At 42.9% G+C, this 40766-nt stretch carries 35 protein-coding genes; 19 read left to right on the top strand and 16 right to left on the bottom strand.

Features of this window, described 5'->3' with window-relative positions; genetic code table 11:
- Window positions 1–251: 251 nt before the first annotated feature.
- From VB740_RS24515 to VB740_RS24505, 3 genes are all read right to left on the bottom strand, one after another.
- A complete protein-coding gene (locus tag VB740_RS24515) occupies window positions 252–2003 on the bottom strand; it encodes an ABC transporter ATP-binding protein (protein ID WP_323202481.1) in 1752 nt (583 codons plus the stop codon).
- A 153-nt stretch (window positions 2004–2156) separates the two neighbouring features.
- Window positions 2157–2330, bottom strand: a complete 174-nt coding sequence (locus tag VB740_RS24510) for a hypothetical protein (RefSeq protein WP_323202480.1) — start codon at window positions 2328–2330, stop codon at window positions 2157–2159.
- Window positions 2317–2970, bottom strand: coding sequence for a hypothetical protein (locus VB740_RS24505; protein WP_323202479.1), 654 nt, complete (start codon window positions 2968–2970; stop codon window positions 2317–2319). Before VB740_RS24505 ends, VB740_RS24510 begins: the two co-directional genes overlap by 14 nt.
- Before the next feature lie 417 nt (window positions 2971–3387).
- On the opposite strand from VB740_RS24505, the gene galE reads away from it, so the two are divergent.
- The 3 genes from galE to VB740_RS24490 all read left to right on the top strand — a co-directional run bounded on the left by galE (window position 3388) and on the right by VB740_RS24490 (window position 5197).
- The gene (gene galE / locus VB740_RS24500; protein WP_323202478.1) at window positions 3388–4386 is read left to right on the top strand and encodes a UDP-glucose 4-epimerase GalE; all 999 of its coding nucleotides are present in this window, start codon (window positions 3388–3390) and stop codon (window positions 4384–4386) included.
- 182 nt (window positions 4387–4568) lie between these two features.
- A complete protein-coding gene (locus VB740_RS24495) occupies window positions 4569–4805 on the top strand; it encodes a type II toxin-antitoxin system Phd/YefM family antitoxin (protein WP_323202477.1) in 237 nt (78 codons plus the stop codon).
- Window positions 4802–5197: a type II toxin-antitoxin system VapC family toxin gene (locus tag VB740_RS24490; RefSeq protein ID WP_323202476.1), complete on the top strand. Its 396-nt coding sequence runs from the start codon at window positions 4802–4804 to the stop codon at window positions 5195–5197. Before VB740_RS24495 ends, VB740_RS24490 begins: the two co-directional genes overlap by 4 nt.
- Before the next feature lie 87 nt (window positions 5198–5284).
- Here VB740_RS24490 and VB740_RS24485 read toward each other — a convergent pair whose 3' ends face one another.
- Together VB740_RS24485 and VB740_RS24480 are read right to left on the bottom strand one after the other, a co-directional pair.
- The gene (locus VB740_RS24485; RefSeq protein WP_323202475.1) at window positions 5285–5977 is read right to left on the bottom strand and encodes a hypothetical protein; all 693 of its coding nucleotides are present in this window, start codon (window positions 5975–5977) and stop codon (window positions 5285–5287) included.
- Window positions 5952–7223, bottom strand: a complete 1272-nt coding sequence (locus tag VB740_RS24480) for a sulfite exporter TauE/SafE family protein (RefSeq protein ID WP_323202474.1) — start codon at window positions 7221–7223, stop codon at window positions 5952–5954. The genes VB740_RS24485 and VB740_RS24480 overlap by 26 nt, the downstream gene beginning before the upstream one ends.
- Window positions 7224–7973: 750 nt before the next feature.
- On the opposite strand from VB740_RS24480, the gene VB740_RS24475 reads away from it, so the two are divergent.
- A complete protein-coding gene (locus tag VB740_RS24475) occupies window positions 7974–9029 on the top strand; it encodes a M28 family peptidase (protein ID WP_323202473.1) in 1056 nt (351 codons plus the stop codon).
- Window positions 9030–9080: 51 nt separating this feature from the next.
- Here VB740_RS24475 and VB740_RS24470 read toward each other — a convergent pair whose 3' ends face one another.
- Window positions 9081–9467, bottom strand: coding sequence for a hypothetical protein (locus VB740_RS24470; protein WP_416290545.1), 387 nt, complete (start codon window positions 9465–9467; stop codon window positions 9081–9083).
- Window positions 9468–9865: 398 nt separating this feature from the next.
- On the opposite strand from VB740_RS24470, the gene VB740_RS24465 reads away from it, so the two are divergent.
- From VB740_RS24465 to VB740_RS24450, 4 genes are all read left to right on the top strand, one after another.
- Window positions 9866–10009, top strand: coding sequence for a hypothetical protein (locus VB740_RS24465; RefSeq protein ID WP_323202471.1), 144 nt, complete (start codon window positions 9866–9868; stop codon window positions 10007–10009).
- A gap of 71 nt (window positions 10010–10080) precedes the next feature.
- The gene (locus tag VB740_RS24460; protein WP_323202470.1) at window positions 10081–11727 is read left to right on the top strand and encodes an alpha/beta hydrolase; all 1647 of its coding nucleotides are present in this window, start codon (window positions 10081–10083) and stop codon (window positions 11725–11727) included.
- 1020 nt (window positions 11728–12747) lie between these two features.
- Complete coding sequence (locus VB740_RS24455; RefSeq protein ID WP_323202469.1) at window positions 12748–13416, top strand: DUF6875 domain-containing protein; 669 nt, start codon at window positions 12748–12750, stop codon at window positions 13414–13416.
- A 361-nt stretch (window positions 13417–13777) separates the two neighbouring features.
- Window positions 13778–14242 carry a CYTH domain-containing protein gene (locus tag VB740_RS24450; RefSeq protein WP_323202468.1) on the top strand — a complete coding sequence of 155 codons (465 nt, stop codon included), beginning with the start codon at window positions 13778–13780 and terminating at the stop codon, window positions 14240–14242.
- 40 nt (window positions 14243–14282) lie between these two features.
- Here the strand turns inward: VB740_RS24450 and VB740_RS24445 are convergent, their stop codons facing one another.
- On the bottom strand, window positions 14283–14459 hold the full coding sequence (locus VB740_RS24445) for a hypothetical protein (protein WP_323202467.1): 177 nt from the start codon (window positions 14457–14459) through the stop codon (window positions 14283–14285).
- Window positions 14460–14530: 71 nt separating this feature from the next.
- Here VB740_RS24445 and VB740_RS24440 point away from each other — a divergent pair, with 71 nt between their 5' ends.
- The 4 genes from VB740_RS24440 to VB740_RS24425 all read left to right on the top strand — a co-directional run bounded on the left by VB740_RS24440 (window position 14531) and on the right by VB740_RS24425 (window position 20781).
- Window positions 14531–14725 (top strand): hypothetical protein, encoded by a 195-nt coding sequence (locus VB740_RS24440; RefSeq protein ID WP_323202466.1) that lies wholly within the window; start codon window positions 14531–14533, stop codon window positions 14723–14725.
- Window positions 14706–17315: a CHAT domain-containing protein gene (locus VB740_RS24435; protein WP_323202465.1), complete on the top strand. Its 2610-nt coding sequence runs from the start codon at window positions 14706–14708 to the stop codon at window positions 17313–17315. Before VB740_RS24440 ends, VB740_RS24435 begins: the two co-directional genes overlap by 20 nt.
- 162 nt (window positions 17316–17477) lie before the next feature.
- Window positions 17478–17609, top strand: a complete 132-nt coding sequence (locus tag VB740_RS24430; protein ID WP_323202464.1) for a hypothetical protein — start codon at window positions 17478–17480, stop codon at window positions 17607–17609.
- Between the two features lie 127 nt (window positions 17610–17736).
- Window positions 17737–20781, top strand: coding sequence for an S-layer family protein (locus VB740_RS24425; protein ID WP_323202463.1), 3045 nt, complete (start codon window positions 17737–17739; stop codon window positions 20779–20781).
- Window positions 20782–20883: 102 nt separating this feature from the next.
- On the opposite strand, the gene VB740_RS24420 is transcribed toward VB740_RS24425, so the two are convergent.
- Window positions 20884–21045, bottom strand: a complete 162-nt coding sequence (locus VB740_RS24420; protein WP_323202462.1) for a hypothetical protein — start codon at window positions 21043–21045, stop codon at window positions 20884–20886.
- A 331-nt stretch (window positions 21046–21376) separates the two neighbouring features.
- On the opposite strand from VB740_RS24420, the gene VB740_RS24415 reads away from it, so the two are divergent.
- The gene (locus tag VB740_RS24415) at window positions 21377–21751 is read left to right on the top strand and encodes a hypothetical protein (protein ID WP_323202461.1); all 375 of its coding nucleotides are present in this window, start codon (window positions 21377–21379) and stop codon (window positions 21749–21751) included.
- 74 nt (window positions 21752–21825) lie between these two features.
- Here VB740_RS24415 and VB740_RS24410 read toward each other — a convergent pair whose 3' ends face one another.
- Genes VB740_RS24410 through VB740_RS24395 form a run of 4 tightly spaced genes read right to left on the bottom strand, consistent with a single transcriptional unit; the run spans window position 21826 to window position 26675 of the window.
- On the bottom strand, window positions 21826–22611 hold the full coding sequence (locus VB740_RS24410) for a DUF928 domain-containing protein (protein ID WP_323202460.1): 786 nt from the start codon (window positions 22609–22611) through the stop codon (window positions 21826–21828).
- Between the two features lie 25 nt (window positions 22612–22636).
- A complete protein-coding gene (locus tag VB740_RS24405; protein ID WP_323202459.1) occupies window positions 22637–24997 on the bottom strand; it encodes a CHASE2 domain-containing protein in 2361 nt (786 codons plus the stop codon).
- 26 nt (window positions 24998–25023) lie between these two features.
- Complete coding sequence (locus VB740_RS24400) at window positions 25024–25995, bottom strand: DUF1822 family protein (protein WP_323202458.1); 972 nt, start codon at window positions 25993–25995, stop codon at window positions 25024–25026.
- A 35-nt stretch (window positions 25996–26030) separates the two neighbouring features.
- Window positions 26031–26675 carry a sigma-70 family RNA polymerase sigma factor gene (locus tag VB740_RS24395; protein ID WP_323202457.1) on the bottom strand — a complete coding sequence of 215 codons (645 nt, stop codon included), beginning with the start codon at window positions 26673–26675 and terminating at the stop codon, window positions 26031–26033.
- Between the two features lie 685 nt (window positions 26676–27360).
- Here VB740_RS24395 and VB740_RS24390 point away from each other — a divergent pair.
- The 3 genes from VB740_RS24390 (at window position 27361) to VB740_RS24380 (ending at window position 31872) form a co-directional block, all read left to right on the top strand.
- Window positions 27361–28329, top strand: coding sequence for a DUF1822 family protein (locus tag VB740_RS24390; RefSeq protein WP_323202456.1), 969 nt, complete (start codon window positions 27361–27363; stop codon window positions 28327–28329).
- A 174-nt stretch (window positions 28330–28503) separates the two neighbouring features.
- The gene (locus VB740_RS24385; protein WP_323202455.1) at window positions 28504–30837 is read left to right on the top strand and encodes a CHASE2 domain-containing protein; all 2334 of its coding nucleotides are present in this window, start codon (window positions 28504–28506) and stop codon (window positions 30835–30837) included.
- A 195-nt stretch (window positions 30838–31032) separates the two neighbouring features.
- Window positions 31033–31872 (top strand): DUF928 domain-containing protein, encoded by an 840-nt coding sequence (locus VB740_RS24380; RefSeq protein WP_323202454.1) that lies wholly within the window; start codon window positions 31033–31035, stop codon window positions 31870–31872.
- 1 nt (window position 31873) lies between these two features.
- On the opposite strand, the gene VB740_RS24375 is transcribed toward VB740_RS24380, so the two are convergent.
- Window positions 31874–33022 (bottom strand): AI-2E family transporter, encoded by a 1149-nt coding sequence (locus VB740_RS24375; RefSeq protein ID WP_323202453.1) that lies wholly within the window; start codon window positions 33020–33022, stop codon window positions 31874–31876.
- 91 nt (window positions 33023–33113) lie between these two features.
- Complete coding sequence (locus tag VB740_RS24370; RefSeq protein WP_323202484.1) at window positions 33114–33305, bottom strand: hypothetical protein; 192 nt, start codon at window positions 33303–33305, stop codon at window positions 33114–33116.
- 409 nt (window positions 33306–33714) lie between these two features.
- On the opposite strand from VB740_RS24370, the gene ftsH reads away from it, so the two are divergent.
- Window positions 33715–35649: an ATP-dependent zinc metalloprotease FtsH gene (gene ftsH / locus VB740_RS24365; RefSeq protein WP_323202452.1), complete on the top strand. Its 1935-nt coding sequence runs from the start codon at window positions 33715–33717 to the stop codon at window positions 35647–35649.
- Window positions 35650–35709: 60 nt separating this feature from the next.
- Here the strand turns inward: ftsH and VB740_RS24360 are convergent, their stop codons facing one another.
- Window positions 35710–36270: a Uma2 family endonuclease gene (locus tag VB740_RS24360; protein WP_323202451.1), complete on the bottom strand. Its 561-nt coding sequence runs from the start codon at window positions 36268–36270 to the stop codon at window positions 35710–35712.
- Window positions 36271–37160: 890 nt separating this feature from the next.
- Here VB740_RS24360 and VB740_RS24355 point away from each other — a divergent pair.
- Window positions 37161–37346, top strand: coding sequence for a DUF2949 domain-containing protein (locus VB740_RS24355; protein ID WP_323202483.1), 186 nt, complete (start codon window positions 37161–37163; stop codon window positions 37344–37346).
- 91 nt (window positions 37347–37437) lie between these two features.
- The gene (ftsH4, locus tag VB740_RS24350; protein WP_323202450.1) at window positions 37438–39303 is read left to right on the top strand and encodes an ATP-dependent zinc metalloprotease FtsH4; all 1866 of its coding nucleotides are present in this window, start codon (window positions 37438–37440) and stop codon (window positions 39301–39303) included.
- A gap of 94 nt (window positions 39304–39397) precedes the next feature.
- Here the strand turns inward: ftsH4 and VB740_RS24345 are convergent, their stop codons facing one another.
- Complete coding sequence (locus VB740_RS24345; RefSeq protein ID WP_323202482.1) at window positions 39398–40597, bottom strand: MFS transporter; 1200 nt, start codon at window positions 40595–40597, stop codon at window positions 39398–39400.
- Window positions 40598–40766: the final 169 nt, after the last annotated feature.

The following is a 40766-nucleotide window of genomic DNA, read 5'->3' as shown; positions in this document are numbered from 1 at the left end:
TCCCCCTTCCCCCTTACCCTTTACCCCGCCAAGTTCACTTGGCGAACTACTAGTGCAGCATGGCGTAAATAAACATACCCTTCGGGTGACGCTCCTTCTCTGCGTTCGCGCAGCGTGTCGCAGACAGACGCTACGCGAACGTCGCTAACACCAGTCGCCTGCAAAGGGAAACCCGGACGCAACGCTGATTCACCATTTCAAATGGCGCAAGAAGCTTAGAATACAATTCTTTTGACTTCCACCTTGCGGTACTAGTGCAGTAATTCCTCAACTTGGTGCTGACTCCACAAAGTTCTATATAAACCCTGTTGTTGCAATAATTCTAAGTGATTGCCCATCTGAACAATTCTTCCTTTTTCCATCACCAAAATTCGGTCAGCAGCCGCCGCCGCAGATAATTGATGAGTAATGAAAATTACTGTTTTCCGTACAGTACCACCAGAGATATTTTTGAGGATTTGCGTGGCTGTTTGATTATCCACACTAGAGAGGGCATCATCCAAAATTAACACTGGAGCATTAACCAGCATAGCCCTAGCTAAGGCAGTACGTTGTCGTTGACCGCCAGAAAGAGTAATACCGCGTTCACCAACAAGAGTTTCGTATTGTTGGGGAAAATTCTTAATTTCTGATTCAATTTGAGCAAGTTTAGCGACAGATTTTATCTGCTCTTGTTCGCTAACTGGATCACCGTAGCGAATATTATTTTTGATTGTAGTACTAAATAGAAAGCTATCTTGAGGAACGTAGGCGATCGCACCTCGTAAATCTCCCAAAGCTATCTTAGTAATATCTAGCCCATCTAAAAACAATTGTCCTGATTCAATATCTAACAAGCGCGGCAAAGCATTGGCTAAAGTGGATTTTCCCGAACCAATTGCCCCAACAACTGCCACGGTTTCTCCGGGAGCAATGGTAAAGTTAACATTTTCTAGAGCCGGAGTCTTGGAACCAGGATAAGTATAGGTGAGATTTTTAGCTGTCACTTCCCCTTTAAGTTCAGCCAAGGGTAAATGTATGGCATCGTCTGTGTCTTGAATTTTCGGTGTGACAGAGAGAATAGATTCAAGGCGATCAATACTAACTTCACCTCGTTGGTAGGCTGTAATTGTGAATCCTAAGAGGGCTGTGGGGAAAACTAGACGCTCTACATAAATTAACAGTGCTAAAAAGTCGCCAACCTGAAGTGTCCCGGCAGACATCCGCGCCGCCCCTAGCCAGATGATTACCAGCGAACTGACATTGGCTAAACCGCCAATTAGCGGAAACAGTGTATTTCTTACTTTTGCCAGTTCCAGGTTAGCAGTCAATAACTGCTGATTTTTCTTAGCAAAAGCTCGACGCTCGTTTGCTTCTTGGGCATAGATTTTAATTAAGGCCATGCCACTGATATCCTCTTGGATGAGTTCGCTGATGTCAGATAGTTGCTCTTGGACTGCTGCTTGTTGTTTGCGTAAGCGATCGCTAAACAGACTCACTAACAAGAGCATAAAAGGGTACACTGCCAGGGAGGCTAGTGTGAGATCCACACTAATTGCCAGCATTACTGGCAGTGTCAAGGCGTAGGCAAATACCGTATTTGCCAAACTCAAGACTGCAAAACCCAACAACCGCTTGATATTGTCCACATCACTAGTAGCCCGATTAATCAAATCGCCAGCAGTATTACTAGCAAAATAAGCCGGCTCTAGCTTGAGTAAGTGTTCAAAAATCCGTTGTTTCAGGTCAAATTCCACCTGACGCCCCACCCCAAATAGCCAAATGCGGGATGCCATCCGCATTAGCCACATTGCCGAACTGAGCAATACAATAACTACTACGTAATGTAATATTTGGTTCCAGCTAAAGGTTGTCGAGAGTTTATCAACACCACCACGAATCAACCAAGGGATATAAACGCCCAGTGCATTGACAGACAACAAAGCGAGAATGCCTAAAGACGCCTCTCGCCAGTGGGGACGTAGGTAAGCAGTGAGTTTAGCAATCCGTCGAGATTTTGCCATTAAAGCAATTTTGCAACTTTATCATTTTAGATTAACCCCTAGTCCAAGAAGACAGCTATTTAGAGCGAATATCGCTTGTCAATTAAGCTGTTATTAACTCTTCCAACTGGATAGTTATCGAAAAAGCAGGAGACAGAAGGAAAACTGCCTTCTCTAAGAACTGCCGCAATGCCTGCGGCGGGCTGCGCCAACGCTAGGAAGCAAGGGTTTAAGATTCCCACTGAACTCTCCTTCAGGGCTGCCGAATAAAGCCATGATTTGCTCCTTCTGCCTTCTGCCTCCTGCCTCCTGCCTTCTGCCTTCTTCTCCTCGATTACCGCTGAACACGCATGAACCTGTAAACTTCAGCGAGATAACTTTCCCAAGTTCTTGTTGTCAATAGTAACGTTTCGGCATTCGGTACAAAGTCTTCAAGTCGTAAACCGCGTGTGCGAATATCTTGAGGATTTCCTTGTAATAGATAGGGAGGCACTCTCAAATTATAAGAAAGAATGCCACCCCCTGTAACATCTGAGATGTTCGCTACGGTGGTTTGTTGTCCTAATGCCACCAGTGTCTCAGATGTTGGTGTAGCAGCTGCTATGGAAGTTTCACCTCTCATTGCCAGAGGTGCTCTATAAAGGAAATAGGCGACTGCTGGCGTACTTGCCAACAGCAAAATCGTCAGTGCCCAACCTACTAAGTATCCTCCTGGTTTGTCTATCCCGCCTCCTTTGATTCTCTGAGCAGCAAAAATCATCATTAAAACAGAGGCTCCTAGAGGCTTGAGTGGAAAAGACATCATTCTCCACAACGACGCCACAGCTGGTTCATTGGGGTTAAGAAATGATAGGGCTACGATTACCAGCATAACGACTAAGATTAATCGCCCGACAAAGCTTCCAGAGGGATAAAATCGCTGGAACAAAGAATATACGATAGTGCCAATCAGCAGCCACAGCAGTACTCGGCTTAACAATAGAAACATAGATTAACTCTCAAATTTTCTGGTGCAGTGAGCCAGTGTAGTAGTAATACAGTTTGCCTTGCTTGGGATTTCCACACCATTTTTTCTCTTATTCAAAGAATAAGTGGCTGCCCAAGAGGAACTGCCGTGCATGGTTTCCCTGCATGAAACAACTAGTGAGTTCTTAGCCGTAGCGACACTAGGAGCGTCACCCGTAAGGGCCAAACTAGAGGTTTCGGGAAATGGATTTATTTTATTGTCAAATTGTAATCGCACTGTTTGACTTAAAATATCTCAAACCTCACACCCAAAGTACTACCGTCGTAGTGATTTTAGTGCAATTTTTTAACACTGCGTCTATTATTTATAATTTTCCAGAAGAGTAATCTGCTACCGATAAACTAAATTGATTGAGTAATCCACTTAAAAGGAAAAATTATGTCGCCTGAAAAGCCTACCATTTTGGTAACGGGGGGAGCTGGATATATTGGTTCTCATACGGTGCTTGCTTTGAAACAAGCGGGTTATAACGTTGTCATACTTGATAATCTGGTTTATGGGCATCGTGACCTGGTAGAAAAGGTTTTACAGGTAGAACTGATAGTTGGGGATACAGGCGATCGCGCCTTGCTAGATCACCTATTTAAAACCCGTGATATTGCTGCTGTGATGCACTTTTCTGCATACGCCTACGTAGGAGAGTCAGTGACTGACCCAGCTAAATATTACCGCAATAACGTTGTTGGTACTTTGACTCTGTTAGAAGCAATGCTGACGGCATCTGTGAAGAAATTTGTCTTTTCTTCTACCTGTGCCACTTATGGGGTGCCGGAATTTGTCCCCATTCCAGAAAACCATCCGCAAAATCCGATTAATCCTTATGGCGCTACAAAGCTAATGGTAGAGAGGATTCTCTCTGATTTTGATGTTGCTTACGGTTTCCAATCAGTGCGTTTCCGCTATTTTAATGCTGCTGGAGCTAATCCCAGTGGCTTACTTGGCGAGGATCACAACCCAGAAACCCATTTGATTCCCTTGGTGTTAATGACAGCTTTAGGCAAACGAGAATCCATCTCAATTTTCGGCACTGATTACCCGACGCCCGATGGTACTTGTATTCGTGATTATATTCATGTTAATGACTTGGCAGACGCCCATATTCTGGGATTGGAATATTTATTAAAAGGTGGCGATAGCGAAGTTTTCAATTTGGGTAATGGCAGCGGCTTCTCCGTTAGAGAAGTAATTGCCGCAGCCGAACAGGTGACAGGAGTTTCAATACCAATAGAAGAACGCGATCGCCGTCCTGGCGATCCCCCAATTCTCATTGGTAGCGGCGAGAAAGCTAGAACAATTTTAGGCTGGCAACCTCAGTATCCATCCATCAAAGATATTGTCACTCATGCGTGGCAGTGGCATCAAAAGCGACATCGGTAAAATTAAGTCAAAAGTAAGTAGGTACATGTGTTGGGGGAATTGCTGCCCCCCTTCACTGGTATAATATCAACCAGATTACAAGTAATGCAGACTGAAAGGGTAGACACGAAAATGTCTGAAGCCAGTTCCACAAAGAATCGCTTAAAATTAAGGCGTAAAAGCGATCGCACAAAATTTGCGGGATGAAGTACCTCAATATTCAAGATACAGATAGTATCCTCACAGCGCTACTTGATGAGATGACAACAACTCAAACCGAAGTTGTAGTTACTCGTGATGGCATTCCAGTTGCTCGCATTGTGCCTTGGCAAGCAAAACAAGCCTCTACTCATCACTACCCATTGCGGGGAATGCCGATTGTGATTGCAGAAGATTTTGACGAACCTATGCCAGAGCTTTGGGAAACTTTGGGCGAATGATTTTGTTAGATACTCATGTTTGGCTCTGGTTACTTCATGAACCAAGTCAGTTATCGAGTCGGGCGCAAGCCGCAATTGATTCAGAAGAACCACAAAGTGGCTTGCTGGTGTCTGCTATTTCGGTATGGGAGATTGCAATCAAGTTCAGCATTGGAAAACTAACGTTACCCTTGGCGATTGATGAATGGTATGCGTTGGCGCGAACACACTCAGGCATTGTTATAGAGCCTTTGAATCCTCTAGATGCGATCGCCAGTACACAGTTACCAGACAATTTTCATAAAGATCCGGCAGACAGAATTATAGTTGCGATCGCAAGGCGATATGGAATTCCTCTGGTAACTTGCGATGCAAAGATTCTGAACTACCCTCATGTGCAAACTATCTGGTGAACTGACTCGCAGAAAGGGAGACACAAAGAAAAATGTCTCCCTACCTCGTAGAGACATGATTAATCAGAGACACGATCAATCGCGTCTCTACTCACTCCCTTTCATACTTCGCAGTACGACAACTAAGATGCCGATAAATCCGAGGATTGGAAGTGCGATCGCCCAAAATGGTAATTGTTGAGATCCACCCTCTACTAAATCACCATTGACATTTCGCAGGTTTCGTGAATTTTGTGTAGATCCACCTGCTACAGTAACTTCAAATTTGAAGTTAAATGGTTTGAATCTTGCCCCAGAGATTGGTTTACCATTTAGTTGCAACTCATAAATCCCTGGCTTGGGAAAGGTAATATCTGTACCTGGAATACCTTGATAACGTTCAGCTGCTACAGGTTCTAACTGTGGTTCTAAAAGAGGTGGCTCTCCGGCTGCATAAGGTTGGGCATAAACAGCCAATCGACAATTACACTGTGACAGGGGAATCACCCTTCCACCTCTGCGGGTAAGTGCAAACCAGGCTTGGCTTGTTTCTCCAGCACGAGGATTATCGTTTGGCTCAATGTGGAGAGTGCCGCCAACATCTCCAGATATCTCCACTTTATGAGCAAAAGCAGGGTAAAGATTAGTTATTGGTATAACTAAGCAACTTAGGAATAAGAAATACTTGATTGTTCCTTGATTCCAGAAAATTCCTTTGAGCGGGTAAAGCCTTTGTTTTTGGCTTGTTGGGATAGAGCCAGAAAATAAGGATGATTTACCGCGATTTAGTTGGGGGGACATAAAACTTTTCTACGGCTAACTTTGACCAAAAAAAGCGCGAACGCACCATCAATACACTGAGGGTAATAATTACCATCAGTACTGCCGCTAATTTATTTTCCCAAGTTGATTGCAAGGAACCCAGGTAATGGGAACCAATCAACACGGCATGAATGGCACTCAAGAGCAAGGCTGGCACACCCAATAGATGAATCTGTCGCCAACGCTTGCCCAAAGATTTCTGCAAAGATTCCCAACTCGTTAAAGCGGCGGGGGACATTAATATCAATGCTACAGCACCCGCAGCCATACCCCACTGAAATTCTGGCGGCAGGAAAGAAAAGGCGGCAAAATTCCATTGCAATGAGTGTTCTATCATGTGGGCGGTGTGAACCACAGAAAGCACAAAAGATCCCACCCCCAAGGCGCGACGGTAACGCAGTGGTGAAGCCCACAAGCCACTGATGGGACGCGCAATTAGTGCCAAAATTAAGCAGATTAATGCGGCGTGTCCGGTGTAATCTACCATTGTGTCACCAGTCCGTAACAAGGTGATGACGCCAATGGTGAGTGTCACCCAACCGCCTAATCGGAACAACTGACTGCGCCTGTCTTTACTTACCAATGATGTGGAAACGCCTACACCTACCATAGTCGGCAGAGTTCCCAGTCCAAAAGCCAGCATAGTTGCCCCACCCATCCATAAATTGCCAGTTTCAGCAGCTTTAATTTGGGCAGCATACAGGAAACCACAAGGCATTAAACCCCAAGTCATCCCCAAAAGCATTGGTGTCCACCATTTGGTTTTTAAGGAAAGCTTAACCATTCCTGCGCTGAGGCGATCGTGTAAACTACCTTGTAATAAGGGGTGTAACACGGGAATGCGCGGCAGTAAATCGGGTTTTACTTGTCCTAAGCCAAACCAAATCAGCATTACGCCAGTTAAAATTGCCATCCAACGGCGGAAGTCGCTACCAACACCCGCTAGCTGTCCACCTTGCAGCAATACCGAACCTAGCGCCCCAATGCCAGCGCCGACTAGAGCATAGCTCAACATCCGCCCCAAGTTTAGCAGGATATGAAATTTTAATTGCTGTTGCCAAGTGTCGGACTTTTCTAAGGTTAATGTGCGCCCTAATGAAGCTGTGTGTGGAACTTTCGGCTGATGAGACAGAGAAAACGCCACTGTTAGAGGGCCACACATTCCAAAGCAATGTCCAAAACTGCCCAGGAACCCCAAGATTGAGATCAGCAACAAATCTACCATAAAAAAGTCCTGAGTTCTGAGTCATGAGTCCTGAGTGTCAGAATAAAGATTTTGAAGAAATAATAAGAAATTCTTTTCTTTTCTTCTTTGCTCAGTACTCAGCACTCCTCTAGTGGGGGACTTTACGTGAAGTTGCGATCGCTGTCAAAAGACAAACCGTCAAACTTGATATTTACTTTGGGAAAGAAAGCTTCAATAAATATACTCACGTAGAACTAAAGTGACCTGGCCCAATTAGATGAGGTATATTGGGCTTAGGACAAATAGATTAAAGCCATAATCACTGGCTTTGTTTATCATGGAAACCTTGAGACTTCGTAAGATCAAAAACAAATTGATACCATCTTTTCAAAGTCTAAAATTTAGACGTAGTAAGAATGGGGTACTTTTCGTTGTGAAACATTCTCATAATCCTCAAACCACACCTGACATGTCTGAATTTGAAAAGGCTATGAAAGCTTATCAAAAAGTAAGCAGTAAGTATAGGAATGCACTTCGTGAGCTAGCTCAGTGAATGAGATTTTTTGGTTGAGTGAGGCAGTCATTAAACCAATTCGCAATTCGCAATTTGCAATTCGCAAGGATAAAGGAAAATTCTATTAAAATAGACAATTAAGCTGATTGAAAAGTAACTTTGCAGGTTTATCCAAGAATTTAGGAAACCAAAATATTAAATCCTTCCTAGCAATCGTGGAAAGTGATAACTAGGGATTTGCGCTAACCTAAGTCTGGAAGCCAAGGATAAATCACATGAGAAAATGGATTTGGCTGATGCTGTTGGTGCTGATAGCAGTTGCCGTGGTGGGTGGTAGTAGGGGTAACACGTTTTTTGAACAGCGCCCGTCGCCAGCAATTGTTGAGCGCACTCCAGTGGAAATACCCCAGCTACAGCCAGAGTCAAAGGAAGTTGACAGTGCGCCGCAAGTGTCTGCTGACATGCTGTTAACCCATATCCAAAAGTTAAATTTTCAACGCTACACAACAAAAGAGCGATCGCTTACTCGCACTTATATCACAACTGAACTCACAAAATTAGGCTGGAAGCCCAAATTGGAAAAGTTCTCTGAAGGTGTGAATATTTTTGCCGAACGTATAGGAACTAACAAAGCCGCTAAAGCAATTCTCGTAGGAGCGCATTACGACACTGTTGCCTTATCCCCTGGTGCTGATGATAATGCTAGTGGTGTAGCCGTAATGCTGGAAATAGCCCGGTTACTTGGTTCCCGTCCTACACCACGAACGTTACAGCTAGCTTTTTTTGACCAAGAAGAAGCAGGACTTTTGGGTAGTCAGGCTTTCGTTAGCAAGACAGCCCGCTTACAAAACTTAAGCGGAGCGATCATCATGGATATGGTAGGTTATGCTTGTTACACTATTGGTTGTCAAAAATACCCTGCGGGGTTACCTGTTACCCCAATTAGCGACAAGGGCGACTTTTTGGCAGTAGTCGGTGATACAGAACATTTGCCTTTGCTGAGTGCCTTTCAAAACTCACAAATGCTCCCCTCAAATGCTCTGAATAAACAAAAATCAATGCCATCAGTCCTAACACTACCAATCCCTTTTAAAGGTTTACTAACACCAGACACCTTACGCAGCGACCATGCACCATTTTGGTATCAGGGTGTGGGTGCTGTGCTGGTGACAGATACAGCAAATTTGCGTACTCCGCACTATCATCAACGTAGCGATGTTCCAGCGACTATCGAGCGATCGTTTTTCACAGGAGCAGCACAGATCGTAGTCAATGCTACTATTGACTTGTTAGAGAAAAACGAGGTTTTAGAAACTCGACCACCAAGTTGACCGAATAATTCGTAATTCGTAATTCGTAATTCGTAATTAAAGAATAAATAACTAATTTTGCATAGCAGTACTAGTTTTTGGTTCAGGAAAAGTCAACGTCCAATTTGTTTTATCATTAATCTGAAAATACAAACCTTGGAGAATCAGCCGCAGAGCCGTTCGAGTTCTAATAGGCTTTTTTACCAGATAAGTTGCTGGTTTAGCAAAGATACCATTAAAGTTTTGTTTATGACCAAATTGTTTTGAACAGTAACTGCCAGCACCTTTTACTGTTAATACAAAAAATGGAGCTTTTTTGTATTCATCAGGAATCGTAAAGATTCCGTATACATTGTGACGGCCACGCCACGGCTGAACAATAACTTTAGTAGCATTCACTTGAAATTTTGTAGTTTTTGATGCTAAAAAAGTCTCGAAATCGCAATCAGAATCATTCACAGGCCACCACAGTGTAATAAGACTCAGGGAGAGCAGCAAAATCAAAATATAGCGGAGTCTGCGATGCATAAAGCTAAGAGAAATTGTTGGTGCGGCTGGTAGAATTTGATGGGTAATGATAGTGCAGTTACAGCAGTTAAACTATCTACCTGAAACACCTCTGCAACACGTTCTAAAGGGTAAATACAGGAACATTAAGCGGTCGGTTAAATTTGCTGTCAAAAAAAATTTCAGTCAAGACATCAGCCCAAAAAAAGTTCAGATTGTAGATGCGTAGTTTACCGCCGTAGGCATCGCTTCCCCGGTTTGAGAACTTCTTTACAGTATTAAACTTAGCGGATAAATAATTAGGCTTTTGTGGCTATCAACACTGATTCTTGCTTAAATTTTTAGCTGTGATGAATTCTACAATTCGTTACTTTTGTGATGTTTTTGATGTGGCTCTGTTCACATTAGCAGATGCTTTGAGGATATCGGCGCGTAGGTCTAGCCGTCATAGACATCGCCATCAAGTTCAGGCAAAAATCTGCTTTTATATCTAGGGAATTCTTGCAGTAGTCAAATACACAAATATCCGTTATATTCCCGTAAGTAACACTTGGTATAAATGTTTATGAGAAAAAGTTGGGGAAGTCTTAAGACAGTTGCGGGTTTCTTTAGCGCGATTGCACTTACACAGTTTGGAATAAATACTTCGGCTATTGCGGCTGACACCGTTGTTGTGCGTTTGGGTTTATTTACAGAAACCATCTCCCTTGCTGAGTTGCAAAAAGCTGCAAAAACTGGGGAATTACCAGGGAGTTTGCAGCCTTACGCTAAAGGATTATCTGAACAACAACGCCGCTTCTTCTTGGGAGCGCTGGGCATGAATATACCGATGGATGTTGTCACTGTTAATAGGTTAGTTAATACTCAGATTGGCACAACTATTCTCAATGACTTTGCTACAGCCTTAGCCCGAAAGGACAAAGCTGGAGTGCAAGCACTGAGAGCAGGATTGGTATTAGGTTCTACTGCTCCGCAAGGTCTTTCTATACTGAGTTTTATCGCTGCTTATCCCAGTAAACGCCTAGAAATTGATTTACCACAGGCCTTTATAGTTGCAGGGAGTTTGAATACCGCTTTTTGGCGTACCCAGCAATTTATGCTAGCAATCGCTCCCCAACTCGACTCCAAAACACCGCAGATTGCTTTCCCTTTTGACCCTAGCCAACCAGGAAGCGCTCAAGTAAAAATACTCAACTTAAGCCTGAATGACCAAAAGCGCGACCGTAAAATACCAGTTGATGTTTACTGGTCAGATGCTGCAACTGCCAATAAACCCGTAATTGTCTTTTCTCACGGCTTCGGGTCAGTCCGCACGGACTTGCGTTACCTAGCAGAACATCTAGCATCCCACGGTTATGTAGTAGCAGCTTTAGAACATCCCGGTAGTAATGAGGCAAATACTAACTTGGCATTGCAAGGTAAAACCAGAGTTGTAAAACCTCAGGAGTTTTTAAATCGCCCTCAAGATATTAGTTTTGTTCTCGACGAATTAGAAAAGCTTAACCAAACACCTAATAATCCGCTTGTTGGGAAAATTGCAACCACGAACGCAATGGTTGTTGGCTATTCTTTTGGTGGTGGTACAGCTTTAGCAGTTGCTGGAGCCGAGTTACAACTGGAGCGACTTAAACAACGCTGCAAAAAGAACTTGGTTGGCTTGAGTCTAGCAGAAGGTATGCAGTGCATTGCTCAAGAACTACCAGAAAATACTTATCAACTGCGGGATATTAGAATCAAACAAGTGATCGCTCTCAATCCTACAACTTCTCTGATTTTTGGCGAAACTGGGTTAACTAAGGTGCAAGTTCCTACCCTAGTCTTAGCAGGTTCCGCAGATAAAACCACCCCAGCTTTAACTGAACAGATTGTGGCATTTGACAAAATCCCATCCCCAAAATGGCTAGTAGGTATACTTGGGGGTACTCATCTAAGTGTAAAAGACCCCAGTAAGACTTTGGATCAGATAGGACAACCAAATACACCACTTAGTGGCGGTGAAGTTGTGGGTGAACAAGCAGCAGATATTCGCAAGTACATTAAAGCTATAGCTTTGGCCTTTGCTTTCCAGATGACTCCAGAAGCTAAAAACTATGCGATTTTTCTGACATCAGATTATGCTCAGTTTGCTTCGACTGCGACATTTCCATTTCGCCTAATTACGCAGATTCCTCCTGATGCTATGACAGTGGTGAAAAAATTTGTTGATAAATAAGCGGCAATTAAACAAATATCGAGTTTTGTGAGTAGCTTGGTTAAGACTAGTGATATCTACAGGGTATACACAAGTGATTGTTCTCTCGTTCCCATCCTTCGTATGGGAATGCCTATTAGGATCTGCTGCCTCAATATCTGAATGGAGGTAAAGCCTAGTGAATGCATTTCCAAGCGGGAGCCTCTTAACGAGGAAAGGCTCATCTAAGAAGTTTTACTACGCAAAACTTGTCCCTTTCAGACTCAAAGAGAAACTTGAACTTTGGTTCAAGACAGGGAGAGGTTCGTCGAACTCACGTTTCTTAAAGTTCAGGTTTTTGGCGTGACCAGCCCATAAGTTACCAAACGTTTTTTACAGATGTCTAAGTAAGCCCTTATTAGACTGATAATAGCTGCTTTTATAATGCATTCTACTTTATACATTGATTTATATATTGAGTAAGATATAGGTTAGAAAATTTAACTTTATTTTTGATATTTTACTCAAGCAGAAGCTTATCAACCTGATAGTAAACGCATACGTATTGTTAAAACAATACTAAAGTTTTACAGTAAAACTAATTATTTATACATAAACTTTATATTTTTCTCCTTAAAAATAATAGAAACTTGAGAGTGTAAAAAAAGTAGGAGCATCTGCTGGATAATACATGTATATTCTAGCTCAAATGCCAAAATTAAAGGAACATAAGTTATTCACTGCGAAAATATACTTATATATTTTTTGCGTAACTTTTTTTAAGTTGGCAAAAATACTAGGGCATTTTTATCTACTAGAAGCCAGATATCCTCGTTTTATTACTCTCGGAGAATAATAATCTAAGCAAAACTCTAAGACCTTGATTTAATCAATGTTTGAAGCTTTATTTTTTAATAGTAATCAAGAGTTATAGCTTTCAATTGGAAAATCAAGTCCCGAAATGCTATCAGCGATTGGTTTCTCCCATTCTGACAAAAGAGGGATATTACAAAACTAATTTTTGATTCAGAATTAAACAATTATTTCATTTCACTCAAGCTCATGCAACTTTATACAACTCTTGAAATAGAACAACTCCAGCAAAATGAAGACCTTCCTTACTTGATTGAAATTATGGAGTGGGTGAAAAATTTTTTAGGAAGACCTCATCCTAATTTAGGAAGACCCGGCGCTGTTTGCCCTTTTGTACCTTATTCTCTCAAGTCAAACAGTATTCATCTGGCAGTTATTCGTACAAAAGATTTGTATCCAGAGCAATTAGAAGAAGTCGTTGGACGCTACCGAGATATCTTTCTTGAGATGGATGTTAAAAAACAGGAATTAGCAATCAATAGAGCTTTTTTACTTATCTTTCCTGACATCCATATAGAAGATGCTTCTAAACTAGTAGATAATGTCCAACAAAAACTTAAACCTTTGTTCGTTGAGTCAGGACTGATGATAGGAGAATTTCATAAACATAATGAAACTCCTGGTCTGCACAACCCAAACTTTCGTCCACTTCGTAGCCCTATACCCTTGTTGGCTATCCGGTTTATGGTTGAAGCTGATCTCCCTTTTCTTGAAAGTCCGGCTGATCCATACTTACGTATTCGATATCTGGAAGCTTATTTAAAGTGTTTTGCTCATAAATTTACAGATGAAACAAAGTTTAAAAATGCTCATCAAGCATTAGCATTAGCGAAAGAACAAACAGCCATTTTCAGGTGAAAATATAACAACAGGCAACAGGGCAGGTGTTGGAAAGGGACTGTTACCCCGTCCAACACAATCGTCTTTACGATCTGCACTTCAGTAATGGTAATATCAGCGATCGCAATTTCACATCCCAACTCTTATATCATTGGTAAGCGGGTGCGTTACAATCAGGCATTGAAAGCATAGGATTGGCATTCCGTGCCTTAGAAATAACCACAAACATGGCTGTTGCCATAAAACTAGAAATTAATCGAGTCAGTGGATGTTGATAAAACTGGCAATGTGATTGAGTATGGCGTAACTTCGCATGGAGTTGGTTTTTGAAGATAACTTAGCTTTTTGACGTATAAAAGCACACGATCAGGTAAGTAAAATGGCAAAAGAAATAGAGCGGAAGTATTTAGTGAGAGGAGATAGCTGGAGAGGATTAGCTGAAGGTAGTGTATATCGTCAAGGATACATTGCCACGCAAGATAAAGCGGCTGTACGTATACGTATAGTAGGAGAAAACAGTTATTTGACCATTAAAGGCCCCAATATTAAATATTCGAGATCAGAGTTTGAGTATCCTATTCCTGTTCAAGATGCTCAAGAAATACTTGAGACGTTATGTGAACGTCCCTTCATAGAAAAAACTAGATATAAAATAGAGTCGGGTGGTTTGATTTGGGAAATAGATGAGTTTGATGGTGTTAATAAAGGATTAATATTAGCAGAAGTTGAACTCAGTGATGAAAATCAACAGATTGAGCTACCAAGTTGGATTGGAAAAGAAGTTTCTGATGATTTTAGATATTACAACAGCAATTTAGTAAAACATCCTTTTTCACAATGGTAATTGCTGCAATATTGGCAACAACTCAATTTTACAAAAATACCTAACACATAGTTGCGATCGCACCATCAACGAAAATCGTACAGTTGATATTATTTCTAAAGAAGAAACTGTGTTGCAATTCTTTCTGAGGAAGACGAGGTTGATTGCAGATATATAGTGCGTTGGCGTAGCCCCCCGCAGGCATCGCAGCGTAACTATTCGTAATTATTTCTAGCAATCCTACCGTGGGTTTTCTATCTATCCTTAATGAGAGGGTGTGGTTTACTTGCTGGTTATTTAAGGGTTGCGATGATTAGAATGACGCGATGCAGGCGGCATTGGTGCTGGAGATTAGCGTTTCTTAGCCGTTTGAGTACTGGAGTATTTCCAACAAGAGCAACGGGTAATGGGGGAGACATAAGCATTACTACTGGGCGCTTGACTATCCGCGATGGAGGTTCTGTAAGTTCTAGTACTTTTGGTCATGGCAAGAAAAAAATCTAGATTACGAAAAATCAAACGCTTTTTAAGTGTACTGCTGCTTTTGGCTATGTTCTTAGGCGCGGGATTATTGCCCCCCACTTTCGCACATTTAACTGCGGAAAACTCAATTGTTCAAAGCTTGCCTGATGCCCAAAACTTGATGGAAGAGGGCAGTAAATTTTATGAAGCTGAACGGTTTGCTGAAGCTGCTACTTCTTGGCAACAAGCTATCTCTGCATTTAAAGCCAATGGAGATGAACTGAGGCAAGCGATCGCACTGGGTAATCTCTCATTAGCTTATCAGCAATTGGGACAGTGGTCAGAGGCAGAAGGTGCGATTCGCAATGCGATAGCTTCGCTTCACGCTCAAAGTCTCAACTTATTACAAACTGCTCAAAATATAGATAGCAAAGACTCTTCGCAAATTCTAGCCCAAGTTTTAGATATCAAAGGTCGCCTGCAATTGGCTCAAAGCAAAGCTGAAGATGCCCTAGATACTTGGCGAGTTTCACTTGATATTTATACCAAAATAGGCGACGAGAGAGCCGTTATGCAAAATCGCATTAACCAAGCGCAAGCTTTGCAAGCTTTAGGGTTTTATCGCCAAGCCGAGAAGACGTTAAGAGAAAGTACCCAGATTCTCCAAAGTCAACCCAACTCACCTGTTAAAGTTGCAGCTTTGCATAGTCTCGGCAACGTCGTGCAAGTTACAGGTGATTTAGAAACATCTCGGCAGATATTGCAGCAAAGTTTAGAAGTAGCTTCATCGTTACCAGATCAGGAAGCGATCGCTGATATTCTTCTCAGTCTGGGTAATACAGCCCGTGTTCAGCAAGATACGCAAACAGCGATAAAATTTTATCAGCAAACTATCAAAACTGCAACCTCACCCATTACACGCATCCAAGCTCAAGCCAATCAACTAAGACTACTGCTGAAAACTGAGCAATTGTCAGCTTTCCAAACATTGTCCTCCCAAATTAAAACTCAGCTTAACGACTTACCCGTTAGTCGGACAGCAATTTCTGCCCGCATTAACTTTGCTCAAAGTCTAATGCAATTCCGAAAAAAAACCGCCGCAGACAATCCCTCATCGTTGGATATTGCCCAATTACTAGCAACTGCTATTGAGCAAGCAAAAAATTTGCAAGATAAACGCACACAATCCTATGCTCTTGGTGTTTTAGGTCAAGTGTACGAACAAACTCAACAGTTATCTGATGCCCAAAACCTCACCCAACAAGCCTTGCTCATTGCTCAAGCTATCGATGCTAAAGACATTGGCTATCAATGGCAATGGCAACTAGGACGTTTGCTTAAAACTAAGGGAGATATCAAAGGAGCAGTAGCAGCTTACACAGAAGCAGTTAATAACCTTCAAGCCCTTCGCAGTGATTTAGTTGCTGTCAATTCTGCGGTGAAATTTTCCTTTCGAGAGGAAGTTGAACCAGTTTATCGGGAGTTGGTTGATTTACTTTTGCAATCTCCGGGTAATCAAATTAGCTCAGAAAATCTCGCAAAAGCCAGCAATACAATCGAATTACTCCAAATAGCAGAACTAGAAAACTTTTTTCGCAACAACTGTTTAAATGCTCAAATCCGTAATCCAAAAAAAGATCCAACGGCAGCAATTATTTATCCATTTATTTTGCCAGACCGACTAGAGGTGATTATCGAGTTGCCTCAACAGCGTTGGTTGCACTACAGTACCCCTGTAGTTGAAAAAGAAGTGGAAACTACTTTAAAGCAACTACAGGAAAATCTACCCAAACCACACACGCTGCGACAGGTTCAATCTTTATCCCAGAAGGTTTACAAATGGCTGATTCAACCTGCTGAAGCTGCCTTAGCTGAAAATAAGACTCCTACTTTGGTGTTTGTGCTGGATGGTTGGTTGCGGAATATTCCGATGGCAGCTCTCTACGATGGCAAACAGTATCTAGTTGAGAACTATAACATTGCACTCACCCCCAGTCTGCAACTGATTGAACCCAAAACATCACAAAAAGAATTCAAGGCAATAGCCGCAGGATTGAGTGAAGCAAGTTCGGGATTTTCTGCACTACCCAACGTCAAACTTGAATTAGAACAAATCCGCTCTCAAGTCCCTAGCAGCATCCTTCTGAATCAAGAATTTACCAGCGAAGCTTTGCAAAACCGGATTAATTCTCTACCTTTCCCTATCGTTCATCTTGCAACTCATGGTCAGTTTAGCTCCAAGGCTGAGGAAACATTTATTGTCGCTTGGAATGAGCGTATTTATGTCAAAAAGTTAAATGAGTTAGTGCGAACGCTAGAGCAAAATAGACCCGAAGCGATTGAATTGCTCATTCTTAGTGCCTGTCAAACAGCAACCGGAGACGAACAAGCTGCACTAGGAATTGCTGGTGTTGCTTTTCAGGCAGGAGCACGCAGCACGATCGCTTCTTTGTGGAACTTAGATGATGAGTCTACTGCTGTATTGATGAGTCAATTTTACCAAGAGTTAGGCAACAAAAACCTGACTAAAGCTGAAGTACTCCGTCACGCCCAGCTAGCTCTTTTGCAAAATCCCAAATACAAACGTCCCAGGTATTGGGCCCCCTATGTTCTTTTGGGTAATTGGCTTTGAGCTATCACCACCTGAAGTGGTAAGAGTTGGAGTTAACTTTTTGTCTATTTATTTACGCAGATGCGATCGCATCAATTGACAATTCGATTGTTTCAATTAACAATGCCATTGCATCGCCTGACAATTCGATTGTATAAATTTATGTAAATAAATTAGCAAGTTTTGCGTAAAACTAACGCGATCGCAACTGAGAATTATCTAGAGGTGACTGTAACCACTGTAAACCCCGGATTTCTCACCACACCCCTCAAAGCCTGCGCTTGTGCAGGGGAGCAGGGGAGCAGGGGAGAGTAACAATCCTCTGCCCCTCTGCCCCTCTGCTCCATCAAACGCCTGAAGCTTGTGAGAAATACGGGAAACCCACATTGGTGGTGTGACATAACCAAAAGTTTAGCGATCGCTCTTTGCTAAGAGAGGTACAATGTCCAAGATAAGTATTCGTTGGGACTGGTTTATCGGAATTGCAATATGTGGTTCAAGCATTTGGAGTACAAATTGCGCTTTTGCCGACATTATCCCGGATGGCACTTTGCCTAATAACTCCAGTGTCAAATTAGAGGGGAACAACAGCATCATTGAAGGAGGAACCCAAGCAGATGGGAACTTGTTCCACAGCTTTCGGGAATTTTCTGTCCCGACTAACGGCGCTGCTTTGTTTAATAATGCTGCGGATATTCAGAATATTATCAGTCGGGTAACGGGTGGGTCACTTTCTCAGATTGATGGCTTAATTTACGCTAATGGCACAGCCAATCTGTTTTTAATTAATCCATCGGGGATTATTTTTGGGCGTAATGCTTCGTTGAATATTGGTGGTTCTTTTGTGGCGACTACAGCGAATGCGATCGCTTTTGGCAATCAAGGTTTTTTTAGTGCTTCAAATCCAGAAAGTTCTTCATCTCTGCTAACGGTCAACCCTTCCGCCTTAATATTTAATCAAATCAAAACCGCACCTATCCAAAATAACTCAGTGGCTCCCTCCGGTTTAAATCCATCTTCTGAATTTATAGCAAGAGGTTTGCGCGTACCAGATGGCAAGAGCTTGCTGTTGGTAGGCGGCGATATCAATATGGATAGTGGAGGATTGTTTGCTTTTGGTGGGCGAGTTGAGTTAGGTGGGTTATCAGGCGCGGGAACAGTTGGGTTAAATAGCGATGGTAATAATCTGAGCTTAAGTTTTCCAGATAGTGGAGAAAGAAGTAATGTTTTCCTTCGCAATGGCGCTCTGGTAAGAGTTACTGCTGATGATGGTGGAAGTATCGCGGTTAATGCTCGGAATTTAGAGATGACAGCAGAAAGTTCCCTGGTTTTAGGGATAGAAAGTGGGCTAGGTTCTGATAATAGTAAGGCGGGAAATATTGAGCTTAATGCAACTGGAGCAATTAGTCTTGATAATGTGAGTCAAATTGCTAATCAGGTGCGACGAGAAGCAAACGGACAGGGAGGTGATGTCAATATCAGTGCTAGCACGTTACAAGTGAAGGGCGGATCACAGGTAAGTACTGGTACTTTTAGTGCGGGTAAGGGGGGAAATTTAACCATTGATGTGCAGGATGTGCAAGTGATTGGTGGAAGTGCCAATCAGCCTCCCAGTGGCCTGTTTGCTTCCGCAGAGCCAAACTCAGGAGATGCAGGAGACTTGACAATTAAAACTAATACTTTGCTAGTACGAGATGGAGCATTGCTGGTAACTAGTACTTTTGGTGCGGGCAAGGGTGGAAACTTAACCATTGATGCTCAAGATGTACAAGTGATTGGTGAATCAGCTGATGCTCTGTTTGGCAGCATCTTGAGTGCTGACGCATACGCAAACTCAACAGGGAATGCGGGAGACTTGACTATTAAAACTAATACTTTGCTAGTGCGAGATGGGGCAGAGGTGAGTGCTAGTACATATGGTGCGGGTAAGGGGGGAAATTTAACCATTGATGCTCAAGATGTGCAACTGATTGGTACAAGTCTCGATAGTCGGTTTTTCAGTAACTTAGCAACTTCCGCACAGCGAAACTCAACAGGAGATGCGGGAGATTTGACGATTAAAACTAATACCTTGCTAGTCAAAGATGGGGCACAGGTATCTACTGGTACTTCTGGTACAGGCCAAGGGGGAAATTTAATCATTGATGCCCAAGACGTACAACTGATTGGTACAAGTATCGATAGTCGGTTTTTCAGTAACTTAAGAACTTCCGCAGGGTCAAATTTAACAGGGGATGCGGGAGATTTAACAATTAAAACTAATACTTTGCTAGTCCGAGATGGGGCAAGCGTGAGTGCTGCTACATCTGGTGCGGGTAAGGGGGGAAATTTAATCGTTGATGCCCAAGACGTACAACTTATTAGTAGTGCCGATGGTCAGTTTCCCAGTGGCTTGTTTGCTGACGCAAGGTTAAATTCAACAGGGGATGCGGGAGATTTGACTATTAAAACTAATACCTTACTAGTGCAAGATGGGGCACAGGTGAGTACTAGTACATTTGGTGTGGGCAAGGGTGGAAATTTAATCGTTGATGCCCAAAACATGCAACTGATTGGTACAACTGCTGATGGTCGGTTTCCCAGTGGCTTGGCTGCTTCCGCACAGCGAAACTCAACAGGGGATGCAGGAGATTTGACTACTAAAACTAATATCTTATTAGTGCGAGATGGAGCTGCAATAACCGTGCAAAGTTTGGGAACAGGAACCGCAGGCAACATGACATTAAATGCTCGCTCTATCCGTTTAAACAACAACGCTTTACTTAGCGGTAACACACGCAACGCTAGAGTTAACCCGAATAGGGAGCAAGCGACAATTAACATTAACTCACAAGATTTGTTAATGAGCCGTAATAGCAACATCAGAACCAACGCCAGGGGGGAAAACGTCATCGGCGGCAACATCAATATTGACACCGATTTCCTTGTTGCTTTTGAAAATAGTGATATCAGCGCCAATTCTCAAGACTTCCGTGGGGGAAATGTGCGAATCAATGCCCAAGGTATCTTTGGTATACAGTTCCGAGATGTGGAATCTGAGAAAACAAGCGATATCACCGCAACAGGAGCAAGTTCTGAGTTAAGTGGTAATGTAGAAATCAACACACCTGATGTAGACCCTAACAGTGGCTTAGTCAACCTGCCAACAATAGCCCCTGACACTGAAGTAGCACAGACTTGTCAAGCTGGTGGAAATTTAGCTAAGAGTAGTTTTACAATCACTGGGCGCGGCGGTTTGCCACCTAATCCAGGTGAAGCTCTTAACACTGATGCAGTGCAGGTAGATTTGATTACTCTCAATCCAAACAGCGATCGCCGCGATCGCTCATATTCTACCAGTAAAACAACTACCCCCACACCAGAACGCATTATAGAAGCTACTGGTTTGGCGCTAAACCAAAAAGGGGAAGTCGTTCTGACAGCAAATCTTCCCACTACTAAGCCCCATATTCCTTGGTTGAAGCCTGCATCTTGCAGAGCAAGTTAACATTTGACTTCACTAGAGTGCAACTCAATTGCATCCCAATACTGTTCGGTTAAGCATTTTTAACTTGAAATTGGGCTTGGGGAAAAGGTTAAAGGGTAAGGGTTAAAGGTTTTTCTCTTCCCTTTTCCCCTTAACCGAAAGGTATTGGATTGCATCGACCTGCAACTCAATTGCATCGACCTGCAACTCAATTGCATCGACCTGCAACTCAATTGCATCCACCTGCAACTCAATTGCACCCACCTGCAACTCAATTGCACCCACCTGCAACTCAATTGCATCAACAACTACAATTTAAGTAAGTCGGTGCAATAAAACCAAACTATGTAAATAAAAGTAAATAAGGCTCAAACTCTTTCTCCCCCTGCTCCCTGCCCCCTGCCCCCTGCTCGCTTAACCCGTTTAACTATATCTCAATACGCTTGGGTTAAGGACTACTGGTAAAAAATTTTGGGTTTTCGAGACGCGATAAATCGCCGTCTCTACAAGTGTTTTTGTCTTATCTGAACTGTATTGAGCTAAAAACTTTACCTTACTGTTAGTTTTAGTGTCGCAATGGGCACATTAAATATATACTCTATTACGGTATACATATATGCCTACCCAAGATACCACACGCCGTTTACGCCCTCAACTAATTAGTGAAGATGTTACCTCATGGCACGGGTTGCAAACCATCAGCACCTACAATACAACCCGTGCTGATGCCAATACTACAAAGTTACAGCAAGCTTATCAAGCTATGTTGAGTTCTCAACAAACCGAAACCGAAAAACTAACTTTATACCGTGCTGCTGCCGATGCTGCCCGATTAGCAGAATGGGAATTTCACAATGCGGTATTAGCCATGAAAGAAGTCGTGCGCGGGCAATATGGCTCAGATAGCGATCAAGCCCAAGCGGTTGGATTGAAGAAAAAATCAGACCGCAAGCGTTCTAGCCGCAAAAAGTCAGTTGCGCTTACAAGGTAACGCTCTTTCAAGAAACAGAAATGTTTCTTTACATCCATCACGAGCGATCGCTGGGCTTTTTTAAGTCCCACCCTTTAGGGCTGGGGTTTCTGACTCTCTAGGTTGCAGCATTCCACCTTTGGTTCAGTTGCAAAATCATTCAAACCAACAGCTTTCAATAGCGCCGTCCAAGAAGTATCTTGCAAATTGGTGCGACGCACTTCACTAGCAGCACTCAGCGCTTCATACCAAATACCATTACTTCCATAAAGGGTTACGCGTTGGCTTGGTGTCGCTTTTTCCAATTGAGTTTTCAAAGTAGGGTTCAGTTGCTCCCGTTTTATGTATCCTTCAATATCAGCAATAATTTGCTTATCCTGATTACAGTAAATGTTGAAATACCAACGATAGCGCTTACCTATCTCCAGGGGTGCTGCTTTTGATGGCAAAGGAAGGCTGACTACTCCAGGTGTCCCCGTTAAAGAAGTTTTATAAATAGTCTGATCTCCTGCTTCATCTTCTAGCACAAACTCTCCAGATGCAAAGTCCGATGCATAAGGGACATAAAATAAGAAATTAGGATGCTCTCTGATCGTTGTGCCAAACACCAATTCTGAGTTTGAATAAACAGGTACTAGGGCTGTGAGCCGCTTTTGAGAAGAAGTCAGAGGCTTATTGATATCCTGACCACAGCCACGACTACCTGCTTCTGCTCGCTTACCTGGTTCCCCGATGTCTTTTGGTGGGGGTGGTGCAGCAAAAATCAATGATTGGTTTAATTGTCCGTTGGGATTTGTAGGCTGTGCCTGCACATCTATAGAGCTAAGGAATGTTAAACTAATGGCGAGGAAAATTTGAATCTTTTGTACAGATAACTTCATATTTTTACGCCTCAAGTTGTAGAAATTAGTTGTCGCTGTTTTGTTGTAAAGATAGGTAAACTGCCACTGTGCCGCCAGTAGCCACTAAAATCAAAGCTGACGGAACTAGGGGAACCCAAATTCCTTGGTAAAAGAGAATTAAGCAAGAAACGTATAAAACTCCAAGTACACCTCCTCCCGCCAGTACTAAATATAGTCTTGACCTATTGCTTGGTGCGATCGCCTGTAATCCCGCTATACTGAGTGTCTGCGACACAGCTACGCCGAACGTACCTCCAACCACTGACCAACTCCAAACCCACAAAACTTCGCCCCAAACGGGCAAAACTGATATCAAAGGTCGCCCATCCATCACCGCACTCAACAGCTGACTCACCATTTGTGCTTGCAGAACCACCCCTGGTATTTCTTCGGAAAAAGCCTGCCCAGTCATGTAGGGGGTAGGACTATAATCACGAAAGCTTTGGGCAGTAGTACCAATAAGAACAATGCGGTCTTTGACTTGATCAGCGTTGACTTTACCCCTAAGAACATCTGTGAGTGTGACTTTAGGAGCAATTTCTAAAGGAGAATGTTGGAAAGAGCGGTAATTGAGCAATATTTGGTAGCCCCCTGCATCTGCTTTTTGATAGCCACCCATGTGAGGCTGCAACCGCTTAAAAACGACGTTACCTAACTGCAAATCCCCGGAGTCAGTATATTTGGCAGAAATGCCTTCTGCCTGCAAGTAGTGGAATGCCAGTTGAGCATTAAGGGCGTAGCGTGCAGTACAAGGGGAGGTTGGGTCTGCTGGTTGCATTGCCAATAAATGCCGACGCAGAACCCGGTCTAAGTCTGGGATAACATCACTAAACCCTTGGCGTTCTGGCGGAACTCCTAAAGGAGGTGAAATTCCTGGACGGTCTTTTGTCAGTTCTTTAACTTTGCAAATTGCAAAAAGCTTGTCATCTGTTTTCAACCGAGTCGCCAAAGAAGCTTGGTTAAGTTGTGATGACTGATCATAATAAATATCCAAGCCAATGGCTTTGGGTTGGAACTGTGCAAGTTTTTCCAAAAGTCTGGCTAGTGCTAGCTCTGATAGTGACCCTCTTCTTTCTTTTTGCTCTGGTAACTGAAAATCTTCTTCAGTAACAGTGACTATCAACAAGCGCGGATCTTGCTTTTCTTGAGGACGCGATCGCATCAATTGATCGTAAGCTTGTAATTCCCATGTTTGCAATCCTCCCATTTGCCTGACTCCCAGCACGCTGATGGTGAGCATCACACTCATTAGCAATCCCCTGGTGAGCAGGCGGGTGTTAAGTTTAATTCGGGGCTTTGGCCAAGCTATTGGTGTGGCCGCAGGATTTTCACAAATTATCGGTAGCCAAGTTGCCCCTGGAAATTTGTCCTCTAATCCTTGCAGCTTTTCTCTGGCAGTGCGAACTGCAATATATAAAGATGCGCCTGAAGAAAAAGCTGCCAGAAAATCCTTTAAAAATGCTTGCGCCACCAGATCGGGCACAGGTTCCCGCATGACAATGATTTGGGGAATATGTAAATCTTGTAGTTCTCGCGCTAATCCCAATCCATCACAGGAGTTGAAAATCGCCAGCTGCAACCCATTGGTGACGGCATTTCTCAAGGCATATTTCAGGTCTGCAATTGTTAAACTATCTTTGTCATTGATATAGATGCGACCAGTTTCACCCTCGCTTCTACTATGACCAGCGAAAAATAAAATGTTCCAAGGTTGGTTCCACAGCTGATCGTTGATCTGATGACGTTGGGGCTGTGTCAAAAAGGTTGTGGCAGCATTGGGCAATTTTTGTAATAATTCGCAGTCTTTGTCCACATCAATACCAGCCGTATTGCCTAAAATCGCCAATATTTTGATTTTCTGTCTATAGGTAGATGTCTGCAATAGAGTTACTTGTTCTGACTCTGGAATACTCAAAGCTATTTCGGCTTTCGGGTAATCGTCCTCAACCAAATCCCATACATGCCAAGGAAGTTTCTGTAGCTGCATAGAGTAAGTGCGAATCAGCACTCGCACCTCATCATTGGGCTTCAAGTGTATAAACAATTTTTTCCGAATCTGCCAAAATAACTCTGACTTTAGCCAGTGATTAAAGTGCGATCGCAACTCACCAGCTTTGCTTTGACAGTCATCACGCCGTTGGGTAATAGAACCATCGTAAATAATTTTTTTGGCTTTGATGCGGCCATTTCCTAGACTACAATAAGTTGACCGCCACTCGTCAATTGCTGTAGCTATTTCTAGATTGGGAGGTAAGTAACCAGAGGTTTCTATGCTGGGACGTTTGCCATCTTCTCCAATCTCCAGCGTTACCCGCACCCCTAACTCCAAATCGCCATCTAGCTTCAGAACAACTAACTTTCCCATTTGCAGCACCCCGATTCTTTTTCGCTTCAGATGAGAAAACTTTCTATAACGCTAATATTCCCCAGGACTAATTTAATACTAAAGCGTTCCCCCACCTCGCCACTAAACTGCAATTGAATATTCTTGTTAGTACTCCTAGTTTGCGCTTCCATAATAGGTTCTCCCTCTGATCCTTCAAAGTCAAGCACCATCAGTTGGAGATTTGGTGGCAGATAAATGTCTTTGGATGTAGGATGCACTTCTACGATAATGTCTATTTCCCGTTTATTCTTTTGAATGAAGGCAACGACTAAAATTATGGCTTGAATGATTCCTGTTTTTCCTAAATCAATCAGCTTACCCCTGCTAATAAAAGAATCATTAGCACTTCTTAGACTCCAATCTAGATTAGCACTTTGATTATCAAAAAGAGTTTCAATTTCTTGCCAACCAACCTCAAAAATATTTTCCAACCATTGTTGCAATTTAACTAAAGTATTGTTGGAAGTGAGCGATTGAGAAGTTAACTCAACTTGCCTCACTTGAGTAAGTTCTTCTAAATACTCTAATAGATTGTCCAAAGGTTGAAATTGGTTGGTTGGTAACAAATCAGTTTGTACCTGCCTGACAAATCCCAGCAGCGTCGCTTCTCGAAATGATTTCTTTATCTGTACAGCCACATAGCCAATTCGATTTGACTGGACTTCAGGCGGTACATAAACAAATTGTGCATCTTCCAACACCGGGCGGCATTCTAACGATCCCAAGTATTTTAGTGACAAATCAGCTACATCCAGAAGTGTCTGCTGTATAGGGTTCCAACTATCGCTCTTGTCTAAGTCTGTCTCAAATCCCATGTATTGTAGATAAGAGTTTACGAAAGACACAGACAAGGTATTGAGATAAACTTGTTCAGCTTTTTTTTGTGTGGCTTGTCGTTTACATAACTCTTGTGCTCGATGTCTTCCATCTGGCGGTATAGGCCCTGAAAATGTTAAAGTATCTTCGATTTTGTCCATATTTTTTGCCAAATAATGTAAATTTTATGAAAATCTTAAATACATAAATATTCTTGAAGTTTATCAGTAAATTTTGTTAGGCATCGTTGGTAGAAACTATGTAAAGATGTAATTCCAATGCCCCATTCTGCCGAAATATCTTTCCAGGAAGTTCCCGAACATCTTCTTTTAGCTATAGCTTTAAAATTCGCTTCTGGATGACCTTTTATGTGTTCTTTGCAAAAAATAAATTCTGGGTCAGTTTCTATACATTCTATTATTTGTTCAGATAAAGACATCGGTTGAGATTGAGATGATGCTATATTTTCTAGATGAGAGTCTTCGAGATTGATTTCATTTCCTTTGCCGATAACTTTGGGGATAGCTTCTGGAAAAAAGCGTTTACTTAGTAGCATGTTTACCCAGGTTATAACTTCGCCGCGCTCTGGGTCATACTTATTAATATTGTTATCTTGACAAAGATAGAAAAATAAATTTTGTACTGCCTCATCATAAATATCTTCATAAAGTAGTCGAAATTGACCTTTATAAGGATGAATAAGTCTACCCGACTGCCAAATAGCATTCATCAGCCTTGTTAAAGCTACCCGCTGTTCTTTTGTTGCGTATGGATGTTGTTGAGCTTTGAGCGCTAATTCTTTAAGTTGTACATCTAGTTGTTTTCTCCAGTCGTTAGTCATAAAAGACCTCGAATTCAAATGCACCAACTTGCGAGTCTATATATATCTCATGTATGGATTGCGATTTTTACACAAACTAGCCATAATCGTTACAAAACTTTTCGCTCAGACATTAAAGAAATGTTGGGAAGTACAGTGTCAGCGTTCTTGCTGTTCAAGGGACTTCTTGTAGAAGAGGTAAAAGGGTAAGGGGGAAGAGGAAAAGGCTACAGAAACAGTTAACTTCCAAAGAGATTATTTTCGTATCAGTAACCTAAGTTTTTGTATAGTCCAAATGTTCTGAGTTATTATTAGCTTGCTATTTGGGTGACTTTACTTGATTCAACCCTAGTTTTAGTATGTCTACTTCTCTTTTTCAAGGATGCTTGTCTCAGTATTTATTACAATGCCTGTCTTTTTTTGGCTCTAACCCTTCGGTTTATACGTTGGTATGCCCTATTTTTGAATCTAGCTCAATAATGTATAACTTAAAATTAGCTTGATTTTCTCTCGTCAGCGAAAAATCCAGGATCAGAACTTCGATGGAACGCACAGAGGAAAGCAGAGATTGTATTAGTCACCCTGAACAAGGCTAGTCCCCAATCTCCAATTCTGTTTTTTCAAGAATCATTCTCTGTTTTTTGGCATAAATTTAGTAAATACTGGTGATGTGTATATAGCAGCATTGATCACTAGAGATTAACTTATGAATAACTCCACCTATCAGCTAGACAATTTCGCTTTAACATTGCCAATTTCCCAATCAGCTCGCATAACTGCCCAGCAATTTGCTACCCAGCAGCCAAATTCTGAAAAAGCAGAGCAAGTTCGGCTGAATACGCTGGCTGTGTGGGTGGTGAATGACTACTTAGAAATGATGGATATTCCTACTGACCTCCAAGCTAGTGACAGCTGGAACCCCATCATGCGCCTCTGTGGTGATGTAGCTGACTTAGAATTGCCCTCAATTGGTCGTCTGGAGTGTCGCCCTGTGCGGGAACATCAAGGGATATGTTCCATTCCTCCAGAAACTTGGGAAGAACGTGTGGGTTATTTAGTAGTTCAATTTGATGAATTGCTCCAAGAAGCAAAGCTGCTTGGTTTTATCCCTAGTGTCACAACTGAAACACTGCCTTTAGCGCAACTGCAACCATTAGAGGCGTTTATCGACCACTTGGGTCAACTGCGCCAATCCTCAGTTAGTTCACTAGTGGATTTAAGTCAGTGGTTTGCTGGTATATTTGAGGCAGGTTGGCAGACTATTGAATCCCTTTGGAACGTACCGGAACTCAGACCAGCTTATGCTTTTCGCAGTACTGAAACTTTAGACCTAAATGCCCTCAATCAACCAGAACCAATTACTAAACGTGCAAAACTGATTGATTTGGGTATCCAAATTCTCAACCAACCCGTCATATTGATTGTGGAAATTAGCCCAGAAAAAGATCAGCAAACCAGTATTCATCTCCAATTGCACGCTACTGGAAATCAATTCTACTTACCGCCAGGAGTTCATCTCACCGTTTTAGATAGTTCGGGAACAGTATTCCTAAATGCTCAATCTAGAAGATTAGACAACTACATTCAGTTGCAGTTTCGCGGTGAACCTACAGAGCAATTTAGCGTTAGGATAGCCTTGGATAATACTAGCATTACCGAACATTTTAGGATTTGAAACATCTAACTATCTTTCTGGCTTGTCAGTAATTTATTAAGTAGTAATTCGTTAATTAAAATTAAAAATTCAAGCTGGCATTTGGGGATTTTAAAAAAGTCTGTAAACGCTTGTGGAGCTTGTTATGAGACATTAGAACAGGGCATGGTTTCGCACAAGGGGATAACGACAGTCATGAGTAAGTTAGTGGTTCTTAAATTCGGAGAGGGTAGTTTTGAGCAAGGGTTTGCTGTTACCCTCCAAATTGGTGAAGAACACGAGCGTGCTGCGACAGAAATCACAGGGAAGCTACCTTCATTCCCTGAAATGCCGCTTTATTATAGTCATTGGCAGTCTAGTTATCGGCAGATAGGCAATCGTTATCGCCTCCATGCTGACCAAATGCAGGTAACAAATGTATCGATGGTGCAAGACTGCGAAAACGCTTCCTATATTTTGCGGGCACGCTTCAATACCTGGCTGCGAGCAGAGGAGTTTCGTCCTTTGAGGGAAAAATGGTTAGAAAAATTGTCCTCCACGGAAGAAGTGCGGGTGATTTTGCAAACAGAAAATAGCCAATTGCAGTTATTACCCTGGCATTTGTGGGATTTGTTAGAACGCTACCCCAAGGCTGAAATCGCTCTTTCTTCACCATCCTACGATCGCATTCAAAAACCACGCGCTTTAAATCAATTAGTCAACATTTTAGCAATTGTGGGCAATAGTCAGGGAATTGACACCCAGGCTGATCAAGCTTTACTACAACAGTGTAGCAATGCAGAAGTTAGCTTTCTGGTAGAGCCACAAAGGAAGGAATTGACTGACAACCTTTGGGGAAAAAACTGGGATATTCTCTTTTTTGCTGGGCACAGTTCCAGTAACAAAAATGGAGAAAGCGGACGAATTTACCTGAATAAAACTGATAGCCTCACCATTGGCGAGTTAAAGTATGCTCTCAAGAAAGCCATTGAAAACGGCTTGCAACTAGCTATATTCAACTCCTGTGATGGATTGGGATTGGCGCGAGAACTGGCTGATTTGCAAATCCCTCAGATGATCGTTATGCGTGAACCTGTCCCAGACAAGGTTGCCAAGGAGTTCTTAAAATATTTTCTCCAAGCTTTTGCTGGTGGTGAGCCTTTATATCAAGCGGTACGCCAAGCACGGGAACGGTTGCAAGGACTGGAGGATCAATTTCCCTGTGCGACTTGGCTACCAATGATTTGCCAAAATCCAGCACAGATACCACCCACTTGGGATGAATTAAGGTCTACAAAAACTGAAGAAGATATACCAAATTTAGCTTTGTCCACCAAACGCAGATTTACGATAACTTTGTTATCTAGTTTGGCGATTACAGCCTTAGTTTGTGGGGTAAGATTGCTGGGATTGCTGGAAAATCCAGAGATTCAAGCCTTTGACCAGATGATGCGATCGCGTCCGGCGGAGGGACTTGATCCCCGACTGTTGATCATCACAATTGACGATAACGATCTAGCAGTTCAACGACAAAACAAGGAATCCTTGATTGGAGCTTCGATTTCCGAAACATCTCTCAACAAACTTCTGGCAAAACTGAATCAATACCAACCCCGTGCGATCGGCTTGGATATCTACCGCGATTTTAAGGCCGAAGACCCAGATTTAATTAATCGTCTTCAAAAAACTCAGAACTTGATTGGCGTATGCAAAGGAAGCGATCGCACAGTAAATATCCCAGGCAATGGGCCGCCACCAGAAATCTCCCCAACAAATCTGGGATTCAGTGACTTTATTCACGATCGTGATGGAGTTATCCGTCGGCATCTCCTGTTCATGAACCAGGAAGCTACATCGTTGTGTACTGCTCCCTTTGCATTCAGCTTAAAACTGGTTTCTCTCTATCTGCGCCCTTCAGGGATTGAACCAAAATTTACCCCTGAAGGAAATTTGCAACTGGGTAAAACTATTTTTCCAAACCTGAAATCTCGGACTGGTGGCTATCAAAATATTGATGCTAATGGCGGTCAAATCTTGCTCAACTACCGTTCCTCAACACAAGTAGCCGAGCAGGTGAAGCTAACTCAATTTTTATCTCGTCCAATTAACCCAAGTGCTATCAAAGACCGAATTATTTTGATTGGTGTGACGGCAAAGGGGGATTCTCCAGACACCTGGCCTACACCCTATGGCGTTCCTTTAGATCAGCAAATGCCAGGAGTGTTAGTACAAGCGCATATGGTCAGCCAGATCCTTGGTGCAGTCCAGGATGGGCGGCCGTTGCTGCGGGTTTGGTCACTGTGGGCTGAGGTGGGCTGGATTTGGGGTTGGTCTTTAGTAGGGGGAGTCATAGTTTGGCGCAGGCTTTCGTTCCCTTGGTTGGCATTAGCAGTTAGTATTACCTCTAGTGTTCTTTATTTACTTTGCTTTGGTCTGTTAATTTCGGGTGCTTGGGTGCCTTTTGTCCCTTCGGCTTTGTCGTTAGTAGTCACGGTTGGCTTGATGTCAAATTATCAGAAAACAAAAGTTCGGGTGGCAAGTGGGGAGTAGGGGAGTAGGGGAGTAGGGGAGTAGGGGGAGCAGGGGAGGCAGGGGAGGCAGGGGGAGCAGGGGAGGCAGGGGGAAAAGAATTTGGCTAATGTAATTTTTGGAGTTCAATAGGGAATAGGGAAAGATTTTTTTATTAGATTTTTGGATAACCAGCAGATAAATCTACAATGTTTGCATACTTAAGGGAAGGTTTTTATGAAGTCAAATTCAAAACCGATAAAACTGTTTTTACTAGTAACTTTTAGCTGCACTAGTTTACTAGTTAGCCTGAATCCAGTACTGGCAAAACCAACTCTTGGTTCTTCACCTAGCGATGCCTACGGCGGGTTACGCCTACGCTCTGATGCTAAAACGACCCTAGCTAAAGCCACAACCTATAATCAACCTTCACTTCCACCAGGGCCCCCTCCTGGAGGTCGCGTTCGTGGTGGAGCGAAGCGCGGGCAGGTGGCTGGATGTCCAGTTACTAAACTTGACCTGACTGCTTTAGTACCCTTTACTGAGGAAGCTAACTCGGTGATCAATGTCTGGGGACAGACAACGGTAGAACGCCCAAGTTGGTTTTTCTATGTGCCGTATGCCAAAGATTTGCCCTATGAAGTGGAATTTGTGCTGCAAGATGAGGACTCTAACGAGATTTACCAAAAAGCGATCGCTCTACCAGATAAACCAGGTGTGATCCGCGTTTCTCTGCCTACTACGGCTCCTGGCTTGGCACTAAACAAACAATACCGCTGGTTTTTCACCATTAACTGTGATCAGGAAAAGAATTCTCCCCCGACTTTTGTCGAAGGGGTAATACAAAGAGTCGAACTGAATCAAACTGCTCTCAAAGAGCTACAAACCACAGAACTTCTAAAGCGCTATGATATCTATGCCCAAAACGGGATATGGTACGAAGCACTGACGATACTGGCTCAACTGCGCGATCAAAACCCTAAAGATGCAGCACTGCAAGCAGAGTGGCGAAATTTGTTACGCAGCATCCGCTTAGATGATATTGCAGCAGAACCGATTATTTTGGAAAAATCTTAAACTAATCTTCTTTGTGCAAGATATCATCATCCCGTCGCTCCCGATTAATATCGGGGCTTTCTGTTGTCCAATTCTCATCTGCTTCTAGAGATTCAGGAACCATGACAAACTCAGTTTCTTTTGTATGGTTATTCCCCCATTCATCCAAAACATCTTTGATCAGCACTTCTTGCAACCAAATCTTAGCGACAACAGTTAGGGGTAGTGCCAGAAATAACCCTAAAAAACCAAAGAAAGTTACGAAAAATAGTTGAGCAATTAAGGTTACGGCTGGTAGCAACGAAACTTGCTGTGCCATCACAATTGGCGTGATGAAATTACTCTCAACCTGTTGAATAATAAAGTACAGAATCAAGACAGCAACGGCTTTCCAGGGATCATCCAACAGAGCGATCGCCATTGCCGGGATTACACTAATTGTCGGTCCCAGGTTAGGAATTAAGTTCAAGAATCCTGCCAAAATTGCTAAAGCTAGTGCTGCCTTTATCCGCAAAATTGATAAGCCAATCAGACTCATCATCGCTACTACAAACATAGCAATGAAAGCGCCTGTAATCCATCCCCCCAAAGAGACTTCGCACTTATTTAAAATTCCTTCCACCCGCCGCCGATAAAATGAGGGGAAAAGCCTTACAAAGACTTTGCGGTAAGCCACAGGATCGGCTAATATCATTCCTGTTAAAACCAACACTAGCAAAATCTTCAGGACGGCTTCCAAAGAGCCAGATACAAAGGCGAAGGAGTTTCCCAGTAACCGATTGACGAAGGGCTGTGCCTGTTGAATGAGGCTGTTGATATCTGGGATATAGGGAACCAACTGGTTAGGAATACGAGTTCTCAGGGCGTCAAGCCAACTATTAAAGCGCTCAAACCCTCTAGGAACCTGATAGGTTAGTTCTTGAAACTGCTGTGCAAAGGGTGGCACAATTAGCCAGAAAAAACCTACGACACCTGCAAAAAAGATAGCTACTGCAAGGAGGACGGCAAATCCACGCCTCATGCCAAAGCGTTGAAAGCGTTTCGCTAGCCGATTTAAGGTGACGGCTAAGACAACTGCGGCAAACATGAGCAAAAGTACTTCCCGAATTTGCCACAGGATATATAAAGAAATAACGATGGCGATTAAGCCGATCCATTGACCCAGGTTCACAGGCTGACTCCCAACGGTTGGCGAGATGCAATTTTCTTGTAATTCAGCTAGGTTAGCTGATTTTAGGAACTTGTGTGTAGATACTTGCGAGTTAATTTTGTTTCTGTGCTTGGAATCTCCACAGTAGCGCGATCGCTATAATTACAATCGGCGACAATATTATAATCAGCGCGTTGGTTGCTGTCGCCGGAATTGACAGACTTGGCCCTGCATACTTAATCAATACTGATAACAAAGCTGAGAGTAAAAGCAGTTTCAGAACCAATCCTAGTTGATTTTCCATAACAGTACGGTAATACACATTTTTCTGTTGGGTATACACGAATTTAGGCTGCACTATCTACTTTCTAGAATAGAAACTAATAGCTCATAAATAGATAAAAGTCTTTTTTACCCACATTCTTGACTTATAACTACCACGATTTAGAGCGACATAATCCATTTGGGTTAAGCAAGTTCATCTGTTAAGGCAGGCAGGGGGAGCAGGGGAAGCAGGGGAAGCAGGGGGAGAAAAAAAGCTTAACTGAACTGTATTGCAACATAATCACTACTTAAGCATTTGTTGAATTAACTGATATAGCATCTTTCGATGCATTGTTAGGGATTTCCAGAAATTAAATTATCCAAATTCTTCTCCCCCTGCCTCCCCTGCTCCCCCTGCTCCCCCTGCTCAATTTGGAGGGTACATTAAAATGCCTGTTGAAACTAATAACAAAAGCTCCATCAAACCGCCTAAAGTTCAGCAGTTTAGGGGGAGTTTCTTAATTTTTCTAACCCTGTTGTTATTACTGAACTTTATTGTTCCGATTTTTTTGCGATCGCCATCGCCGCAAGTTCCCTATAGTACTTTCCTGGCTCAAGTAGAAGCGGGGAAGGTAGATCGAGCGATTGTGGGTGGCGATCGCATTGAATACACCATCAAAACTCAAATTCCAGATGGTAAATCCACTGAACAAGTGTTTATCACTACACCAGTAGGGATTGACCTAGATTTGCCGAAAATTCTCCGTGAGCATAATGTCGAGTTTGCTGCACCACCACCAAACCCAAATGCCTGGTTTGCTACCTTACTTAGTTGGATTGTACCACCGTTAATTTTCTTTGGCATTTGGGGCTTGTTAATGAATCGCCAAAGTGGCCCGGCTGCACTAACGGTAGGTAAAAGTAAAGCCCGCATCTACTCTGAAGGTAGCACTGGTGTCAAATTTAGCGATGTAGCTGGCGTCGATGAAGCGAAGGCGGAATTAGCAGAGATTGTCGATTTTCTCAAAAATGCTGCCAAATACACCACACTGGGGGCAAAAATTCCTAAAGGTGTAATGTTGGTAGGGCCTCCGGGTACTGGTAAAACATTATTAGCAAAAGCGATCGCAGGTGAAGCGGCTGTCCCTTTCTTCAGTATTTCGGGTTCGGAATTTATCGAATTGTTTGTGGGCGTAGGTGCTGCACGAGTCCGTGACTTGTTTGAACAAGCCAAAGAACAAGCTCCTTGTATTGTGTTTATCGACGAGTTAGACGCACTGGGTAAATCTCGTGGCGGTGCTGGGCCAATTATGGGTGGTAACGATGAGCGAGAACAAACTCTTAACCAGTTACTCAGCGAGATGGATGGCTTTGATACCAACATAGGCGTGATTATCATCGCTGCAACTAACCGTCCAGAAATTCTCGACCCGGCTTTACGCCGTCCTGGTCGATTTGACCGACAAGTTGTCGTCGATCGCCCTGATAAAATTGGTCGGGAAGCAATTTTAAAAGTCCACGCCAGAAACGTTAAATTGGCTGATGATGTTAACTTGAGCACCATTGCTATTAGGACTCCTGCTTTTGCTGGGGCAGATTTAGCCAACCTTGTAAATGAAGCCGCACTGTTAGCTGCACGGCGAAATAGCCAAGCCGTGACAATGGCAGATTTCAACGAAGCTATTGAGCGTCTGATTGCTGGCTTAGAAAAACGCTCCCGTGTGCTGAATGAAACGGAGAAAAAGACCGTAGCTTATCACGAAGTTGGTCACGCCATCATTGGTGCATTGATGCCCGGTGCTGGTAAAGTCGAAAAAATCTCCGTTGTCCCTCGTGGTGTCGGTGCTTTGGGTTACACAATTCAGATGCCGGAAGAAGACCGCTTTTTGATGCTAGAAGATGAAATTCGCGGGCGTCTTGCTACCCTTTTGGGTGGACGTTCTGCCGAAGAAATCGTTTTTGGCAAAGTTTCCACGGGTGCTGCTGATGATATTCAAAAAGCTACTGAATTGGCAGAACGCGCCATTACTCTTTATGGGATGAGCGATCAACTTGGGCCAGTGGCGTTTGAAAAGAGTCAACAGCAGTTTCTCGAAGGTTATAGCAATCCGCGTCGTGCTATCAGTCCCAAAGTGGCTGAGGAAATTGATCGGGAAGTTAAGCAGACCTTGGATAATGCTCACCATATCGCCTTGACTATTCTGCAACATAACCGCGAGTTATTAGAGCAGACCGCAGAAGAACTGTTGCAAAAAGAAATTTTGGAAGGTTCGCAACTGCGGGAATATATTAACCAAGCAAAAGTACCGATAAAAGTTGAAGAATGGTTGCGGACGGGTAAGTTATCTGAAGATCAGCCACTGCTACAAACACTCTTGGTTTAAAATCTTTCGCAAAGGCGCAGAGAGTTTTTATTGAAAACCGTAGGCTACACCTACGGTTTTTTACGTCAAACTCAACCAGCCAAAAACTTGTTCCACAGTCAGTTCCAACTCGATACCCTCCAGGATGGGTAATTTATCAGTACCTTCGTATAATTCCACTCGCTGTCCAGGAAAAATCCCCAATACACTTTCATCTTCTGGGTTAATTAACCAGCCGAGTTCAGTACCATTGCGCGAACAATGCAATAATTTACTCAACACTTTTTTTAACCTTTGGTCTGGGGACAGAATCTCAATTGCCCAGTCGGGATGAATTTCAAAACGATTAACAATTTTGCCAGATGGACTTTTAGGAATTCTATCCCAGCGAAACACAGAGACATCAGGGACGATAGAAGCACCGCCGAAGGTACAACGCAGTTCTGGAAAAGCCAAAGCAATTTTTTGACTTCTAGCTAGGCTGTTAATTGTTTCGCAAAGAGTAGCTTGGAGCAAGCTATGTTCACCTTGAGGCATTGGTTTTTGAATAATTTCCCCGTTAATAAAGTCTGATGCTGGTTCAGTTTCCGGCAGTTTGAGGAAGTCGTCTAAAGTTAGTTTGGGTTGACTGGCAATAGTCATAAGTGAGTGGAATAGAAGGGGATGATTTAAATTATGTGGGTTAGCCAAGTTTGCCGCAGGCATCGCCAAGTCACAGACATTATGGCAGAAAGTGCCTCAGCTTCCCGAAGATCCTCCAACTCGTCTGGCGTGAGGGGATTATTTCCTGACCTTTTGATCTACCAAATAAAGTTCTTGCATAGGCGTAGCCTTTCGTAGACATCTCTATTTTTAGCTTGTGTATATATCTAAAGATATAAATAATTGGTGAAAAATTAACATCACACGGTGGGGATTTCTCTTCGCGTCTCACAATCTCTGCGTCTTCTTTGACCAAAACAGTGACCAGTGAACAGTGAACAGTGAAAAGTCTTTCTGTTACCTGACAACTGTTACCTGATATAGGAATCCGGTTTGATTTTTGAAAAGATACGTAGGGTGCGTTAGCGACAGCGTAACGCACTATTACCAGGGATTCGGTGCGTTACGGATTTCATCCTAACGCACCCTACAATACTTAACTTTGTTCAAAAATCAAATAGTAATCCTATAACTGGTAACTGGTAACTGATAACTGGTAACTGTTAAAGGCTTCTGTTCATTAAAGTTTTCTCATTTTGAGTGGTGTTAGCTCTTTGAGTACGGTAAACCGTATTTGCTCGTTAGTTCCCAAAGATTAATTTAATTGTTAAGTTTAGTTACATAAATAAAAAAATTCTGCAACCATTGCTAAGGGAGAAAATCATGAAAATCGGTAATATCTTTGAGGATCAAAACGAATTGAACGACTCTACGCCTTGGCGGTGATTGGGTTTATATCTCTTATAGCTTTGGAAATCTTGACTGGTGTTGAATCAAATTTCTTGAGCTAAATCAGAAATAAGATTTATTTAACATTCTTTAACATGGTTATGAAAGCTACAGATAAATTGGTGCATTTTTTAGAACAAGAGTTGGGTATTTCTGATGGAGCAATTTCTCTTGCTTTGCGACATTGTGAGCAGACCCCCAACTTTCTGGCTATGACCCTCTGGCAGTATGGACTGGTAACACTGGATCAATTAGCCCAAATTTTCGATTGGTTGGAAACAGTATAAGCTGCTGCTTCAACTATTTGGATGGTAAATAGCGGACTTTCTGTGAAAGTCACATTCTCAACAGGTTTCATTTTAAGGATTGGTAATATCTATGGCAATTAAAGAACAGCCTAAGTCACCTCGGTTTCGGATCATTGCTAATATATTACTGGCAGTATCAGGGCTATTTTTGCTCTTAAATTTATTTTTGCCTGGTTTATTTGCTTCTGGTCCGACTGGGGTTCCTTATAGCTTATTTATACATCAAGTACAAGAAGGGGAAGTCAACCGCGTTTCTGTTGGTCAAAACCAAATCCTCTACGAAGTAAAAACAGAAAATGGCGAACCGGGCCCGGTGTTTGCAACTACGCCAATCTTTGATTTAGAGTTACCCAAACTGCTAGAAGAAAAGGGAGTTGAATTCGCCGCTACACCTCCACCCAAGAATACTTGGATTACAACCCTCTTAAGTTGGGTGATTCCACCACTGATTTTTATTGGTATTTGGCAGTTCTTTCTCGCCCGTGGTGGCGGCGGTGGCCCTCAAGGTGCGCTTTCCATTGGTAAGAGCAAAGCTAAGGTTTATGTTGAAGGTGAATCAGCTAAAATCACTTTTGCAGATGTGGCTGGCGTAGAAGAAGCAAAAACTGAGTTAGTGGAAATTGTGGATTTCCTCAAGACTCCAGCACGGTTTACGCAAATTGGCGCTAGGATTCCCAAAGGTGTGTTGTTAGTTGGGCCTCCGGGTACTGGTAAGACACTTTTAGCGAAAGCCGTAGCAGGAGAAGCAGGAGTTCCATTCTTTAGTATCTCTGGTTCGGAGTTTGTAGAATTGTTTGTCGGTGTAGGTTCTTCCAGAGTGCGGGATTTGTTTGAGCAGGCAAAGAAACAGGCTCCTTGTATTGTATTCATTGATGAATTAGATGCAATTGGTAAGTCTCGTAGCAGTAATGGCTTCTACGGTGGTAATGATGAGCGAGAACAGACCCTCAACCAGTTATTAACGGAGATGGATGGGTTTGCAGCAGGGGATGCAACGGTGATTGTCCTAGCAGCTACCAACCGCCCCGAAAGCCTTGACTCTGCATTGCTGCGTCCAGGACGCTTTGACCGCCAGGTGTTGGTAGACCGTCCCGATTTATCTGGTCGGGAAGCAATTCTCAAGATTCACGCTCAAAAGGTAAAATTAGGAGATGATGTAGATTTAAGAGCGATCGCTACTCGTACCCCTGGTTTTGCTGGTGCAGATTTGGCAAACTTGGTAAATGAAGCGGCATTATTAGCAGCTCGCAATCTCCGCCAAAGTGTTGCTCAAGAAGACTTTGCCGAAGCAATTGAACGGGTAGTCGCCGGTTTAGAGAAGAAGAGTCGAGTGATGAACGAGACTGAGAAAAAGATTGTTGCATATCATGAAGTCGGTCACGCAATGGTCGGGGCGCTAACCACAGGAAACGGTCGTGTAGAAAAGATTTCGATTATTCCTCGTGGGATGGCTGCTTTGGGTTACACTCTGCAATTACCAACTGAAGACCGCTTTTTGATGAATGAAGAGGAACTGCGGGGTCAGATTGCAACTCTATTAGGTGGACGTTCCGCCGAAGAGATTGTGTTTAACAGTATTACAACAGGTGCTTCCAACGATTTGCAACGAGCAACTGACTTGGCAGAACGGATGGTAACATCTTATGGTATGAGCAAAGTCTTAGGGCCATTAGCTTACCAACAAGGACAACAATCGATGTTTTTGGGTAATGGTGGGGCTAATCCCCGACGGGCGGTGAGTGAAGACACATCAAAAGCTATTGATAGCGAAGTCAAGGAAATCGTGGAAACAGCCCACGAACAAGCCCTAGAGATTCTTAGACAGAATCGAGACTTGCTAGAAGCGATCGCAACTCAACTCTTAGAAACAGAAGTCATTGAAGGCGAAAAACTGCACAGTTTGCTGAGTCAGGTTAAACCCGTAACTAATTCGTAATTCGTAATTCGTAATTCGTAATGGGCTTTGCCCCGCTACGGTAACGTAATTCCTACACAGAGGGACGCAGAGCATAACTTTGCGTCCTTTTGCGTTAAACCTCTGCGTTCTTCTGCGTTTTAGAAATGCCACTCACAATAATGCAAACACCAGCTAATAAAAATGCCAATGCACCGCCAACTGCACCAATCAAAGGTGTTATTGCTTGCGGTTGGGGAAATATGACACCAAACAAACTCATGGCTAACGCGAAGCCACCAAAATACATCCCAATTCCTAATCCTGCCCATCGCTGGGGTACCAATCCTAAAGCAAAAGGAATTGCCCCATTCACAATTAAACTAAAACCACCAACGATTAATACAATTATCGGAATTTGTGCGCCCACAGATATCATTATCAGTAACGAGGGAATGATTGCACAGATCCCACAAAGCATTGCTTGACGATTACCAATTTTGACGGCGAAGATTCCAGCGGGTATGCTAGCAATTGCGATCGCTAATCCAATCCACACCATCAGCACATCAACATTATCAGTATTCAGTTGAGCCTTCAGTACTTTACCCAAGACATCAAAGAGAAATCGGATACCCCACGCTACACCAAAACCAGTTACTAAAATCAAAGCCAATTTTTGTAACGGCAACTTTACTATTTCTATTTGGTGTCTATCCACTGGTGCTTCTGGAGGATTGACTAATCGCAACACAGCGGCCGCCCCTAGCATGACGAAAGAACCGATCGCAAAGGTATAAACTGGCCCTAAGCTGAGAATAAACTTGTGGCTTATCGGTCTAAAAGCCCCAATTACACCGCCTGCTAAAGTGACAAAACTTACTGCTAAAGGTAACTGGGCTGGTGTCGAATACATTCCCAATAGGCACATAGCTGGAGAGCGAAATATTGTCATTGCTAATGCCCAGGCTACCAATACTATAGGTAAGAGCGATCGCATTACAGTAGTAGGTGGAATCAAACTCACAACGCAAGGTATAGCAATAAACAAAGCCGATGCCAGAATCATACCTACTGAGATGAAGGGAAACCGAGTCCCTACCCACCGTCTAGCTTGGTCTGAAAGTCCCCCCATCAATGGTTCTAGCACCGCACCAAAAGCATTTTCGATTATCACCAAGGCTACTGCAAGCGAGGCGGGAAAACCAAACTGAGTTAAAAGTTGTGGCAAATATATATTGTAAATTAACCAGGTGAGGGTAATTGCTCCCTGCACCACCGCCAATACCCAAACTTGCACCCATAAAATATTGAGATGAGATTTCGAGGTAGTCATAAATAGATGGAAATAGGGCATTGGGCATTGGGCATTGGGCATTGGTTATTTCCTCCTCTGCCCCCTGCCCTTCATGCCCCTCATCCATTCTTTAAGGAAAGCGGTGTGTTTTTAAGGGAACTCAAAGAAATAAATTATCCAATCTTGTGGGGTGGGCATCTTGCCCGCC

Origin of the sequence: Nostoc sp. UHCC 0251, from assembly GCF_034932245.1 — a bacterium.
Taxonomy (GTDB): domain Bacteria; phylum Cyanobacteriota; class Cyanobacteriia; order Cyanobacteriales; family Nostocaceae; genus Nostoc.
Note: the sequence above shows the minus strand (reverse complement) of the source record. Positions and strands in the feature narration are given on the sequence as shown.

Excerpts from the sequence above, each read along its gene's own strand:
- VB740_RS24455 (WP_323202469.1), top strand. The coding sequence starts at position 12,748 with ATGCAACTTTATACAACTCTTGAAATAGAACAACTCCAGCAAAATGAA.
- VB740_RS24370 (WP_323202484.1), bottom strand. The coding sequence starts at position 33,305 with ATGGAAAATCAACTAGGATTGGTTCTGAAACTGCTTTTACTCTCAGCT.
- VB740_RS24460 (WP_323202470.1), top strand. The coding sequence starts at position 10,081 with ATGAGAAAAAGTTGGGGAAGTCTTAAGACAGTTGCGGGTTTCTTTAGC.
- VB740_RS24505 (WP_323202479.1), bottom strand. The coding sequence starts at position 2,970 with ATGTTTCTATTGTTAAGCCGAGTACTGCTGTGGCTGCTGATTGGCACT.
- VB740_RS24425 (WP_323202463.1), top strand. The coding sequence starts at position 17,737 with ATGTCCAAGATAAGTATTCGTTGGGACTGGTTTATCGGAATTGCAATA.
- VB740_RS24410 (WP_323202460.1), bottom strand. The coding sequence starts at position 22,611 with ATGAAGTTATCTGTACAAAAGATTCAAATTTTCCTCGCCATTAGTTTA.
- VB740_RS24435 (WP_323202465.1), top strand. The coding sequence starts at position 14,706 with ATGGCAAGAAAAAAATCTAGATTACGAAAAATCAAACGCTTTTTAAGT.
- VB740_RS24390 (WP_323202456.1), top strand. The coding sequence starts at position 27,361 with ATGAATAACTCCACCTATCAGCTAGACAATTTCGCTTTAACATTGCCA.
- VB740_RS24405 (WP_323202459.1), bottom strand. The coding sequence starts at position 24,997 with ATGGGAAAGTTAGTTGTTCTGAAGCTAGATGGCGATTTGGAGTTAGGG.
- ftsH4 (WP_323202450.1), top strand. The coding sequence starts at position 37,438 with ATGGCAATTAAAGAACAGCCTAAGTCACCTCGGTTTCGGATCATTGCT.
- VB740_RS24400 (WP_323202458.1), bottom strand. The coding sequence starts at position 25,995 with ATGGACAAAATCGAAGATACTTTAACATTTTCAGGGCCTATACCGCCA.
- VB740_RS24495 (WP_323202477.1), top strand. The coding sequence starts at position 4,569 with ATGAAGTACCTCAATATTCAAGATACAGATAGTATCCTCACAGCGCTA.
- VB740_RS24480 (WP_323202474.1), bottom strand. The coding sequence starts at position 7,223 with ATGGTAGATTTGTTGCTGATCTCAATCTTGGGGTTCCTGGGCAGTTTT.
- VB740_RS24450 (WP_323202468.1), top strand. The coding sequence starts at position 13,778 with ATGGCAAAAGAAATAGAGCGGAAGTATTTAGTGAGAGGAGATAGCTGG.
- VB740_RS24465 (WP_323202471.1), top strand. The coding sequence starts at position 9,866 with ATGAATTCTACAATTCGTTACTTTTGTGATGTTTTTGATGTGGCTCTG.
- ftsH (WP_323202452.1), top strand. The coding sequence starts at position 33,715 with ATGCCTGTTGAAACTAATAACAAAAGCTCCATCAAACCGCCTAAAGTT.
- VB740_RS24360 (WP_323202451.1), bottom strand. The coding sequence starts at position 36,270 with ATGACTATTGCCAGTCAACCCAAACTAACTTTAGACGACTTCCTCAAA.
- galE (WP_323202478.1), top strand. The coding sequence starts at position 3,388 with ATGTCGCCTGAAAAGCCTACCATTTTGGTAACGGGGGGAGCTGGATAT.
- VB740_RS24485 (WP_323202475.1), bottom strand. The coding sequence starts at position 5,977 with ATGTCCCCCCAACTAAATCGCGGTAAATCATCCTTATTTTCTGGCTCT.
- VB740_RS24415 (WP_323202461.1), top strand. The coding sequence starts at position 21,377 with ATGCCTACCCAAGATACCACACGCCGTTTACGCCCTCAACTAATTAGT.
- VB740_RS24490 (WP_323202476.1), top strand. The coding sequence starts at position 4,802 with ATGATTTTGTTAGATACTCATGTTTGGCTCTGGTTACTTCATGAACCA.
- VB740_RS24440 (WP_323202466.1), top strand. The coding sequence starts at position 14,531 with ATGATTAGAATGACGCGATGCAGGCGGCATTGGTGCTGGAGATTAGCG.
- VB740_RS24475 (WP_323202473.1), top strand. The coding sequence starts at position 7,974 with ATGAGAAAATGGATTTGGCTGATGCTGTTGGTGCTGATAGCAGTTGCC.
- VB740_RS24380 (WP_323202454.1), top strand. The coding sequence starts at position 31,033 with ATGAAGTCAAATTCAAAACCGATAAAACTGTTTTTACTAGTAACTTTT.
- VB740_RS24395 (WP_323202457.1), bottom strand. The coding sequence starts at position 26,675 with ATGACTAACGACTGGAGAAAACAACTAGATGTACAACTTAAAGAATTA.
- VB740_RS24355 (WP_323202483.1), top strand. The coding sequence starts at position 37,161 with ATGAAAGCTACAGATAAATTGGTGCATTTTTTAGAACAAGAGTTGGGT.
- VB740_RS24345 (WP_323202482.1), bottom strand. The coding sequence starts at position 40,597 with ATGACTACCTCGAAATCTCATCTCAATATTTTATGGGTGCAAGTTTGG.
- VB740_RS24385 (WP_323202455.1), top strand. The coding sequence starts at position 28,504 with ATGAGTAAGTTAGTGGTTCTTAAATTCGGAGAGGGTAGTTTTGAGCAA.
- VB740_RS24515 (WP_323202481.1), bottom strand. The coding sequence starts at position 2,003 with ATGGCAAAATCTCGACGGATTGCTAAACTCACTGCTTACCTACGTCCC.